Below are 55,965 nucleotides of genomic sequence, written 5' to 3'. Positions count from 1 at the left end.
GACGGCCGCGAGTACGTGCTCACCGACACCGTCGGGTTCGTCCGGCACCTGCCGACCCAGCTGGTCGAGGCGTTCCGCTCGACGCTGGAGGAGGTGGCCGGGGCCGACCTGCTGGTCCACGTGGTCGACGGCTCCGACGCGCTCCCCCTCGACCAGGTCTCGGCCGTGCGCCGGGTGCTGGTCGAGGTGGCCGAGGAGCGGGGGACCGAGCTGCCCCGCGAGCTCGTCGTGGTGAACAAGGTCGACGCGGCCGACCCGGTGGTGCTGGCCCAGCTGGCCGGGGTGCTGCCGGACGCGCTGTTCGTCTCCGCCCACTCCGGCGAGGGCGTCGACCGGTTGCGCGACACCCTGGCCGAGCTGCTGCCCCACCCCGCCCACGAGGTGCGGGTGCTGCTGCCCTACACCCGGGGCGACCTGGTGGCCCGGGTGCACCAGGAGGGTGAGGTGCTCGCCGAGGTCCACACCGCGGACGGCACCGAGCTGCACGCCAAGGTCCGCGGCGGGCTGGGCCACGTGCTGGCCGGCTTCGCCGTCGACCCGGTCCGCTGAGGCCGCTCCTCCCGCGGCTCGGCGGCGGCCTCGCCACCGTCGTGCTGCTGCTCGCCGGCGCGGGAGCCGCGTCGGCCGCGCCGGGGCCCGTACCGGCCCCGCAGGTGCGGTGCACCCCGGACGACCCCCGGCTCACCGAGCTCTCCGGGATGGTCGCCCGGGACGGGGACGTCCTGGCGGTCGGGGACGGCGGCGCGGCGCCGCAGGTGGTGCACCTCGACGCCGGGTGCGCCGCGACGGGGACGACCACGGCCGACGTCGACCCCTACGACGTGGAGGACCTCGCCGCCGGCCCGGACGGGACGCTGTGGCTCGCCGACACCGGCGACAACCGCCGCGCCCGCGACACGGTGGCCCTGCTCGTGCTGGACAGTGCGGCGGTGGGCGAGACCGGGGTCGTGCTGCACCGGCTCACCTACCCCGACGGGCCGCACGACGCGGAGGCCCTGCTCGTCGGCCGGGACGGGGTGCCGCTGGTGGTCACCAAGGAGATCGGTGGCGCCGCCGGGGTCTACGCCGCCACCGGTCCGCTCGCCACCCCCGGCCCGACCCCGCTGGCGCGCGTGGGCACCGTGACGCTCGGGCCCACGAGCACGCCGGGTGGGCCGCTCGGGTCGTTCGGCTCGGTGCTGGTCACCGGGGGCGCGGTCTCGCCGGACGGCACCGCGCTGGCGCTGCGCACCTACACCGACGCCTGGGTCTACGACGCGCCCGACGGCGACCTGCTGGCCGCGCTGGCCCGGACCCCGCTGCAGGTCCCCCTGCCGACGAGCCGCAGGGGGAGGCGGTCGCGCTGACCGCGGACGGCACCCTGCTCTCGGCGGGGGAGCAGGCCGGGGGGTCGGCCGAGCCCCCGGTGCGGGAGGTGCCCGGCGTGGTGGCCGCGCTGCGGGGCGGAGCTGCGGGTCCCGTGCCGTCCCCGCCGGCCTCGCCGTCCCCGGGCCCGGCCGCGGTGGTGCCGTCCCGCCCGGGCACAGCGGCGGCCTCGCCCGAGGGCGCCGCCGGCGGGGCGTCGAGCCGGGTCGTGGTCGGGGTGGCGGCCGCCGTGGTCCTCGCCGCGGCGGGGCTGGCGCTGGCGGTCCGCCGCTCCCGGCGGTAGCCCGCAGCGCCTTCCCGCCGCGGGCCTACAGCCGCCGCATCACGGTGACGACCTTGCCGAGGACGGTGGCCTCGTCGCCGTCGATCGGCTCGAACGCGGGGTTGTGCGGGAGCAGCCAGACGTGGCCGTCGCGGCGTCGGAACGTCTTCACGGTGGCCTCGCCGTCGATCATGGCCGCGACGACGTCGCCGTTGTCGGCCACCGGCTGCTGGCGCACCACGACCCAGTCGCCGTCGCAGATGGCGGCGTCGACCATCGACTCCCCGACCACGCGGAGCAGGAACAGCGAGCCGTCGCCGACCAGCTCGCGGGGCAGCGGGAAGACCTCCTCGACGGCCTGCTCGGCCAGGATCGGCCCGCCGGCGGCGATGCGGCCGAGGACGGGGACGAAGGTCGGGGTCGGCAGCTCGGGACCGGCCTGGGCGACTGCGGCGAGCTGGTCGGCGTCGCGGTCCTCGCGGGCGGCGGGGGCCTCGCCGGGCATGCGGACGTCGACGGCGCGGGGCCGGTTCGGGTCGCGCCGCAGGTAGCCCTTGCGCTCGAGCGCCTTGAGCTGGTGGGCGACCGAGGACGTGGAGGTGAGGCCGACGGCGTCGCCGATCTCGCGCACGCTCGGCGGGTAGCCGCGGTCCTCCACGGCCTCCCGGATCACCTCGAGCACGCGGCGCTGGCGGGGGGTGAGCCCGTCGGCGGCGGGGACGGCCTCGTCGGTGGTGCCCGTCGCCGGGCCCGCGGCCCGCCCGCCGGTCGAGCCCCGTCGCCCGCTCGTCTCGCCACTGCTCATCGTGGTCGTCCTCCCTCTCGTCTGCCGCCTCGCCCCGCCCGCGCCGGGCGTGCCTGCGGTGACGCCGACGGTATCGCCGCGGAGGTCACGGTTCAAACATGTGTTCGACCGACACGCCGGTTGCCGTCGAGATTGTCGGGGCGTCCTGGTAGACATCGCTCAGTTGTTCGATCGAACGGGTGTTCGAGGTCGGCGGGAGCCGGTCCGCGGCCCGTACCGGAGCAGGAGGTCCGCCATGAGCACCACCACCACCAGGCCCGTCGTCACCGGTCCCGCCCCCGCCGGGGCCCTCCCCGGCTCCGCCGCGCGCTCGGGCGGCGTCCCCCGCACCCCGGTGCGGCCGGCCCGGTCCCGGGACACCACGCGCCCGGGTGGCCGGCTCACCGCGTACGGCCCGGTCACCACCACCGCGCGCCCCGCCCGCCCGGCGGCCGCGCCGACGGCGGCCCAGGTGCGCACCCGGGTCGGCACCGCCCTGTCCGTCCTCGCCCTGCTGGCCGCCCTGGTCGTCGTCGGGGTCTCCCAGCTGCTCGCCCCGGGCACCCCGGGGGTGCCCACGTCGACGGCCGTGGTCCAGGTGCAGCCCGGTGACACCCTGAGCGCCATCGCGGGCCGCGCGGCGCCCGACGCCCCGCGCCAGGCGGTCGTCGACCGGATCGTCGAGCTCAACGGGCTCGGCTCCCCGGCGGTCCGCGCCGGGCAGACGATCACGGTGCCCGCGGCCGCCGCGGTGGTGCGCTGACGCGACACGCCGGGTGACGCCGCCGACACGCCTGAGGGCGTGCTCGTTCACGCGGGAGGGGCGTTCCTGCTTGCCCCACAGCTGGTGCCGGGATTACTCTCCACCACAACATCTAGTACTTACACGGATGTAGTTAGTCCACAGGTTGGGGTGGGTTGTCCACCGCCGGCCCCCAGGCTGTGCACCGGTCCGTCCACAGGGCCGGGGGTCGGGGAGCGGGCACGGCACCCGTCCCACCACGGTCCTCGACGCCACCGGCCGGGGGAGGGAGCAGCACCGTGCACTGCCCGTTCTGCCGCCACTCCGACTCCCGGGTGGTCGACTCCCGCGAGGCCGACGAGGGCCAGGCGATCCGCCGCCGGCGGTCCTGCCCGTCGTGCGGCAAGCGGTTCACCACCGTCGAGACCGCGGTGCTCTCGGTGGCCAAGCGCAGCGGGGTGACCGAGCCGTTCAGCCGGGAGAAGGTGGTCCGGGGCGTGCGGCGCGCGTGCCAGGGCCGTCCCGTCGACGACGACCAGCTCGACCAGCTCGCCCAGCAGGTCGAGGAGCAGGTGCGGGCCGCCGGGTCGGCCGAGGTCGGCAGCCAGGACGTCGGCCTGGCCATCCTCGGGCCGCTCCGCGAGCTCGACGAGGTCGCCTACCTCCGGTTCGCCTCGGTCTACCGCGCCTTCACCTCCGCGGAGGACTTCGAGAAGGAGATCCGGTCGCTGCGCGCGGCCGACCCCGCCCCACCGACCGCCTGAGCAGCACCGCCCGCACGCCCCAGCCAGCAGCACCACCAGCACCGAGCACCCAGCACCCAGCACCGAGAGAGGTCCTGCCCATGACCGAGACCGTCGGCCAGTCCACCAGCTCCGCGAGCCCGTCCTCGGACGGGCGCAAGCTCGGCCTGCGGATGGACCGCGTCTACACCACCGAGGGCGTCCACCCCTACGACGAGGTGACCTGGGCCCGCCGCGACGTGGTGATGACCAACTGGCGCGACGGCACCGTCAACTTCGAGCAGCGCGGTGTGGAGTTCCCCGAGAGCTGGTCGCTCAACGCCGTCAACATCGTCACCAGCAAGTACTTCCGCGGCGCCGCCGGCTCGGAGTCCCGGGAGCAGAGCCTGCGCCAGCTCATCGACCGGGTGGTCAGCACGTACACGGCCGCCGGCCTCGAGCACGGCTACTTCGCCTCCGAGACCGACGCGGAGATCTTCGACCACGAGCTCACCTGGATGCTGCTGCACCAGGTGTTCAGCTTCAACAGCCCCGTGTGGTTCAACGTGGGCACGAAGTCGCCGCAGCAGGTCAGCGCGTGCTTCATCCTCGCCGTCGACGACACGATGGACTCGATCCTGAACTGGTACCGCGAGGAGGGCCTGATCTTCAAGGGCGGCTCCGGTGCCGGGCTGAACCTCTCCCGCATCCGCTCGTCCAAGGAGCTGCTGTCCTCGGGCGGCACCGCCTCGGGCCCCGTCTCCTTCATGCGCGGCGCCGACGCGTCCGCCGGCACCATCAAGTCCGGTGGCGCCACCCGCCGCGCGGCCAAGATGGTCGTCCTCGACGTCGACCACCCCGACATCGTGGAGTTCGTGGAGACGAAGGCCAAGGAGGAGAACAAGATCCGCGTGCTCCGCGACGCGGGCTACGACATGGACCTCGGCGGGTCGGACATCACCAGCGTCCAGTACCAGAACGCCAACAACTCGGTCCGCGTCTCCGACGACTTCATGCGCGCCGTCGAGCAGGGCGGCGAGTTCGGCCTGCGCGGTCGCCAGGACAACGAGGTCATCGAGACCGTCGACGCGAAGTCGCTGTTCCACACCATCGCCCAGGCGGCGTGGGAGTGCGCGGACCCGGGCATCCAGTACGACGGCACCATCAACGACTGGCACACCTGCCCCGAGTCGGGCCGCATCTCCGCGTCCAACCCGTGCAGCGAGTACATGCACCTGGACAACTCCAGCTGCAACCTCGCCTCGCTGAACCTGATGTCGTTCCTGACCGCCGACGGCGGGTTCGACTCGGCCACCTTCGGCAAGGCCGTCGAGCTCATCATCACCGCGATGGACATCTCGATCTGCTTCGCGGACTTCCCGACCGAGCCCATCGGCGACACCACGCGGAAGTTCCGCCAGCTGGGCATCGGCTACGCCAACCTCGGCGCGCTGCTCATGGCCACCGGGCACGCCTACGACTCCGACGGCGGCCGGGCGCTGGCCGCGTCCATCACCTCGCTCATGACGGGCACCGCCTACAAGCGCTCCGCCGAGCTGGCCGGGGTCGTCGGGCCCTACGAGGGCTACGCCCGCAACGCCGACGCCCACAGCCGGGTCATGCGCAAGCACGCCGCGGCCAACGACCTCGTCCGCACCCTGCACGCCACCGACGGCTCCGTGCACAAGGCGGCCACCGCCGCCTGGCAGGAGGGCCTGAAGATCGGTGAGCGCAACGGCTGGCGCAACGCCCAGGCCTCCGTGCTCGCCCCCACCGGCACCATCGGCTTCATGATGGACTGCGACACCACCGGCATCGAGCCGGACTTCTCGCTGGTCAAGTTCAAGAAGCTCGTCGGTGGCGGGTCGATGCAGATCGTCAACCAGACGGTGCCGCGCGCGCTGACCTCGCTGGGCTACCAGGAGGAGCAGGTCGAGGCGATCGTCGAGCACATCGCGGCCAAGGGCCACGTCATCGACGCCCCCGGCCTCAAGCCGGAGCACTACGAGGTGTTCGACTGCGCCATGGGCGAGCGCGCCATCGCCCCCATGGGCCACGTCCGGATGATGGCCGCGGCCCAGCCGTTCCTGTCCGGGGCCATCTCCAAGACGGTGAACATGCCGGAGACGGCGACCGTGGCCGAGGTCGAGGACATCTACTTCCAGAGCTGGAAGCTCGGCATCAAGGCGCTGGCCATCTACCGCGACAACTGCAAGGTCGGCCAGCCCCTCTCGGCCGGCAGCTCGGGCTCCAAGTCCTCGGACAAGACCGCGGCCGTCGAGGTCGTCGCCGCGGGCCCGACGCGCAAGCGCCTGCCCAAGAAGCGCTCCGGGCAGACCGTCTCCTTCGCCGTCGGCGGTGCCGAGGGCTACGTGACGGCGGGGGAGTACCCCGACGCCGGGCTCGGCGAGATCTTCGTCAAGATGAGCAAGCAGGGCTCCACCCTCTCGGGGGTCATGGACGCCTTCTCCATGGCGATCTCCATCGCGCTGCAGTACGGCGTGCCGCTGGAGACCTACGTGTCGAAGTTCGTCAACATGCGCTTCGAGCCGTCGGGGATGACCGACGACCCGGACGTCCGCATCGCGAGCTCGGTGGTGGACTACCTGTTCCGCCGCCTGGCCCTGGACCACCTGCCCCGGGAGAAGCGCGCCGAGCTGGGCATCTTCTCCGCGGAGGAGCGCGCGGCGCAGGTCGCGGCGACGGACTACTCCGCCCCGGGCACCGCGCCCGCGGTCGCCGACGTCGAGGTCGACGTGGAGGCCCTGCGGTCCGGGGTCGACACCGGCACCGGTCCGGAGGCCGACGTCGCCGGGGTGCGGGTGCCCTCGTCGATCGGCAGCTCCACCGAGCTGCTGGCCGCCGTGCAGGGTCGCGCCATCGACGCCCCGCTGTGCATGACCTGCGGCACGGCCATGCGCCCGGCGGGCAGCTGCTACGTCTGCGAGGGCTGCGGCTCCACCTCGGGCTGCAGCTAGCACCCGGCGTCACGCGACCCCGGTCCTCCTCGAGGGCCGGGGTCGCGTGCTGCGCGGAGCCCCGCCGGGCGGCGCCCGGTCCGGCAGCAGGAGTGGTCTTGGTGACGACGGGCGCTGCCCGACCGGGGTGCGGCGGCGGACGGTCCCGCGGGACACCGCCGCGGCGAGGACAGTGGACGGGGGGCGCACCGTGCGCGCCCGGGGACGACGGAGGTGTGGTGGGCGCGTACGACGAGCTGGCGGCCGACGGGCGCGCCGGCGAGGAGACCCGGGCGCTGCTGCAGCGCGTGGTGTGGGACGTCGCCGGCCGCCGCGGGTTCGTGCCGCCCGCCCCGCACCTCGCGTGGACGTGGTGGCTGGCCGGTTACGTCGCCCGCCAGGAGCTCGAGGCGTTCCGCACCGGCTTCCTCATGGGCGCCTGGACCCGGGCCGAGGACGACGCGACGCTGACCCGGGTGCTGACCGACGAGCTCGAGCGCCAGCTCGAGGAGCGCGCCACCGGCTGGACCTACCCCGAGCTGCGGGAGCGGCTGACCGAGTCGGTGATGACCGCGGACCTGACTCTCGGCCACGACGAGGGTGACGAGCTGTTCCCCGTCCTGTGGTGGGTGCCCGGGGCGGCGAGCACCACGTGGCGCGCGGACCCCGACGCCCTGGACCGCGTCGCCGCCGTGCTCGAGGGCGTCCCGGTGGAGCGCCGCACCTCGGGCGACCGCGCCGTCCTCGCCACCCAGGACGTGCTGTTCCGCCTCGGGGTCGCCGTCCTCACCGCGGTCGGGGAACGGGTCCGGCTCGACGACCTCGCCCACCTCGTGCACCAGCGGGTGTCGGCCCGTCCGCCGCGGGAGGCGAAGCCGGTGCTGACCGACCGGTTCGCCGACGGTGCGAGCGGGCCGCAGGAGGACGGGCCCGAGCTCGGCGTGCTCGTCCTCGACACGGCCGAGCAGCTGTGGCGCGGCCTCACCCCGCTGGAGCGGACGCTGGTGCCGCACCTCGGGCAGCCGTCGTGGGAGCTCGCGGCCGCGACCGGGGAGGACGAGGACGAGGTCGAGGCCGTCGCGCTGGGGCTGGTGGAGCGGCTGCGCGAGGCGGGCCGCGACGACGAGCACGCCGCGGACGTCCTGGTCGCCCTGCGCGTGCTCTGCACCCAGCGCCCCTGAGCAGCACCACCCCGCAGCGCAACTGGAGTGCCAGTGGTCGTCACCCGGGCGAGATGACGACCACTGGCACTGCAACGACAACCAGCGGGCTCGATGCTCCCGGCGGGGCCTCGGGAGTGCATCGAGCCCGCGGGATGTACCCGAGGGGGCCCGGGCCGCGGTCAGTGCGCGGCGAAGTACGCCTCGGCGCGCTGCTGGGTGCGGGCGCGGTCCTCGTCGGTCATGTCCGCGTAGCGCTTCGCCTGGCCGAGGAGCTCGCGCAGCTCGGGCACGGTCGCGCCGACGACGTAGGCGGGCGTGTCGCGCTGGAAGCGCCACCCCTCGGCCAGCGGCCCGGCGTCGACCACGTCGAACCCGATCTCGGCCACCAGCTCCTGCACCACGACCTTGGCGTTGTCGTCGTCGCCGGCCATGGGCAGCGCCCGGCGGTCCGGGGACTCCGGCGGGCGGCCCTGCGCCCCGAGGTGGCCGAAGTAGATCGCGTTGAACATCTTGACCACGTGCGACTCCGGCAGGTGCGCCTGCAGCAGCTCCGAGGTGGTCGTGGACTCGTCGTCCAGCTCGGGGATCTGCCCGTCGCGCTCCGGGTAGTAGTTGTTCGTGTCGATGACGACCTTGCCGCGCAGCGGCTCGACGGGCACGTCCCGGTAGTTCTTCAACGGGATCGTCACCACGACCACCTCGCCGGCCTCGGCCGCCTCCTCGGCGGTCGCGGCCCGGGCCCGGTCCCCGAGGTCGAGCACCAGCTCGCTGAGCGTCTCCGGACCGCGCGAGTTGCTCATCACCACGTCGTGGCCCTCGGCGAGGAACACCCGCGCGAGGGTCGAGCCGATGTTGCCGCTTCCGAGGAACCCGATCGTCGTCATGACCAGCGGAACCGCGGGGGCGGCGGGGCTGTTCCCGGACCGGGACCGATCGGGCAGCGCGGGTGGTCGCCACGACGACGGACGCGGCCCGATCGCGGGCGAGCCCCCGGGGTCAGGCCGTCACGGCGTGCAGCACCAGGTCGGCCAGCTCGTCGTACGCGGCGGCGTCGTCCAGCCCGGTGGCGGCGGCGACCTGCCGCTGCTGGATGCGCACCATCGTCGCGGCGACCACGTCGGCCACGAACGCTGCGTGCACCGCCCGGAACTCGCCCGCCGCCACCCCGTCGTCGACCAGCTGGCGCACCCGGGCCGCGGCCGCGGTGGTGTTGCGCTCGTAGACCTCCCGGGCCGGCGCGAAGGACGCCAGGTCGGCCACGAAGGCGGGCGAGGCCGGGCGCAGCGCGGTGGCGACCGCCCGCAGGTAGGCGGCCACCCGCTCGCGGTGCGTCCCGGCCCCCGGCCCCGAGACCTCGAGCACGGCCGCCTCCACCGCCGCGGTCGAGGCGGCGAAGAACGCCACCACCGCCTCGCGCACCAGCTGCTCGCGGCTGCGGGCCACCGCGTACAGCGTGGACTTCGAGCACCGCAGCCGGGCCGCGACGTCGTCGAGGGTGAGGTCGGCGAACCCCTCGGCCAGCACCAGGGCCACCAGCTCATCGAGCAGCTGGGTCTGCCGGGCCGTCCGCCGAGCCACCGCGACCGTCATGCGTGGGACCGTGCCATGCGTGAGACAGTACGGAGGTACCGCCGCCCGTACACCTCGCTCGTCCCGCACCGCCCGGAGGTCCCGTGCCCGTCGACCGCATGCTCCCCAGCCAGGAGGCGCACGACCTCCTCGAGCTCACCCGCGACCTGGCGGACAAGGAGCTCGCCACCCGGGTGGCCTCCCACGAGCGCGACGAGACGTTCCCCGAGGGTCTGTTCGGCCTCCTCGGCGAGGCGGGGCTGCTCGGGCTGCCCTACGCGGAGGAGCAGGGCGGGGGCGGTCAGCCCTACGAGGTGTACCTGCAGGTCCTCGAGGAGCTCGGCGCCCGGTGGGCCGCGGTCGCCGTGGCCACCAGCGTGCACGGGCTGAGCTGCTTCCCGCTGGCCACCTACGGCACCCCCGCGCAGCAGCAGCGGTGGCTGCCGGAGATGCTCGGCGGCACCCTGCTCGGCGCCTACTCGCTCTCCGAGCCGCAGGCCGGGTCCGACGCCGCCGCGCTGCAGTGCAAGGCCGTCGCCGTCGACGGCGGGTACCGGGTCTCGGGGACGAAGGCGTGGATCACCAACGGCGGCACCGCCGACTTCTACACGACGTTCCTGCGCACGGGGGAGGGGAGCAAGGGCGTCACCTGCTTCCTCGTCCCGCGCGACCTCGACGGCCTGAGCTTCGACCGGCCGGAGGAGAAGATGGGGCTGCGCGCGATCCCCACGGCCAGCGCGCAGTACGACGACGCCGTGCTCGAGGCGGGCCGCCGCATCGGCGACGAGGGCCAGGGATTGCCCATCGCGTTCGCCGCGCTGGACTCCGGCCGGCTCGGGATCGCCGCCGTGGCCGTGGGTCTCGCACAGGGGGCGCTGGAGCACGCCGTCGCCTACGCCAGGGAGCGGACCACGTTCGGCCGCCGGATCATCGACCACCAGGGCCTGGGGTTCCTGCTCGCCGACATGGCCGCCGCCGTCGACTCCGCCCGCGCCACCTACCTCGACGCCGCCCGTCGCCGCGACGCCGGGCTGCCCTACTCCCGGCAGGCCAGCGTGGCCAAGCTCGTCGCCACCGACGCTGCCATGAAGGTCACCACCGACGGGGTGCAGGTGCTCGGCGGCTACGGCTACACCCGGGACTTCCCGCTGGAGCGCTTCATGCGGGAGGCCAAGATCATGCAGATCTTCGAGGGCACCAACCAGATCCAGCGGCTCGTCATCGCCCGCCAGCTCGCGGGCGCCTAGGGTCGTCGCGGTCGACGGGGGAGGGGCCACGATGGCGGTGCAGTCGGTCGAGCTGCTGCTCGACGACGGGTCCGACGCGGCCGTCCGCGCGCAGTGGACGGCGCTCGCCGACGCCGGCCTGCCCAGCCAGGCCCGCCACACCGGGGAGTCCAACCGGCCGCACGTCACCCTGGCCGTCGCCGAGGCGCTGACGGCCGAGCAGGACGAGGCGCTGGTACCGGTCGCCGACGACGTCCCGCTCCCGCTCACCCTGGGCGGCCTGCTGGTCCTCGGGGGCCGCCGCGGTGTGCTCGCCCGGCTGGTCGTGCCGAGCGCCGCCCTGCTCGCGCTGCAGGCCCGCGTGGCCGCCACGGTGGGTGACGCCGTCGCCCACACCGGCCCGGGGGCGTGGACGCCGCACGTCACGCTGGCCCACCGCCTCACCGACGACGAGCTCGACCGCGCGCTGCGGGTGCTGCGCCCCGTCCAGGAGGTCACCGGCCGGGCCGTGGCGGTGCGCCGCTGGGACGGCGAGGCCAAGCGGGAGTGGCGCCTGGGCTGACGAGGCGCCTGGTGGCCTAGTTCTGCCGCGCCGCCCCGGGGCCGACCGGGGAGCTGTCGAACGGGGGCGGGTCGGCCCGGTCGAACAGCGCCGGCGGGATCGTGCAGCTCGCACCCGGCTCCGGGGTGGTCGACGGGTTCTGCCGCAGCGCGGTGACGAACTGGTCGATCCGGGGGTCGGTGGCCGAGTCCAGCTGCAGCTGGCGGCCCCACGACTGCACCGACACCGTGCTCGGCTGGCCCGGGTACGGGGAGGCGAGCAGGTACGGCCGGCCGGTGACCCGCTCGGTGAGGGCCCGCACCGTCGCGGCGTCGGCCGTCGCCGGGTCCCACGTCAGCCACACCGCACCGTGCTCCAGGGAGTGCACCGCGTTCTCGGTGCGCAGCCCGTCGGGGTAGACCACCCCGGTGCAGTCGGCCCACACCTGGTCGTGCGCACCGCCGTCGGGCGGGCTCTGCCGGTAGTCGACGCGCTGCGTGGCGGTGACGTGGGTGGAGACGTGCTTGGTCACCACGACCCCGGGGATGCGGGTCGACGGGTCCGGGTCGTCGGGGCCGGGCACGAAGGCGCTCGTGTCCACCGGGGTGGCCTCGGGCGGGGCCGGTGCGGCGCAGGCCGTGGCCACCACGGCCGCGACGCCGAGCAGGACGACCCGGGCGGGCGTCCGGCTCACCGGGGCGGGGCCGCCGGCCCGTCGTTCGTGGCCGCGGCGCGGGCGTGCAACCGCTCGCGCACCTCGTCGGCGCTGTAGGAGCGGCGGGCGCGCTCGCTGCGCGCCACCGCGGCCCCGGAGGCGGCGACGCCCGCGACACCGGCCAGACCGAGCACCTTCCACCACCGCACGTGCCTAGGGTAGCGACCATGCCGCGCCCCGGGGTCGACCTCGCCGCCGCGGTCGAGCTGACCCGCACCGGCGACGTGTGGTTGTTCCGCGGCCGCTCCGGGCCCGACCGTGCCATCCAGACGCTGACGAACTCCCCGGTCAACCACGTCGGGATGTCCGTGGTGCTGGACGACCTGCCCCCGCTGATGTGGCACGCCGAGCTCGGTGCCTCGCTGCCCGACGCGTGGACCGGCAACCACCAGCGCGGGGTGCAGCTGCACGACCTGCACGACGCCGTCACCACCTGGGCGCAGCGCTACGGCCAGCAGGCCTGGCTGCGCCAGCTCGACCCCCCGGTGGGCCGCGAGGCCGAGGACGCGGTGATGCGGACCATCGCCCGGCTTGACGGCACCGCGTTCCCCTCGTCGGCCAAGCTCGCCGGGCGTTGGTTCGCCGGGCGGGTCCCCGGGGTGCTCCCGGGGCGCCGGCGCGCCGGGAACGGGGTCGAGAGCGCGTACTGCGCCGAGGTCCTCGCCATCACCTACGAGGCGATGGGGCTGCTCGAGACCGGCCGCAAGGTGAACTGGTACGACCCGGGCCGCTTCTGGTCCGGCGACGGCCTCGAGCTGCTCGGCGCCACCCTCGGCCCCGAGATCACCGTCGACACCGGACCGCCCCGCCGGCCCGGACCCGCCCCCGACGCGCGACCGCTGGTCCGCGCCGCGGAGGCGCTCACCCGCGGCCTGCCGCCCCGCCTGCTGCCGCGCGCCCTGCGGCCCGCCCACCCGACGCAGCCCCAGGAGGGCCGATGACCGCGACCGCCGATGCCCCGCAGCCGTTCTGGACCCCCGGCCCCGACGCCGCGGACAGCCCGCTGGCCCGCTTCGCCCGCGTCGCCTCCGAGCGGACCGGCCGCGACCTCACCGCCTACGCCGACCTGCACGCGTGGTCGGTGACAGACCTCGACGGGTTCTGGGCCCTCGTGTGGGAGCAGCTGGGCATGCCCGGAGAGCCGGGCGTCGTCCTCGCCGAGGACCGCATGCCGGGCGCGCGGTGGTTCCCCGAGGTCGAGCTCAGCTACGCCGAGCGGGCGCTGGCCGGGGACGGTGATGCAGTCGTCGTCACCGAGGTCGGCGAGACCGGGGAGCCGGTGCGCACCACCCGGGCGCAGCTGCGCGCGGAGGTGGCCGCGGTGGCCGCCGCGCTGCGGGGGCTGGGCGTGGGCCGGGGCGACCGCGTCGTCGGCTACCTGCCCACCACCCGCGTCCCGCTGGTCGCCTTCCTGGCCACCGCCTCGCTCGGGGCGGTGTGGTCGGCGTGCGGGCAGGACTACGGGCCCGCGGCCGCGTCCGACCGCTTCGCCCAGCTCGGGCCGGTCGTGCTGGTCGCGGCCGACGGCTACGACTTCGGCGGCCGCCGCCACGACCGGCGCGAGGCCGTCGCCGACCTCGCCGGGCGGCTGCCCGGGCTGCGCGCCGTCGTCCACGTCGACCACCTGGGTCTCGGCGAGCCCGCCGCGCTGCCCGACGGGGTCACCGCGCTGCGGTGGTCCGACGGGCTGGGCACCCCGGGTGAGCCGGCCCACGAGCAGGTCCCGTTCGACCACCCGCTGTGGGTGCTCTATTCCTCGGGGACCACCGGCAAGCCCAAGGGCATCGTGCACGGCCACGGCGGCATCGTGCTCACCCACCTCAAGGACCTGGCCCTGCAGCTCGGCCTCGGCCCCGGGCAGACGCTGTTCTGGTACACCACGCCGAACTGGATGATGTGGAACCTGACCGTGGGCGGGCTGCTGACCGGCGCCGGCATCGTGTTCTACGACGGCAACCCCGTGCACCCCAGCCCGGACCGGTTGTGGCAGGTGGTGTCCGACGCCGGGGTGACCGTGTTCGGCACAAGCCCCGGGTTCCTGCTCGCCTCGGAGAAGGCCGGCCTGCACCCCGGGGCCGAGCACGACCTCGCCGCCCTGCACACCATCGGGGTGACGGGCTCGACCCTGCACACCCAGGCGTGGGGGTGGGTGCGCGACGAGGTCGACCCGCGGGTTCAGCTGGTGTCGACCTCGGGCGGCACCGACGTGGCCGCCGCCTTCGTCGGGGGAGCGCCCACGGTGCCGGTGTGGGAAGGCGAGATCTCGTGTGCCTCCCTCGGTGTCGCGCTCGACGCCTACTCCCCGGCGGGCGAGCCGGTGCGCGACGAGGTCGGCGAGCTCGTGGTCACCCGGCCCATGCCGTCGATGCCCGTCCACTTCTGGGACGACCCGGACGGGGCCAAGCAGCACGCCGCCTACTTCGACACCTTCCCCGGGGTGTGGCGCCACGGTGACTGGATCACCCTGACCGGCCGCGGCACGGTCGTCGTGCACGGCCGGTCGGACTCGACGCTGAACCGGCAGGGGGTGCGGCTGGGCAGCGCGGACATCTACGAGGTGGTGGAGGCGTTCGACGAGGTGCGCGAGGCGCTCGTCATCGGCGCGGAGATGCCCGACGGCTCGTACTGGATGCCGCTGTTCCTGGTCCTGGCCGACGGCGCCGTGCTCGACGACGACCTGCGCGACCGGCTCCGGGTCGCGCTGCGCCGCGACGCCTCCCCGCGCCACGTGCCCGACGAGATCACCGAGGTGCCGGCGCTGCCGCACACCCGCACCGGCAAGAAGGTGGAGGTGCCGGTGAAGCGGGTGCTGCAGGGGGCGGACCCGGAGACGGCCCTGAGCCTGGGCGCGCTGGACGACCCGACGCTGGTCGAGCAGTTCGTCCGCCTCGGCGCCGAGCACCGCGCGCGCTAGCGACGGCCCGGGTCAGCGCAGCGCGGCCAGCGCGGTGCGGATGCGCTTGGGGGAGACGGGCACCGCGGTCCGCAGCGTCTGGGCGAAGAGGCTGACCCGCAGCTCCTGCAGCTGCCACCAGATCGCGTCGACCTCGGCGGACGCGCGCCGGTCCACGGGCAGCGCGTCCACCGCGTGGTCGAACTCCTCGGCCAGCTCGGCCAGCACCGCCCGGCCCTGGGTGTCGCGGGCCGCGCTGGCGGGCAGCGCCTCCACCCGGCGCAGCGCGGCCTGCAGGTAGCGCGCCACGTCCGGCAGCCGGGCCACGCCGACGTCGGTGACGAACCCGGCGGGGACCAGCTCGGCCAGCTGCGCCGTCACGTCCGCGGCCACCGCCTCGCCCACCGGGCCCGACACCCCGGTCAGGGCCAGGCGCACCCGGGAGGCCTCCGCCAGCACCGGCCGGGCCGCGTCCAGCGCCGCCCGGGCGCGGGCCGGCAGCACGGCGCGCACCCCGGTGAGCAGCTCCCGGAACTCGTCCCGGGTCCACACCGGACCCCCGGCCTCGGCGAGCAGCGCGTCGACGGCGGCCCCGGTGCAGTCGGTGACCAGGGCGGGCAGCCCGCCGTGCGGGTTCTGGCTCAGCGCCAGCTTGGCCGCGTTGCCCAGCCCGGCCAGGACCTTCGAGCCGGGCACCCCCGCTCCGAGGAGCAGCAGCCGCCGGGTGCCCGCCGCCATCGCCGCCGCCTGCTCGGCCGGGCTGGCCAGCACCCGCACGTCGACCGCCGCCCCGGTGTCGACCAGCGCGGGGTAGCCGACCACCCGTCGGCCCCCGGCCTCGTGGGACACGGTGCGCGGCACCTCGGCCAGGTCGTCCGGCCACGCGGTGAGCCCGGTGCGCTCCACCCCGCCCACCGCGCCCGCCACGGCCTCGCGGACGTCGCTGCGCAGCTGCTCCTGCAGGGCGGTGAGGTCCTCGCCCTCCCCGACGACCCGGCCGTGGGCGTCGAGCACGCGGACGTGCATGCGCAGGTGGGCGGGCACGGCGGTGAGGTCGAAGTCCGACGGGTCGATGCCGGAGCCGCCGAGCTCCTTGAGGGCGGTGGCCAGGGCGACGGGCACCGGGGCGGAGCGCGGCGTGACCCGGGCCAGCGCGGCCCGGGCGAAGTCGGGCGCCGGGACCACGGTGCGACGCAGGCCCTTCGGCAGCGACCGGACCAGCGCGGTGAACAGCTCCTCGCGCAGGCCGGGGACCAGCCAGTCGAAGCCGGTGTCGCGCACCTGGTTCAGCAGGTCCACCGGCACGTCCACGCTGATCCCGTCGTGCGGGCTGGCGGGGTCGAAGGCGTAGTGCAGGTCCAGGCGCAGCTCGCCCTGCGCCCAGGCGGTGGGGAAGTCGCCCTCGGCGACGGCCGCGGCGGCGGGGTTGGTGACGACCTCGGGGGTGAACGTCAGCAGGTCGGGGTCGCTGCGGGAGGCCTTCTTCCACCAGGAGTCGAAGTGCCGCGCGCTGACCACCTCGGCGGGCACCCGGGCGTCGTAGAAGGCGTGCAGGGTGTCGTCGTCGACCAGGATGTCGCGCCGCCGCGCCCGGGTCTCCAGCTCGCCCACGTCGTCGAGCAGCGCGCGGTTGGCGTGGAAGAAGCGGTGGCGGGTGCGCCAGTCGCCCTGCACCAGGGCGTGGCGCAGGAACAGGTCCCGCGAGGTGACGGGGTCGACGCGGTGCAGTGGGACCAACCGGTCGGTGACGAGCGGCACCCCGAACAGGGTCACCTTCTCCGTCGCCATCGCCGCACCCCGCTTGATCGACCAGTGCGGCTCGGAGTGGCTGCGCCGCACCAGGTGCGGGGCGGCCTCCTCGGCCCAGAGCGGGTCGATGCGCGCCACGGTGCGGCCCCACAGCCGGGAGGTCTCCACCAGCTCGCCGACCATGGCGAAGCGGGGCTGCTTGCGGGCCAGCGACGAGCCGGGGAACACCGCGAAGTGGGCGCCGCGGGCCCCGAGGTACTCCCGGGTCTCGCCCTCGCGGAGCCCGACGTGGCTGAGCAGCCCGGCGAGCAGGGCCTTGTGCACGGTGTCCGGGGCGGCGGTGGCCGCGGCGCCGTCGGGACCGCCCCCGGAGCGGGTGTCCCACCCGAGGCCGGCGCAGATCTGGCGGAGCTGGCCGTGCAGGTCCTGCCACTCCCGGATGCGCAGCCAGTGCAGGAAGTCGGCCTTGCACTGCCGTCGGAACTGGTTCGAGCTCAGCTCGTCGCGCTGGGCGCGCAGGTGCCGCCACAGGTTGAGGTACGCGAGGAAGTCGGAGGTGGGGTCGGTGAAGCGGGCGTGCCGGGCGTCGGCCGCGGCCCGGTGCTCCTCGGGCCGCTCCCGGACGTCCTGGATGGACATCGCCGAGACGATGACGAGCACCTCGCGCAGGCACCCGGTGGCGTTGGCGGCCAGCAGCATCCGGGCCATCCGGGGGTCCACCGGCAGCGCGGCGAGCTCCCGGCCGATCGCGGTCAGCGCCACCGCGCCGGGCTCGGACCCGCCCTCGCCACCGGTCTCCAGCGCCCCGAGCTCGGTCAGCAGGGCCACGCCGTCGCGGACCGCGCGCGGGTCGGGCGGGTCGACGAACGGGAAGTCGGCCACCGCGCCGAGGCGCAGCGACGCCATCTGCAGGATCACCGAGGCCAGGTTGGTGCGCAGGATCTCCGGGTCGGTGAACTCCGGCCGGGCGTCGAAGTCGTCCTCGGCGTAGAGCCGGATGCAGATGCCGTCGGCCACGCGCCCGCACCGGCCGGCCCGCTGCCGGGCGGAGGCCTGGCTGACGGGCTCGATGGGCAGCCGCTGCACCTTGGTGCGCAGGCTGTACCGGGAGATCCGCGCCGTGCCCGGGTCGACCACGTAGCGGATCCCCGGCACGGTCAGCGACGTCTCGGCGACGTTCGTGGCCAGCACCACCCGGCGGCGGACCCCGGCGGGCGGGCGCTCGAACACGCGGTGCTGCTCGGCGGCGGAGAGCCGGGCGTAGAGCGGCAGCACCTCGGTGGCGGGGAAGCCCCGCTCCCGCAGCGCGTCCGCGGTGTCGCGGATCTCGCGCTCCCCGGAGAGGAACACCAGGACGTCTCCGTCGCCCGCCGCGAACAGCTCGGCCACGGCGTCGCCCACCGCCTCGACGGGGTCGCGGTCGACGAGCTCGTCGCCGCGCAGCTCGGTCAGCGGCCGGTAGCGGACCTCGACGGGGAACGTGCGGCCCGACACCTCGACCACCGGCACCGGCGCCCCCGGGCGGGAGAAGTGGGCGGCGAAGCGCTGCGGGTCGATCGTGGCCGAGGTGATGACGACCTTGAGGTCGGGCCGGCGCGGCAGCAGGGTCGCGAGGTAGCCGAGCAGGAAGTCGATGTTCAGGCTGCGCTCGTGGGCCTCGTCGATGATGAGGGTGTCGTAGCGCCACAGCATGGGGTCGCGCTGGATCTCGGCGAGCAGGATGCCGTCGGTCATCAGCTTGACCAGGGTGTCGTCGGAGACCTGGTCGGTGAACCGCACGGCGTAGCCGACGGCCCCGCCGAGGTCGACCTCGAGCTCCTCGGCGATGCGCTCGGCCACGGTGCGGGCGGCGATGCGCCGCGGCTGGGTGTGCCCGATGGTGCCGCGGACCCCGCGGCCGAGCTCGAGGCAGATCTTGGGCAGCTGCGTGGTCTTGCCCGAGCCCGTCTCGCCCGCGACGACGACGACCTGGTGCTCGGCGATGGCGGCGGCGATGTCCTCGCGCCGGGCGACGACGGGCAGCTGCTCGGGGTAGCGCAGCTCGGGCACGACACCGCGGCGGTGCGCCACCCGGGCCTGCGCGGTGGCGACGTCGGCGGCCAGCCGGTCCAGGTCGGGGGCCGAGCCGGCGCGGCTGCCCCGGCCCCGACCCCTGCGGCGACCGCCCTCGAGGCGGCGGCGCAGCCGGTGCGCATCGAGCAGGGAGACCTCGTCGAGCCGGGCCAGCAGGTCCGCGCGGGTCGTCGGGCGGGGCTCGGAGCTGGTCGTCATGTCGGGTCAAGCGTACTGAGGGCGGGGGGTCAGCCCAGCAGGGCGGGCACCCGGACCAGGGCGAGGTAGGCCAGCACGACGACCCCGAGGCCGCGCCGCAGCGGGTTGACCCCGCGCACCAGCTCGTCGACGCCCCACCACGCCAGCGCGAGCGCCGCCACCACCCGCAGCGCGGTGCCGGGCGCCGTCCACAGCCCGGTGTCGACGACCAGCCAGCGCAGCACCGTGGCCGCGACCACGACGAGGATGGCGGCGTTGGGCCGCTGGCCGATGACGACGTGCCCGGTGGTGCGGTCGCGCACCAGCCAGCCCACCGCCCGCCGCAGCCGGTCGCGCCCCCCGCTCACAGCCGGTGCACCGCGGTGACCTCGAGCACGACCTCGTCCGCCTCGTCGGAGGCGTCGAGGTCGACCGTGGCGTCGACGACCCAGTCGTGGTCCCCGGCCGGGTCGTCGAGCACCTGGCGCACCTCCCACCGCCGGCCGTGCTCGGTCACCCGGAACAACCCCGGCCCCCGCGCGTCCGGCCCGGCGCCGACCTCGTCGTGCTCGTCGAGGTAGCCCGTCAGGGCGTCCTCCCAGCCGACGTCGGGGTCGAGCTCGTCCAGCGCGGCCCACGCGCGGCGGGCGGCCAGCGTCACCCGGCGGAACAGCGCGTTGCGCACCAGCACCCGGAACGCGCGCGGGTTGGCGGTGACGGCGCGGGCGGGGGCGTCGAGCGCGGCCTGCGCGCCCGCGGCCGGACCGTCGGGGTGGGTGAGCTGCTCCCACTCGTCGAGCAGGCTGGAGTCGACCCCGCGCACCGTCTCGCCCAGCCACTCCGTGAGGTCGACGAGCTCGTCGGTGCGGAAGGCCTCGGGCACGGTGCGGCGCAGCGCCCGGTAGGCGTCGGTGAGGTAGCGCAGCACCAGGCCCTCGGAGCGGGCCAGCTGGTAGGTCGAGACCAGCTCGGCGAACGTCATCGACCGCTCGACCATGTCCCGGACCACGGACTTGGGGGAGAGCGGGTGCTCGGCCAGCCACGGGTGCCCGGCCTGGTAGGTCTCGAACATCGGCAGCAGCAGCTCGGCCAGCGGCATCGGCCACGTGACCTCCTCGAGCAGCTCCATGCGCTCGTCGTACTCGAGGCCCTCGGCCTTCATCGCCGCCACCGCCTCGCCCCGGGCGGCGTGGCGCTGGGCCAGCAGCACCTGGCGGGGGTCGTCCAGGGTGGACTCGACGACGGAGACCACGTCGAGGGCGAAGGTGGGGGCCTCGACGTCGAGCAGGTCGAGCGCGGCGAGGGCGAAGGTCGACAGCGGCTGGTCGAGCGCGAAGTCCCGCGGCAGGTCGACCGTCAGGGCGACGGTGCGGCCCTGCGCGTCGGGGTGGGGGAGCACCTCGACGATGCCGGTGTCGCGCAGGCCCCGGTACAGCGCGATGGCGCGGCGCACGTGGCGGCGCTGCGCGGCGGGGGGCTCGTGGTTGTCGGTGAGCAGGTGGCGCATGTTCTCGAACGCGTCGCCGGGGCGGCTGATCACGGCCAGCAGCATGGAGTTCGTCACCCGGAAGCGGGACACCAGCGCCTCGGGCTCGGCGGTGACGAGGTTGTCGAAGGTCTGCTGCGACCACGACACGAAGCCCTCGGGCGCCTTGGTGCGCTGCACCTTCTTCAGCTTCTTGGGGTCGTCCCCGGCCTTGGCCACCCGGCGGGCGTGCTCCACGTCGTGCTCCGGGGCCTGGACCACCACGGTGCCGAGGGTGTCGTGCCCGGCCCGGCCGGCGCGGCCCGCGATCTGGTGGAACTCACGGGCCTTGAGGCGGCGCTGCCGGGTGCCGTCGTACTTGGTCAGCCCGGTGAGCACCACGGTGCGGATGGGCACGTTGATGCCCACGCCGAGGGTGTCGGTGCCGCACACGACCTTGAGCAGCCCGGCCTGGGTGAGGCGCTCCACGAGGCGGCGGTACTTCGGCAGCATCCCGGCGTGGTGCACCCCGATGCCCTGGCGCACCAGCCGGGACAGGGTCCGGCCGAACCCGGTGGCGAACCGGAACTCCCCGATGAGCTCAGCGATCGCGGCCTTCTCCGCCTTGCTCGTCATGGGCACGCTGGTCAGCGCCTGGGCCCGCTCCAGGGCCGCGGCCTGGGTGAAGTGCACGACGTAGACCGGGGCCCCGCCGGTGGTGAGCAGCTCCTCCACCGTCTCCTGCAGCGGGGTGAGCACGTAGGAGAAGAACAGCGGGACCGGGCGCACCGTCCCGGTGACCTGGGCGCACGGCCGGCCGGTGCGCCGCTCGAGGTCACGGGCGAAGACGTCGGTGTCGCCCAGGGTGGCGGACATCAGGACGTGCTGGGCCTGGGGCAGCTCGATGAGCGGCACCTGCCAGGCCCAGCCGCGGTCCGGCTCGGAGTAGTAGTGGAACTCGTCCATCACCACCTGGCCGAGGTCGGCGCCCGCCCCCTCGCGCAGGGCGAGGTTGGCCACGATCTCCGCGGTGGCGCACACGACGGGCGCGTCCGCGTTGACCGAGGCGTCGCCGGTGACCATCCCGACGTTCTCGGTGCCGAACACCGCGCACAGGTCGAAGAACTTCTCGCTGACCAGCGCCTTGATGGGCGCGGTGTACCAGCTGCGCTCGCCCCGGGCCAGGGCGGCGGCGTGCGCGGCCACCGCGACCAGCGACTTCCCCGAGCCGGTGGGGGTGGAGAGGATGACGTGCGAGCCGGCGAGGACCTCGAGGATCGCCTCCTCCTGCGCCGGGTACAGCGTCAGGCCGCGCTCGCCCACCCAGGCGGTGAGCACGTCCCACACCGCGTCGGGGTCCGGCCGGCCGTCGGGGGCGGCGGCGCGCAGCCGGTCGGTCAGGGTCGGGGCGCTGGTGGTCGTCGCGCCGGCGCCGGCCGGGGTCGCGGTGGGGGGTGCGGTCATGGTGGGACCGATGGTGCCCGCTGCGACCGCCGCGGGACCAGCCGGGCGCGCGTCGCGGGGCGCCGGTAGGTTGCGCCCATGGTGGTCCCGCTGCGCCCCGCGCCCGTCCGCACGCCGTCCCCGCGCCCGGTCGGGCACCCGTGAGCGGCCCCGAGGTCAGCCCGCTGGACGCCGGTCCCCGCAAGGTGGCGCGGCAGACCACCGTCGCCGCCCCGGTCGGGGAGGTGTTCGCGCTGGTCGCCGACCCCCACCGCCACCACGAGATCGACGGCTCCGGCACGGTCCGCGACACGGTCTCCGGCCCGGAGCGGCTCTCCTCGGGAGCCACCTTCTCGGTCGGCATGAAGCAGTACGGGGTGCCGTACAAGATCACCAGCCGGGTCACCGCCTTCGAGGACGACCGGCTGGTAGAGTGGCAGCACCCGATGGGCCACAAGTGGCGCTGGGAGTTCGCCGGCACCGACGCGGGCCACACGCAGGTCACCGAGACGTTCGACTACTCCACGGCGAAGGCGCCGAAGATGCTCGAGCTGCTCGGCCAGCCGGCGAAGAACGCCGGCGGCATCGAGGAGACGCTGCGCGGGCTGGCCCGTCGCTTCGGCGGCTGACCGCACCAGTCGCTCAGGTGGCGCCCCGCTCGTCGGTGGCCATCAGCTCCCGCACGCGCGCCCGCAGCGCCGGGGGACCGGTCAGCGCGTCCTCCGGGCCCCCCGTGGCCAGCAGCGCCCGCCACGCCGCCTGGTCGTAGGGGCCGGGCCGGGTCTCGGCGAGGAAGCGGCGCACCACGTCGACGAAGCGCTCCGGGTCGTCGCGGAACGGGAAGTGCCCGGCGCCCTCGAAGACCTCCAGCCGGGAGCCGGGCATGGCCGCGTGGGCGAGGCGGGCGTGGGCGGCCGGGATGAGCAGGTCCTTCTCGCCCCACACCAGCTGGACGGGCATCCCCTGGGTCAGGTAGCTGCGGTCCAGCATCGTGACCACCTGGCCCCGCCAGTCGACCACCCCGCGCAGGGTGCGCAGGAACGCGGCCCGCGCCGTGGGGTCCGGCAGGCCGTCGAGCACCCGCATGAGGTTCGGGGTGTCGTGGGCGGCGTCCACGCCGACCCGGTCGAGCAGCGACCCCGCCAGGCGCAGCCCGCCGCGGACCCCGGGCAGGCGCAGCAGGGCCAGCGCCTCGGCGGCGACGGGCAGCGAGGCCAGCCGCAGCAGGGCGTGGACCTCGCTGGTGACACCCCCGGTGGAGACGAGCACCAGGCGCTCGACCATGGCCGGGAACTGGTAGGCGAACTGCATGGCCACGCCGCCGCCGAGGGAGTGGCCGACGACGGTGGCGGAGTCGACCCCGAGGACGCCGAGCAGGTCGCGCAGGCCGTTGGCGTAGCCGGGCACGGAGTAGTCGGCGCGGGGCTTGTCGGAGCGGCCGTGCCCCAGCAGGTCCGGCGCGACGACGGTGTGGGTGCGGGCCAGCTCGGCCATGACCGGCCGCCACGCGCGCGAGTTGTCCCCGATGCCGTGCACCAGCACCAGCGGGGGCCCGGACCCCGCGACGCGGAACGCGCGCCGGTAGCCGTGGATGGAGCGGTACTCCAGCCGGGTGGTGTCCTCGGGCACCGACCGCAGCGTGCCCGTGCGCCGCGCCACTGGTCGTCCCACGACCGTCAACCTAGGCGGCGCCGGTGCTGCGACGTGTCCCCGGTGTTGCGTCCCGGTGACGGTCCGTCCCGGCGCCGCGCTCAGCCCAGGGCGACGAGCTCGGTGACGTCCTCGACGGGCAGGTCGCCGTCCACGGTGGCCCGCACCTCCTGGGTGACGAGGTTGACCACGCCGCGGTAGGTGGAGAGGAACGCGGTGTCGGCGGCGTCGCGCCCGGTGGAGATGCGCAGCAGGCTGGCGCGCGGCGCGAGCAGGGTGGCGTCGACGACCTGCCAGTGCCCGTCCACGTGGGCCTCGGCCACCGCGTGGAAGTCCATGGGGTCCAGGCCCGGGGCGTAGACGGCGACCAGGCGGGCGGGCACGTCCCGGGCGCGCAGCAGCGCGACGACCAGGTGGGCGTAGTCCCGGCACACGCCCTGGCGGGCCAGCATGGTGTCGACGGCGCCGTCGGTGGGTCCGCTGCTGCCGGGGACGTAGATGAGCCGGCCGCCGACCCACGACGACACGCCCGCGAGCAGGTCGGCGGGGGTGCCCAGGTGTCCGAACTCGGCGTAGGCCATCGCCCCGAGCCGGTCGGACTCGGCGTAGCGGCTGGGGCGCAGGTAGGTCTCGGGGTCCAGCGGCTCGGTCCCGATGGGCTCCGCCGTGCCCGTCACCCGGCCGGTGTAGGTGATCGTCAGCCGGCCCGGCTCCGCGTCGAGCAGGTGGACCCGGCCGCGATGGACGTCGGGGACCTCGCGCGCCTCCTGCGGGGCACCGTCGAGCTCGACGACGAGGGTCTCGTCGATCGTCAGACCGGGCTGGCGCGCCGGCGCCACCTGGAGCACCAGGTGGGCGGGCTCGATGACGTCGAGCTCGATCCGGGAGTACACGGCGCGCTGCATGGCGGTCATCCTCCGGGTCACCGCCGCCGCGGGACGAATCGACCGGTCCGCGGCGGCGGCGCTGCGACCAACGTCACAGCACCCCGCCACGGGACCTCTACAGCTGCGGCGCCGGTCCGTCGGGGCCGTCCGGCTCGTCGCCGGACTGCTGGGCCAGGAACCGCTCGAGCTCCGCGCCGAGCTCGTCGCCGCTGGGCAGGCCGCCCTCGGCCGCGAGCAGCGAGGCGCGCTCCTGGCTGCCCACGTAGGCGTCGTACTGCCGCTCGAGCGCGCCGACCACGCCGGCGACCTCCTCGGACCCGCTGACCTGGGCGTCCACCTGCTCGCGGACCCGCGCCGCGGCCGGGTCGAGCGCCGCGGTGGGCAGGTCCAGCCCGGCCGCCTCGCCGAGGTGCTCCAGCAGCGACTGCGCCGCGGCCGGGTAGTCGGTCTGCGACAGGTAGTGCGGCACGTGCACCGCGAAGCCCATGGCCTCGTGGCCGCGCTCGCCGAGCCGCAGCTCGAGCAGCGAGGCGGCGCTGGCCGGCACCTGGATGGTGCCCGCCCACGGCTGGTGGTCGCGGACCAGCGAGGTGGGGGAGCCGTGGGCGGTGACCCCGACCGGCCGTGTGTGGGGCACGGCCATGGGGATCGCGTTGAGCCCGATGGTGCGCCGCACCCCGAAGTGCTCGGCGAGGGTCTGCACGGCGGTGACGAAGCGCTCCCAGTGCAGGTCGGGCTCCATCCCCGCCAGCAGCAGGAACGGGGTGCCCGCGGAGTCGCGCACGGCCCACAGCTTGAGGCTGGGCTCGTCGTAGGAGGCGAAGTGGTCGGCCTCGAAGGTCATGGTGGGCCGGCGCGAGCGGTAGTCGAGCAGCGCGTCGAGGTCGAAGGACCCCACCAGCTCGTGCTCCAGGCTGTCCCGCAGGTGCGCCGTCGCCAGGCGGATGGCGTGCCCGGCGTCGGCGAAGCCCTCCATGCCGTGGACCAGCACTGGGCCGCGGCCGTCCTCCCCGGTGACCTCCGGGCCGGGGAACGCGGGCTCGAACATCGAGGGGAGCCCCAGGTCGGGGGTCCGCTCACCGGCCGCCGCGTCCCGGGCGGGGTCGGGGGTCTCGTGCTGGCTGGGCTCGTCCACTGCGGCCACCTCTCCTCGTCGTCTCCTGCCCTCAACGTCGCGGGCCCCGGGTTCGTTACCCGGCGGGGCGCCCGGGGGCGAGGGCGCGGACGGCGTCGTCGACGATGTCGGCGACCGGGCGGGTGACGTCGGCGGTGAGCCCGCCCTCGTCGTCGCCCAGCGGCTCGAGGTCGGCGTACTGCGAGTCGAGCAGGGCGGTGGGCATGAAGTGGCCGCGGCGGCCCCCCATGCGCTCCGCCACGACCTCCTCCGGCCCCGCGAGGTGCAGGAACACCACCTCCGGCCCGGCGCCGCGCAGCGTGTCGCGGTAGCGGCGCTTGAGCGCCGAGCAGGTGATGACGGCGGCGCGGCCCGCGTCGACCTGCTCGGCGAGCCAGTCCGCGATCGCGGCCAGCCAGGGGGCGCGGTCGTCGTCGTCGAGGGGGTGCCCGGCCCGCATCTTCTCGATGTTGGCCTCCGGGTGGAACTCGTCCGCCTCCGCGGCGACCACGCCGAGGCGCTCCGCCAGGGCCTCGGCCACCGTGGTCTTGCCGGACCCGGAGACGCCCATGACCACGACGGCCGGGGCACCCCCGGTGCTGCTGCGCTGCTCTGCGGCCACAGGTGCTCCTCGCTCGGGTCCTCGACGGGGCGGCCAGTCCACCACAGCGGGGCGGGGCACGGGCCGGGGACGGGCCTAGGGTGGCGGCTCGTGAGCACGGTGCCGGACGCGCGGGGGGCCGCGGCCGCCCCGGTGCCGCGGCGCGCCTGGCTGGTGTGGGGCGTCGGGGTGGCCGCCTACGTCACGGCGGTCCTGCAGCGCACCTCGTTCGGGGTGTCGGGGCTGGAGGCGTCCGCCCGCTTCGGCGCGAGCCCCGGGACGCTCTCGGGGTTCGTGGTGCTGCAGCTCGTGGTCTACGCCGGCCTTCAGGTGCCCGTGGGCCTGCTGCTCGACCGGTTCGGCTCGCGGCGGCTCGTGGTGCTCGGCGGTCTCGTCATGGCCACCGGTCAGCTGACCCTGGCCGTGACCACCGTGCTGCCGCTGGCGGTCGCGGCCCGGGTGCTCGTCGGCGCGGGGGACGCGCTCACCTTCATCGCGGTGCTGCGCCTGGTCGCCGCCTGGTTCCCGCCGCGGCGGGCCCCGCTGGTGACCCAGCTGACCGGCATCCTGGGCCAGCTCGGGCAGGTGCTGTCCGCCGTGCCGCTGGTCGCCCTGCTCGTGGGGCCCGGGTGGACGGTGGCCTACGGCTCGGCGGCGGCGCTGGGGGTGCTCGTGGTCGTCCTGGTCGCCGCCGTGGTGCGCGACGCCCCGCCCGGACCGGTGCCCGAGGTCACCCCCGTGACGCCGCGGCAGGTGCCGGGCCTCGTGCGCGCCGCGTGGGGCCACGCCGGCACCCGGCTGGGGTTCTTCACCCACATGGGCACCCAGTTCTCCGGGATGGTGTTCGCGCTGCTGTGGGGGGTGCCCTACCTCGTCTCCGGCCAGGGGCTCTCCCCGCCCGCGGCCAGTGCCGTGCTCACGCTGCTGGTGCTCGGCGGCGTCGTCGCCGGCCCGGTGCTCGGCGAGCTCACCTCCCGGCACCCGCTGCGGCGCTCCTGGCTGGTGCTCACCATCATCGGCGCGACCGCGACGGCGTGGACGGTGGTGCTGGCGCTGCCCGGCCGGGCGCCGCTGTGGCTGCTGGTGGTGCTCGTGCTGGTGCTGGCGGTCAACGGGCCCGGCTCCGTCATCGGCTTCGACTACGCCCGCACCTTCGCCCCCGGCCGCTCGCTGGGCACCGCGCAGGGCATGGTCAACGTGGGCGGCTTCCTGGCCTCGCTGGTGGTGATCCAGCTCGTCGGGCTCGTCCTCGGCGCGTCCGGCGGGTACACCCCGGGGGCGTTCCGGCTGGCCTGGCTGGTGCAGTACCCGGTGTGGGTCCTGGCGACCGTGGGGGTGCTGCTGACCCGCCGGCAGGTGCGTCGCGTCCTGGCCGCGGACGGGGTGGTGGTCCCCCCGCTGCGGGAGGTGTGGCGTCGCGGGCGCTAGGGCCGGGACGGCTCAGCCGTCGGCGGCGTCCGCGCCCGCCGCGTCGCGCCCGGCCGCCTCGTCGGACTCCTGGCCCGGTTTGCCGTCGCGCAGCGAGGACAACGCCCGCATCTTGTTGTTGGCGTCGAGCGCGGCGACCTTGTAGGCCTCGGAGAGGGTCGGGTAGTTGAAGACCGTGTCGAGCAGGTAGTCGATGGTGCCGCCGCAGCCCATGACGGCCTGGCCGATGTGGACCAGGTCTGTGGCGGACGTGCCGAAGACGTGCACCCCGAGCAGGGAGCGGTCCTCGGTGGAGACCAGCAGCTTGAGCATCCCGTAGGAGTCGCCGGCGATCTGGCCGCGGGCGAGCTCCCGGTAGCGCGACACCCCGACCTCGTAGGGCACGGAGTCCTCGGTCAGCTCGATCTCGGTGCGGCCCACGTAGGAGAGCTCGGGGATGGAGTAGATGCCGATGGGCTGCAGGGCGAGCAGCTCGTGCTTGGGCTCGCCGAAGGCGTGGTAGGCGGCCAGGCGGCCCTGGTCCATCGACGTCGCCGCCAGCGCCGGGAAGCCGATCACGTCGCCCACCGCGTAGATGTGCTCGACCTCGGTGCGGTAGTGCTCGTCGACGGTGATCCGGCCCCGGTCGTCGGCCTCGAGCCCGGCGTTGCCCAGCTCCAGCGACGACGTCGAGCCCTGCCGCCCCGCGGAGTACATGACCATGTCGGCGGGGACGGCCTTGCCCGACTTGAGGTTGGTGATGGTGCCGCGGTCGGTGACCTTGACGTCGACGACCTCCTCGCCGAAGCGGAAGGTCACCCCGTTGTCGCGCAGGTGGAACCGCAGCGACTCGACGGTCTCGGCGTCGCAGAACCCCAGCATCCCGTCGCGCTTCTCCACCACCGTCACCCGCGTGCCGAGGGCGGCGAACATGGAGGCGTACTCGATGCCGGTGACGCCGGCGCCCACGACGGTGAGCGAGGCCGGGATGGCCTCGAGGTCGAGGATGCCGTCGGAGTCGAGGATGCGGGGCTCGTCGAAGTCGATGCTGGCCGGGTGGGCGGGGTGGGTGCCGACGGCGATGACGATCTTGTCGGCGGTGACGGTCTGGTGCTCGCCGCGCTGCGCGCCCGTCACGGCCACGGTGTGCTCGTCGACGAAGCTGCCGGTGCCGGTGAGGACGTCGACGTGGTTGCGCAGCAGCTGGGCGCGGATGGTCTGGATCTCGCGGCCGATGACGTGCTGGGTGCGGGCAAGCAGGTCCTGCGCGGTGATGTCGGCCTTCACCCGGTACCCGGCGCCGTACTGCTCGCGCTGGTTGATCCCGGTCAGGTAGACCACCGCCTCGCGCAGCGTCTTCGACGGGATGGTGCCGGTGTTGGTGCACACCCCGCCGAGCATGTCGATCTTCTCCACCACGGCCACCCGCTTGCCCAGCTTGGTGGCGGCGACCGCGGCCTTCTGCCCCCCGGGGCCGGACCCGATGACGACCAGGTCGTACTGCGACGTCGTGTCAGTCATCGCTCGATGATCAGGGCTGGCCCCCGGCCGCGTCCACCGGTTCGTGTCACGAGGGGGTGAACTCGGCCCCCGCCGCGGCCCGGCCAGGCGTGGCGCGGGCGCCGCGGGGCGTGGGAGGCTCGGCGCGCCGGAGCCGGGGGCGCCACCCGCGGCGCGACGTGAGGAGAGCGCAGTGCCGCAGCAGGTCCGTGGAGTCATCGCCCGCAGCAAGGGCGCGCCCGTCGAGACCGTCGACGTGGTCGTGCCCGACCCCGGGCCCGGCGAGGTGGTCGTCGACGTCGCCACCTGCGGGGTGTGCCACACCGACCTCACCTACCGCGACGGCGGCATCAACGACGAGTTCCCGTTCCTGCTCGGCCACGAGGCCGCGGGCACGGTGGAGTCCGTCGGGGAGGGCGTCACCCACGTCGAGGTGGGCGACTTCGTCGTCCTGAACTGGCGCGCGGTGTGCGGCGACTGCCGGGCCTGCCGCCGCGGCGAGCCCTGGTACTGCTTCGACACCCACAACGCGGCGCAGAAGATGACGCTGACCGACGGCACCGAGCTCACCCCGGCGCTCGGGATCGGGGCGTTCGCGGACAAGACGCTGGTCCACGAGGGCCAGTGCACCAAGGTCGACCCGTCCGCCGACCCGGCCGTCGTGGGCCTGCTGGGCTGCGGCGTCATGGCCGGCATCGGGGCCGCGATGAACACCGGCGGGGTGCGGCGCGGCCAGTCCGTCGCCGTCATCGGCTGCGGCGGGGTCGGCGACGCCGCGGTCGCCGGGGCCCGCATCGCCGGCGCCACCACGATCATCGCCGTGGACCGCGACCCGCAGAAGCTGGAGTGGGCGAAGGAGTTCGGCGCCACCCACACCGTCAACAGCGCCGAGGTCGACCTGGTCGAGGCCGTGCAGGAGCTCACCGGGGGCTTCGGGGCCGACGTCGTCGTCGACGCCGTCGGCCGGCCCGAGACGTGGAAGGCCGCGTTCTACGCCCGCGACCTCGCCGGCACCGTGGTCCTGGTCGGGGTGCCCACCCCGGACATGACCGTCGAGATGCCGATGATCGACTTCTTCGGCCGCGGCGGGTCGGTGAAGTCGTCCTGGTACGGCGACTGCCTGCCCGAGCGGGACTTCCCGCTGCTGGTCGACCTGTGGCAGCAGGGCCGGCTCCCGCTGGAGAAGTTCGTGACCGAGCGGATCGCGCTCGACGCGGTGGAGGACGCCTTCCACACCATGCACACCGGCGGCGTGCTGCGCTCCGTGGTGGTGCTCTGATGGCCGGGCTGCGCGTCGACCGCGTCGTCACCTCGGGGACGTTCTCCCTCGACGGGGGCACGTGGGAGGTCGACAACAACGTCTGGCTGCTCGGCGACGACGACGAGGTCGTGGTCGTCGACGCCGCGCACACCGCCGACCCGATCGTGGAGGCCGTGGGTGGGCGCCGCGTGGTCGCGGTCATCTGCACCCACGGCCACGACGACCACGTCACCGTCGCCCCCGAGCTGGGTCGCCGGCTCGACGCCCCGGTGCTGCTGAACCCGGCCGACGACGTGCTCTGGGAGATGACCCACCCCGGGGTGGCCCACCAGGAGCTGACCGACGGGCAGCGGGTCACCGTGGCGGGCACCGAGATCCAGGCCCTCGCGACCCCGGGGCACTCCCCGGGCAGCACCTGCCTGTACCTGCCCGAGGCCGGCGAGCTGCTGACCGGGGACACCCTGTTCGCCGGCGGGCCGGGCGCGACGGGCCGGTCCTACTCCGACTTCCCGACCATCATCGGCTCGATCCGCGACCGGCTGTTCGCGCTGCCCGCGGAGACCCGGGTGCGGACGGGGCACGGCGACGGCACCACCATCGGCGACGAGGCTCCGCACCTGGAGGAGTGGATCGCGAGGGGGAGCTGATGGCCCGCCGCCGCGTCCCGGCGCGCCTGCTGGTGGCGGGCGTGCTCGGCGTGCTGGCCGCGGGCTGCGGTGGCGGCGGTGCCCCGGCCCCCGCGCCCAGCAGCGCCGCGGCCCCGACGAGCACGGCCGCGGCGGCCACCACGACCACCGCCGTCACCCCCACCCCGGGGCCCGACGGCACGTTCGCCGACCTGGTGCTGACCGCGGGGGACTTCCCGGTGCCGCTGGTGGCCCAGCCGGTGACGGCCGACGAGCTGCGCTCCTCGCTGTCCGCCGGGGGTGCCGCGGTCGTCGACCCGCCCGGGTGCGCCGGGGCCTCACCCACCTCGCCGGGAGCGCTGGCCGACCTGGGCTACGCCTCCGCCACCGCGGCCTCGACCGGCCTGGTGGTGCGCGAGGTGGTGAGCACCGGGACCCGGAGCCTCGCCGAGCTGGACGACGTGGTGCGCCGGTGCGCCTCGTCCACCGCCACCCTGGGGCAGGCGCAGACGACCACGGTGATCACCGCGGTCGACGCGCCCCCGGTCGCGGCGGACGGCGTGCGGGCGTTCCGGCTCGACCTCACCGCCCGTGCGGCGGGGGCGCAGCAGTCCCGGACCGTCCGTGCCCTCGTGGCGCAGCTCGGCCCGGTGCAGGTGGTCGTCACCGGGGACACCGGCGCGACGGGGGCCGAGGTCGACACGGGCCTGGTCGACGAGGTGTTCCGCCGGGCGGTCGCGAAGGTGCGCGGGAGCGCCTGAGACCCGACCGCCCCCTACCACGGGCGCCCGACACGGCCCCGGCCCCCGGCCGCTGCGAGGGCCCGGTGACCCGCGCGGGGCGCGGTCGTCCACACCGGCCGGACGGGGCCCCCACCCGCGGACCACGGCCGCGATGGTGGGCACATGACGACGACACCGCGACGACCCCGCGACCCCCGCCACCTCAGCAACTTCTGCGACCCCCGCGAGACCCCGCCCCGGGCGGTCCGCGACGAGCCCGTCGGCGACCCGGGCCCCCCGGTGCGGCTGGGCGGGGTCGCGGACCTGGTGGCGGCGGTGCCCTCGCTGCTCGGGTTCGTCCCCACCCGCTCGCTGGTGCTGGTGAGCCTGTGCGGGCCCCCCGGGCGCCGGATCGGCCTCAGCGCACGCCTGGACCTGCCCGGTCCCGGGGAGTCGGCCGCCGATCTCGCGCCGGTGGCCGCGCAGCTGGCGGTCGCGGTCGGGCCCGACTGCGCTGCGGCCGTGCTCGCCGTCGTCGACGACCGCGGGCCCGCGGCACACCACGACGCGGTGGTCGACGAGGTGGTCGAGGCGCTCGCCGCCCGCGGGGTGCCGGTGACCGACGTCGTCGAGGTCGACCGCCTCGACACGGGCGGGCGGTGGTGGCACCGCGGTCCCCGCGGGTCGCGCCGCGGGGGAGGGGTGCTGCCCGACCCGCGCAGCAGCCCGGTGGCGGCGGCGCACGTGCTGGCCGGCCGCGTGCTGCACACCGACCGCGAGGGGCTGACGGCGGTCGTGCGGCCCGCGCCCGGCGCGGAGGACCCGGCGCACCGCGCGGCGGTGGCCGCTGCGGTCGGGCGGGCCCGGCGGGACCGGGCCGGGGGCGCGACGAGCCCCCGCGGGATGGTCGAGGTCGTCCTCGCCGCGGTGGCGCGGTGCGAGGACGGGACCCTGCCCGAGGCCAACGAGCTGGCCGGTCTGGCCGCCGCGCTCGACGACACCCGGGTGCGCGACGCGTGCGCGGGCCTGGCCGTCACCGAGCACGCCGGCGCCGCCGAGCAGCTGTGGGCGCACGCGGCCCGCGGCCTGCCCCGGCCCTGGCGCGCCGAGCCGGCCACGCTGCTGGCGCTGAGCTGCTACGTGCGGGGCGAGGGTCCGTCCGCGGGCATCGCGCTGGACGCGGCGCTGGAGTCCGACCCGACCCACCGGCTGGCCACGATGCTGCGCTGCGGGCTCGACGCGGCGATGCCACCGAGCGCGGCTCGGGACGTCGCCGAGGGGGGACGCGTCGTCGCGGCCGCGCTGGGGGTGCCCGTCTGACCGCGGCGCGGGGTCGGGTGCGCGGTCAGGCCGGGGCGCGGACCTGGCTGGTGGCCCAGGCGTCGGCGACGATGCCGTCGAGGTCGGTGCGCTCCGGGCGCCAGCCCAGCTCGGCCTGCGCCCGGGCGCTGGACGCGACGAGCACCGCCGGGTCGCCCGCCCGGCGCGGCGCGGTCACCGCGGGCACGGGGTGGCCGGTGACGCGGCGGCACGCCTCGATCACCTCGAGCACCGAGAACCCGGACCCGCTGCCGAGGTTGAGCACCGCGTGCCGGCCGGGGGTGGCGGCCTGCAGGGCCAGCAGGTGGGCCTGCGCCAGGTCGCGCACGTGGATGTAGTCGCGCACGCAGGTGCCGTCCGGGGTGGGCCAGTCGTCGCCGAACACCGTGACGTGCTCCCGGGTGCCCGCCGCCACCTGCAGCACCAGCGGGATGAGGTGGGTCTCGACGGTGTGCCGCTCGCCGAGCCCGGCGTGGGCCCCGGCCACGTTGAAGTAGCGCAGGCTCGTCGCGGCGAGCCCGTGGGCTGCGGCGTAGGAGGAGATCGCGTGGTCGATGGCCAGCTTGCTCGCCCCGTAGGGGTTGGTGGGCCGGGTGGGCTCGTCCTCGGTGATGGGCACCGTGGTCGGCTCGCCGTAGGTCGCGGCGGTGGAGGAGAACACCAGCCGCGGCACCCCCGCCCGTCGGATGGCCTCCAGCAGGGCCAGGGACGTGACGACGTTGCCCGACCAGTACTTCTCCGGGGACACCACCGACTCGCCGACCAGCGAGCGGGCTGCGAAGTGCAGGACCCCGTCGAACGGCCCCGCCCCGTCCTCGGCGGCCTCCTGCAGCAGGGGGCCCGCGGCGGTGGCGACGTCGCCCACGACGAGGTGCGCCCCGGCGGGCACGGCGTCGCGGTGGCCGGTGGAGAGGTCGTCCAGGACGGTCACGTCGTGGCCCTGCTCGAGCAGCACCGCCGAGCAGACGCTGCCGACGTACCCCGCCCCGCCCGTGACGAGCAGCCTCACGCGCCGATCCGCTCGACCTGCACGGCGTGGGCCATGTCGTCGGGGAGGTCCTCGCTGCCGTGCCCGGAGGTGGTGACCCGCACCGTGGCGCCGCTGCGCTGCACGGTCACCCGGGCGTCGGGCACCACCCCGGCCGAGCGCAACCGGCCCATGAGGTCGACGTCGGTCTGCACGTGCTCGGAGATGCGGCGCACCACCACCGCGGTGGGGTCGGCGGAGCGGAACTCCGAGAGCCGCTCCAGGACCGTGACCGAGCCGGGACCGCCGGTGGCCCCGAGCTCGTCGAGGCCCGGGATCGGGTTGCCGTACGGCGACGTCGTGGGGTGCCCGAGCACCTCGACCAGGCGGCGCTCCACGGCCTCGCTCATGACGTGCTCCCAGCGGCACGCCTCGGCGTGGACGTCCTCCCAGCGCAGGCCGATGACGTCGACGAGCAGGCACTCGGCCAGCCGGTGCTTGCGCATCACGGCCACGGCCAGCGAGCGGCCGCGGTCGGTCAGCTCGAGGTGGCGGTCGCCGGCGACCAGCAGCAGGCCGTCGCGCTCCATCCGCGCCACGGTCTGGCTCACGGTCGGCCCGCTCTGCTCGAGGCGCTCGGCGATGCGGGCCCGCAGCGGGACCACGCCCTCCTCCTCGAGCTCGAACACGGTGCGCAGGTACATCTCGGTGGTGTCGACCAGGTCGTTCACGCTCACACCCCTTCGTCCCGATCATCCTAGCCGCGCCCGGACCCCCGCCCCGGCGTCACCACGACCGCGGGACCACCCGCACGTACGGTGCGGTCATGGCCGAGACCCGCGACCTCCCCCGCGACGCTGCGGGGACGCCCGCCGTCGTGTGGACCGAGGACTACCTGCACTACCGCCTCGGGCCCGAGCACCCGATGGACCCGCTGCGCCTGGACCTCACCATGGCCCTGGCCACCGAGCTGGGGGTGCTCGAGGGCGTCGAGCTGCTCACCCCGGAGGCCGCCGACGACGAGCTGCTGCTGCGGATCCACACCCCCGGCTACCTGGCCGCGGTCAAGGGCGCACCCGGTCAGCTGCAGGCGGTGGGCCACGGCCTGGGCACCGAGGACAACCCGGTGTTCGAGCGGATGCACGAGGCCAGCGCCCTCATGGCCGGCGGCTCGGTGGCCGCGGCCCGCGAGATCGCCGAGGGCCGCACGAGGCGCGCCGTCACCATCGGCGGCGGCCTGCACCACGCCATGGCGGACTCCGCGGCCGGGTTCTGCGTCTACAACGACGCGGCGATCGCCATCTCCTGGCTGCTCGACCACGGGGTCGACCGCGTCGCCTACGTCGACGTCGACGTCCACCACGGCGACGGGGTGCAGGCCGCGTTCTACGACGACCCCCGCGTGCTCACCGTGTCGCTGCACCAGCACCCGGCCACGCTGTGGCCGGGCACCGGCTGGGCCCGGGAGTGCGGGGCCGCGGGCGCGGAGGGCACCGCGGTGAACCTGCCGCTCATGCCCGGCACCGCCGACGCCGCCTGGCTGCGGGCGTTCCACGCCGTGGTGCCCAGCGTGGTGCGGGCCCACCGGCCGCAGGTGGTGGTCAGCCAGTGCGGGGTCGACACCCACCGGCTCGACCCGCTGGCGGACCTCCGGCTCACCGTCGACGGCCACCGCGCCGCCTTCCAGGCGGTGCGCGCGCTCGCCGACGAGGTCGCCGACGGCCGCTGGCTGGCCCTCGGCGGCGGGGGCTACGGCCTGGTCGGCGTGGTGCCCCGCTCGTGGACCCACCTCATCGCCGCCGTCCTCGACCGCGACGTCGACCCGGCCACGGCCGTGCCCCCGCAGTGGTCGCAGCGCGCCGCCAGCCTGGTCGGCGCGGCGGGCGTGCCCACCACCATGGGCGACGGGGCGGACCCGACCTGGGTGCCGTGGGACGGCTCCGGCGGCGTCGGCTGGGGCGAGGAGATCGGCGGCCTCGGCTCCGAGCGCGCCCACCGCGACCGGCTGGCCTCCGTCGACGCCTCGATCCTGGCCACCCGCCGGGCCGTGCTGCCGCTGCACGGCCTCGACCCCGACGACCCCAGGGACTGACCCCCGTGAGCCCCGACGACACCCCGAGCCCCGGCAGCGCCCCGAGCCCCGGCAGCGCCGCGCCCGTCCGCGACCCCTTCGACTACCCGCGCCACTGGGAGGCCGACGTGCTGGCCTCCGACGGCGGCACGGTGCACCTGCGGCCGATCACGCCGGACGACGCCGAGGCCCTCGTCGCGTTCCACGGCAAGCTCTCCGAGCGCACCCGCTACCTGCGCTACTTCGGGCCGTACCCGACCATGCCCGCCCGCGACGTCACCCGGTTCAGCACCGTCGACCACCACGACCGGGTCGCGGTGCTGGCCCTGCTCGGCGACGAGATCATCGCCGTCGGCCGCTACGACCGGCTCGTCGAGGTCGGGGACGGCACCTCGGCGGAGGTGGCGTTCGTCGTCGCCGACCACCACCAGGGCCGCGGCCTGGGCTCGGTGCTGCTGGAGCACCTCGCCGCGGCCGCGGTGGAGACCGGGGTGGCGCGGTTCGTGGCCGAGGTGCTCGCCGAGAACCCCGGCATGGTGCGGGTGTTCCGCGACGCCGGCTACCAGGTCAGCCGCAGCTACGAGGGCGGCGTGGTGCACCTGGAGTTCGACGTCGACCCCACCGACCCCGACTTCGCCGACGCGCTGACCGAGGTGCGCGCCTCCCGCGAGCTCGCCTCGGAGGCGCGCAGCGTCGGCAACGTGCTGGCCCCGCGCTCGGTCGCGGTCATCGGCGCCTCCCGCGACCCGTCCAAGGTCGGGCACGCCGTGCTGCGCAACCTGCTCGCCGGCGGCTTCACCGGCCCGGTGTTCCCCGTCAACGCCGAGCACCGCTCGGTGGCCGGCGTCCGGGCCTACGAGTCGGTGCGCGCCATCCCCGACCCGGTGGACCTCGCCATCGTCGCCGTGCCCGCCTCCGGCATGGACTCGGTGCTCGACGACTGCCTGGCCAAGGGGGTCAAGGCGCTCGTCGTGGTGACCAGCGGCTTCGGCGAGTCCGGGGAGGGCGGCCGCGACGCCGAGCGGCGGCTGGCCCGCGACGCCCGGGCCCACGGCATGCGGGTCGTCGGCCCCAGCGCGCTCGGGGTGGCCAACACCGACCCCGCCGTCGGCCTCAACGCCACCCTGGCCCCGACGCTGCCCCCGCCGGGCCGGGTCGGCTTCTTCTGCCAGTCCGGGGCGCTGGGCACCGCGATCCTGGCCGCGGCCGCCGACCGGGGGCTGGGCCTGTCGAGCTTCGTCTCCGCCGGCAACCGCGTCGACGTCTCCGGCAACGACCTGATGCAGTACTGGGACGCCGACCCGGCGACCGACGTGGTGCTGCTGTACCTGGAGAGCTTCGGCAACCCCCGCAAGTTCTCGCGCATCGCGCGCCGCCTGGGCCGCAGCAAGCCCGTGGTGTGCGTCAAGAGCGGGCGCTCCGCGGTCCCGCCGGGGCTGGCGGCGACGGGGGTGGAGGTGGACGACGCCTCGGTCGACGCCCTGTTCGAGCAGGCCGGGGTGATCCGGGTGGAGACCATCGCCCAGCTCTTCGACGTCGCCCTGCTGCTCGCCTACCAGCCGCTCCCCGCCGGCCCGCGGCTGGCCGTGGTGGGCAACTCCACCGCGCTGGGTGGCCTGGCCGCTGAGGCGGCCCGAGCCAACCGGCTCGAGGTCGTCGGCGACCCGGTGGACGTCGGGGCCGGCGCGGCGCCCGAGGAGTTCGCGGCGGCGGTCTCGCAGGCGCTCGGCCGCGACGACGTCGACGCCGTCGTGGCCGTGTTCGTGCCCCCGGTGGCCACCCGCGGCACCGCCTACGCCGAGGCGCTGCGCGAGGTCACCGCCGGGTCGGGCAAGCCGGTGCTGACGACGTTCCTCGCCGTGGAGGGCATCCCCGCCTCGCTGGCCGTGCCGGGGCCCGACGGCGCCCCCAGCCGCGGCTCGGTGCCCTCCTACCCGGGGCCCGAGCGGGCCGTGCTGGCCCTCGGCCGGGCGGTGCGCTACGCGGCGTGGCGGGCGCACCCGCCCCAGGAGCTGACCCGTCCCGACGACCTCGACACCGAGCGGGCGCGCGCGCTGGTGGCCGGGTGGATGGCCGGCGCGCCGCAGGGCCGCGAGCTCGACGACGTGGAGACGGCCGCGCTGCTGGCCACCCACGGCGTGCCCGTCGTCGACTTCCGCATCGTCGGCGGCGCCGACGAGGCCGTGGCGGCCGCCGCCGAGCTGGGGCACCCGGTGGTGGTCAAGGCGACCGGTGAGGGCTGGCGGGACCGCACCGACCTCGTCGGGGTGCGGCTCGACCTCGGCAGCGACGAGTCGGTGCGCGAGGCCTACGCCTACGTCGTCGAGGTCTCCGGGCACCCGGAGGTCTACGTGCAGCGCATGGCACCCAAGGGGGTCTCGGTGACCCTGGGGGTGCAGGACGACCCGTCGTTCGGCTCGCTGATCAGCTTCGGGTTCTCCGGCGTCCTCTCCGAGCTGCTGGGGGACAAGGCCTACCGGGTGCTGCCGCTGGCCGGCTCCGACCCCGCCGACCTGGTCGCCGCACCGCGGGCGGCACCGCTGCTGCGCGGCTACCGCGGGGCCGAGGTGGTCGACACCGACGCGCTCGAGGAGCTGGTGCGCCGCGTGGCCTGGCTGGCCGACGACGTGCCCGAGCTGCGGGAGCTGACCTGCGGGCCCGTGCTGGCCGCCCGCGACGGCGCCGCCGTGACCGGGGCGCGGGTGGCCATCGGGCCGCAGCCGACCCGGGACGAGCGCGGTCCGCGCCGGCTGCGCTGAGCCGGGGCCCGCTCAGCCCGGGAAGGCCGCGCGCCCGGCGGCGGCCACCTGGTGGTCCTGCTCCACGGTGCCCGCGCTGACGCCGACGCCGCCGACGAGCGCACCGGCGGCGTCGCGCAGCACCACCCCGCCGCCGAACACCACGAGGCGGCCCTGGGAGGTCGACTCGATGCCGAACAGCGGGGCGCCGGGCACCACCAGCTCCGCGAGGTCGCGGGTGTCGGCCTGGAAGTAGACGGCGGTGAGCGCCTTCTGCCGGGCGATCTCGTTGCCGACGAGCTTGGTCGCGTCCATGGCCGCGAACGCCACGAGGTTGCCGCCGTCGTCGCACACGGCGATGTTCATCGGCTGCCCTACCTCGGCCGCGGCCGCCCGGCACGCGGCCACGACGGTGTCGGCCTGCTCGAGGGTGATCTGCCTGGCCACGGTGCCTCCCTGGGGTGCCCCGGCGGCGACGGTGCCCCCGGGGCCGTGACGGTAGGCCCGGCACGCGGCCCGTGGGGGACGGTCGCGACGCGGGCCCGCCGGGGGAGGGCGGCGCGGGCCGCTCGCCCCGGCGCGGCGATACTGGCCGCGTGGTGGCCGGGGGAGTGCTCGTCGCCGTGGCCGTCCTCACCGGCGCGGTGCTGCAGTCGGCCACCGGCTTCGGCTTCGCGCTCGTCGCGGGCCCCGCGCTGCTGGCCGCCGTCGCGCCCGCCCAGGCGCTGACCACCCTGGTGCTGCTGGGCCTCGGGCTGAGCCTGCTGCTGCTGGGCACCGAGCGCCGCACCCCGCAGGTCGCGCGGGGCACGGTGGCCGTGCTGCTGCTGGCGGCCGTGCCCGGCGAGGTGCTCGGCTCGGTGCTGCTGCGGGTCACCCCCACCGCGACGCTGCAGGTGGTGGTGGGCGTGCTCGTGCTGCTCGCGGTGGCGCTGCAGGTGCGGGCCCCGGGGGCCGGGCCCGGCCCCGCCCGCGGCCCCGGCCACCTCGGCAGCGCGGCCGTGGGGACGGTGACCGGCGCGGTGAGCACCGCCACCGGCGTCAGCGGTCCGCCGCTGGTGCTGTGGCTGCAGCGCCGCGGGCTGGGCCCGGCCGCGCTGCGGGACTCCCTCGCCGCCACCTTCGTCGGGCTCTCCGTCACCACGCTCGTCGTCTACACCGCCGCCGGCCAGCTGCAGCTGCCCCCGGGCGGCGCCCCCGCCGTGCTCGGCCTGCTGCTGCTGGTCGCCGCGGGCCAGCGGCTGGGCCGGGTGCTGTTCACCCGGCTCTCCCCGGGCGGGTTCCGCGTGGTGGCCCTGCTCGTCGTCACCGCCGCGGCGCTGGCCAGCATCCGGTCCGGCCTCGTCGCGGCCTGACGCGCACCGGCAGGGCCCCGGGGCCGACGCGACCGAGGCCGGACCCTGGTGGGGGTCCGGCCTCGGTGGGGGTGGCTGCGCGGGGCGGGGGGAAGCCCGGCGCCACCCGGTCATGGTGGTCTCGACGCGAGCCGGTCAGCCCGCGTGCTCGCGGTGCTGGATCAGCTCGCGTACTCGCGGAGCCGGTCGGCCCGCTCGCCCTGGCGCAGCTTGCCCATCACCTCGCGCTCGATCTGGCGCACCCGCTCGCGGGACAGGCCGAACAGCTTGCCGATCTGGTCCAGGGTGCGGGGCTGGCCGTCGTCGAGGCCGTAGCGCAGCCGGATGACCTGCTGCTCGCGCTCGTCCAGGGTGGCCAGGACGCTGCGGACGTCGCTGTGCAGCAGCCCGGAGATCACCGCGGACTCGGCGTCGGTGGCGTCGGAGTCCTCGATGAAGTCCCCCAGCGGGGCCTCCTCGTCGTTGCCCACGGGCATGTCCAGGCTCACCGGGTCCCGGCTGTGGTCCAGCAGGTCGGCGATCTTCGCCTCGGCGATGCCCGACTCCAGCGACAGCTCCTCGTCGGTGGCCTCGCGGCCCAGCTGCTGGTGCAGCTCGCGCTTGATCCGGGCCAGCTTGTTCACCTGCTCGACGAGGTGGACGGGCAGCCGGATGGTGCGCGACTGGTCGGCCATGCCGCGGGTGATGGCCTGGCGGATCCACCACGTGGCGTAGGTGGAGAACTTGAAGCCCTTGGCGTAGTCGAACTTCTCCATGGCCCGGATGAGGCCGAGGTTGCCCTCCTGGATCAGGTCCAGCAGCGGCATGCCCCGGCCGGTGTAGCGCTTGGCCAGCGACACCACCAGCCGCAGGTTGGCCTCGAGCAGGTGCTGGCGGGCCAGGAAGCCCTGCCGGACGACGACGGCGAGGTCACGCTTGCGGGCCGGGGAGAGGCGACCGCCCGCCAGCGTGGTGCCGCGGTCCAGGACGTGCTGGGCGTAGAGGCCGGCCTCGACCCGCTTGGCCAGCTCGACCTCGTCGGCCGCCGTGAGCAGCGCGGTCTTGCCGATGCCGTTCAGGTACACGCGGACCAGGTCGGCGGCCGGGCTCTGGGCGTCCAGGTCGGCTGCGCTGGGGCGCGGGGTCGTCCGCTCGTCCAGGGTGGGGGTGCTCATCGTCAGTGCCTCCCGATCGGTGGTGTCTCACCGCGTACAACGTCGGGAGGGGGGCCGGGAGTTCCCGCTGTTCCCGGTCGGAAGCCGCGCTGACCTGCGGCGATGGGCTCACCAGGCTGAGAAGTTCCTGAGAGGTGCGCCGCCGGGGCACTCAGCCGGGGGCGGCGGTGTCGACGATCACCGTCACCGGCCCGTCCCCCGTGCTCGTCACGGCCATGTCGGCCCCGAAGCGTCCCGTCGCCACCACCAACCCCCGGCACCGCAGGTCGGCCACGACCGCCTCGACCAGCGGTCGCGCCTGCTCCGGCGGGGCGGCGGCGGACCAGGACGGGCGCCGCCCGCGGCGCGTCGCGCCCAGCAGCGTGAACTGGCTCACCACCAGCACCCCGGCCCCGGCCTCGGTCACCGAGACGTCGCCGCGCAGCAGCCGCAGCTCGGCGACCTTGCGGGCCACGTGGGCCACCTCGGCGCCGGTGTCCCCGCGGGCCACGCCGAGCAGCACCAGCAGCCCGGGGCCCGTGAGCTCGCCGACGACCTCGCCGGCCACCGCCACCGAGGCGGAGGTGACCCGGCTCAGCACCGCCCGCATCAGGCGGGCCGGACGACGCCGTGGCGCAGCAGCCCGGTCAGCAGCGTGCGCGCGGCCGCGGCCAGCTCCTGCGCCGGCTCGTCGTGGGCCAGCCCCAGCAGCCCCACCAGCTCACCCGCGGCCAGGCCGGACCCGGTGCCCAGCCCGCCGAGCAGCGCGGCGCCCAGCGCGTCGACCTCGTGGGACCAGCGGGGCCCGTCGGCGCGGTGCACCCGGACCACCTGCTCCTCCCACCCGCCGGGCCCCGCCGTGGCCACCCGCTCCAGGGCGGCCCCGGGGGCGAGCACCAGCGGGTCGTCGAGCACGTCGTGCTCCCGCACCCAGGCCAGCCGGGCCAGGTAGTCCCACGCCTCGTCGCCCAACGGGTCGTCGAACGCCTGGCGCAGGTCCTCGCAGAGCACGTCGGAGGCCTCGTCGGTGCGCCGCAGCGTGACGAACCCGAAGCCGACCCCCGCCACGCCCGCCCGCTCGAGGTGGGCCAGCCAGGCGTCGGCCCGGGCCGCACCGGCAGGGGTGCGCACGTCCACCCCGGCGTCGCGCAGCCAGGTGCCGACGTAGAGGGCCGGGTCGGCGACGTCGCGCTGGGCGACCCAGGCGTCGACCCCGTGCCCGGGCAGCCAGGAGCCCACCCGCTGCTCCCACGGCTGCTCCGCGGTGTGCACCCAGGCGGCCAGCAGCGAGGCGGTGCCCCCGGGGGCGAGGTGGTCCAGCGCGCCGCGCACGACCAGGGCGCTGGCCCCGTCGAGGTCCAGGCCGGAGTCGCGGTAGGTGTGCTCCACCCGCGGCGGGCCGACGACGAAGGGCGGGTTGGCCACGACCCGGTCGAACTGCCGGCCCGCGACCTCGTCGAACCACGACCCGCCGAGCAGCTCGACGTCGACCTCGTTGAGGGCGAAGCCGGCCGCGGCCAGCGCGCGGGCGCGGGGGCTGACGTCGGTGGCGGTGACCGAGCGGGCGTGGGCGGCGGCGTGCACGGCCTGCACCCCGCAGCCGGTGCCCAGGTCCAGCACCGTGCCCGCGGGGGTCGTGGGGGTGGCCCGCAGCAGCGAGAGCGACGCCTGCCCCACGCCGAGCACGTGCTCCCGGTCCACGGTCGACGCGCCCTCGCCCCGGTCGCGGGTGCGGCGCAGGTCCCCGTCGAGGTCGGAGAACAGCCACCGGGTGCCGCCCCCGGTGTCGAGCGGGCGCACGTCGAGCTCGGGCACCACCTCCTCGCCCCGGCGGCCGAGCAGCCCGGCGGCGACGGCCCGGTCCACCCCGAGCCCGGCCAGCGCGGCGTCCGCCTCGACCGCGGGCGTCGGCTCGCCGAGCAGCAGCAGCCGCACCAGCACCCCCAGCTCGCCCCCGTCGGCGCACGCCCGCAGCGCCGGCACCGCCTCGCCGCGGCCCAGCGCGGCGTGCGCGTCGGCGCCCAGCAGCGCCAGCACGCCGTCCGCGTCGTACCCGGTCCGCTCGAACACCGCCCGCAGCGGCGCCGCGACCGTCCCCACCTGCGGCAGTGCCGCCGCTGCCGCCCCCGGTGTTGTTCCCGTCCCCTCGGTGCTCATCGGCACATCGTCGCAGCGCCCGCGGGCCTGCGATCACGCGCGGGTGGTGGGACAGTAGGGCCATGTCAGTCGACGGATCGCCCCGCACGGGAGCCCAGTCCACGGCGTCAGACACCTCGGTGCCCCGCCCGGCGTCGGCGGCCTCGGCCGCCCGCCCCGTGCTCATCACCGGCGCGCAGCGCTCCTACGACGAGGAGCACCGCGCCCGGGTCAAGAAGTACTCCATCCTCATGGCCTTCCGGATCCCGGCGCTGGTCCTCGCGGCCATCGTCTACTCCGAGACCGGCACCTGGTGGATCCCGCTGCTCATCGTGCTGGCCTCGGTGCCGCTGCCCTGGATGGCCGTGCTCATCGCGAACGACAAGGAGCCGCTGCCGGACGCCAAGTTCCGCACGTACCGCTACGGCGCCGTGAGCACGCAGCCCGCGCTCACCGCTCCGGCGCAGCGGATGATCGTCGACGTCGACGACGAGCCGCTGGCGGCCCACGACGTCGAGGACGCCCGCCGGGAGCACCGCCCGGAGGTCTGAGCCGCAGCACGTCCCGCGCCCGTCGCACCGCAGCCCGCAGGGGCTGACCGGTCGGCGGGCGCTGGTGCATCATGGGCCGGTGACGCAGACGACCGTGATGCCGGACCAGGACACCCGCGAGAGGACCTCCGACGACGCCCCGGAGGTCTTCCACTACGTCAAGAAGAACAAGATCGCGGAGAGCGCGGTCATGGGCACCCACGTGGTCGCCCTGTGCGGCGAGGTGTTCCCCGTGACGAAGTCGGCCAAGCCCGGCTCCCCGGTGTGCCCCGACTGCAAGAAGATCTACGACGGGCTCAAGCCCGGCGGCGACGACTGACCCCTCGGACGACCGGCCCCGGCGGCGACCCTCAGGCCGCGCGGCGCTCGACGGTCCCGGGCGGCGGTGCCGGCGCCTCGGGACGGGGTGCTGCCGTCCGGGGTGGGGCGGGGCGGCGGCGCTGCTGCAGCTGGGCGTGGAGCTGGGCGGTGGAGACCTCGACCGTGCGGTGCCGCAGCGAGCGGTGCCCCGCCACCGGCCAGCGCTCCTCGACCGCGGCCGTCGCCTCGGCGCCCAGCACGATCGCGAAGCCGAGGAAGAACCCGAACAGCAGGAACGCGATCGGGGTCGCGAGCGCCCCGTAGGTGTAGCCGGTGCGCACCACCCACGCGAGGTAGACGCGGAGCACCTTGGTGGCGACGAGGAAGAACGCCCCCGCCACCAGGGCCCCCGGTGCGAGGCGCCGCCACGGCAGCGGGCGCGGCAGAGCCAGGCGGTAGAGCACCGTCAGCGAGACCAGCAGCCCCAGGCCCACCACCGGGTAGTAGAACGCCTGCGTCAGCCCGCTGACCTTGGCCTGCCACGCCGCCGGGAACAGCCGCGGCAGCACGGCCGGGCCGACCGCGATCGCGGGCAGCGCCAGCACGGCCACCCCCAGCCCGGCGGCGTAGACGCACAGCGCGAAGAGCCGCTGCCACACCGGGTGGCGCAGGTCGGTCTGGCCGTGGGCGCGGCAGATCGAGTCGACGAACGACGACACCGCCGACGAGCCGGCCCACAGCGAGAGCAGGAACCCCACCGAGACCACCTCGGGCCGGCCGCGCAGCAGCACGTCCGCCACCGTGGGCGCGATGATCTGCTCGGTCACCGCGGGGGAGAACACCGTGCCTGCCGCGGTGAGCAGCTTGCCCTGCACCAGCTCGGGGGTGCCCGCGCCGAACCAGTCGCCGACGTAGCCGATGCAGCCGAGCAGGCCCAGCAGCAGCGGCGGCAGCGACAGCGTCTGCCAGAACGCGCCCTGCGCGGACATCCCGAAGATGGAGTCGTCCCACGCCTTGGTGACGGTGCGCCACGTCACAGCCCGGACCGCGCGCAGCGCCGCGACCGGGGACCGCACCGCCCGGTGCACGTCCACGGCGGGGTCTCGGGGCACGGACGCGCTGCTCATGGCGGGCACAGCATGATCGGTGCGCCCGTCGGGGTGGGGGAGGTCAACCCTCGTGTCGTGGTCGAGGGTTCGCCCTGGCCCGGTCGCGGTGCCCGCCGGGCGGCCGGGGGTGTCCGCCGCCGGCGCTACCCTTGCCGTCGCGCCCCGGGCGCACGGGGTGCAGCGAGCCAGCAGGGCGGGGGGTAGGTCGGCGGTGGTGGCGGCGGACGCGGTGTCGGTCCCGGAGCCGGACGAGCGGCCGCTGCGGGCCTGGCAGCGCCGCGCGCTGACCCGCTACCTGACCACCCGGCCCAAGGACTTCCTCGCCGTCGCCACCCCCGGCGCGGGCAAGACCACGTTCGGCCTGCGGGTGGCCGCCGAGCTGCTCGCCGACCGCACCATCGAGCGCATCACCGTGGTCACCCCCACCGAGCACCTCAAGCACCAGTGGGCGCAGGCGGCCGCCGCGGCGGGCATCGCGCTGGACTCCCGGTTCTCCAACACCACCGGCTCCACCTCGCGGGACTACCAGGGCGTCGTCGTCACCTACGCCCAGGTCGCGGCCCACCCGACGCGGCACCGGGTGCGCACCGAGGGCCGCAACACCCTCGTCGTGCTCGACGAGATCCACCACGGCGGCGACGCCAAGAGCTGGGGCGAGGCCATCCGCGAGGCGTTCGAGCCCGCCACCCGCCGCCTGGCCCTGACCGGCACCCCGTTCCGCAGCGACGACTCCGCCATCCCGTTCGTGCGCTACGCGCCCGACGCCGAGGGGCTGAACCGCTCGGAGGCCGACCACAGCTACGGCTACAGCGACGCCCTCGCCGACGGCGTCGTCCGGCCCGTCGTCTTCCTCGCCTACAGCGGCGAGGCCCGCTGGCGGGACAACGCGGGCGAGGAGTTCACCGCCCGCCTCGGGGAGCCGCTGAGCCCCGAGGCGACCGCGCGGGCGTGGCGCACCGCGCTCGACCCCTCGGGGGAGTGGGTGCCCGCCGTCCTCCACGCCGCCGACACCCGGCTGACCCAGCTGCGCGCGGGCGGGGTCCCCGACGCGGGCGGGCTGGTCATCGCCACCGACCAGACGACCGCGCGGGCCTACGCCGCGCTGCTCAAGACGTTGACGGGGCAGGCGCCCGCGCTGGTGCTCTCCGACGACCCGGGCTCGTCGCGGCGGATCGCCGAGTTCGGGGCGAGCACCGACCGGTGGATGGTGGCCGTGCGGATGGTCAGCGAGGGCGTCGACGTGCCGCGCCTGGCCGTGGGGGTCTACGCCACCTCCGCCTCGACCCCGCTGTTCTTCGCCCAGGCGGTCGGCCGCTTCGTCCGCTCCCGGCGCCCGGGGGAGACGGCCAGCGTGTTCCTGCCCTCGGTCCCGGTGCTGCTCGACCTGGCCAGCCAGCTCGAGCGCCAGCGCGACCACGTGCTGGGCAAGCCGCACCGCGAGGCCGACGGCCTGGACGACGCGCTGCTCGCCGCCGCGAACCGCACCGAGGACGAGCCGGGGGAGGACGAGCGCTCCTTCCAGTCGCTGGGCGCCGAGGCCGAGCTCGACCACGTCATCTTCGACGGCTCCACCTACGGCACCGCCGTGTTCGCCGGCAGCGACGAGGAGCAGGACTACCTGGGGCTGCCCGGCCTGCTCGACGCCACCCAGATGAAGGACCTGCTGCGCCGCCGCCAGCAGGCGCAGCTGGCCGAGCGCAGCGCCAGCGCCGCCGACCCCGCGGCGGGGGACACCTCGACCGACCCGGCCCGTGACCACCGCAGCGCCTCGGCCGTGGCCGGGGAGCTGGCTGCGCTGCGCCGCGAGCTCAACGGCCTGGTCGCGATGCGCCACCACCGCACCGGTGCCCCGCACGGCACCATCCACGCCGAGCTGCGCCGCACCTGCGGCGGGCCGCCCACCGCCCTGGCCACCCTGGAGCAGCTCACCGAGCGGATCGCGACGCTGCGCCGGTGGTGACCGGGCCGGGTCGTCGTCGCGCCGGACCTCGGACGCACGACGGGCGGGTGACCACCGTGGTGGCCACCCGCCCGTCGGCGGTCAGGTCGTGCTACGCGGGCTGCTCGCCGCCCACCAGGGTGGCGTCCACCTCGCGGAGCTTCGCCTCGAACTCGGCGGCGTGGTGCCCGCAGAAGAGGAGCTCGCCGCCCGAGGGGAGGAGCGCACGGACGCGGGCGCTCGCGCCGCACCGGTCGCACCGGTCGGTGGCGGTGAGCTCTGGGCTGGTCAGGGTCCCGGTCATGACTTCTCCGTCCTGGCGTCCCGGAGGACACCTGTGTGGTGACAAGCCCTCAACACCCTCACTGGGTGCGATGCCTTGCACTCTGTCAGACGTCCGGCGAGCCCGCCGTGTTCCTCCGCGGCCCAGGACGTGTCGCAACCCACCGGTTACACCACCGACCCGCCGGGTCACGGCCGGGGCACGACGTGGCTGACCAGCGCGGACCCGGGGACGGGCGGGGGTGGGTGGCGCGGGTGCCCGCGCCGCTGGTGTTCGTCCTCGGCGGAATCTCGCTCTACGCCGGGGCGGCGGTCGGCGTGCTGCTGTTCGACCGGCTGCCCCCGGCCGGGGTGGCGTGGCTGCGCACCGTGGGCGCGGCGGTGGTGCTGCTCGCCTGGCGCCGGCCGGGGCGGGAGGCGTGGCGGGGCCGGCGGCTGCTGCTCGCCGGGGTCTTCGGCACCGTCACCGCGGGGATGAACGTGGTGTTCTACGAGGCGATCGCCCGCATCCCGCTGGGCACCGCGGTGGCCGTGGAGTTCCTCGGCCCCGTCGCGGTGGCGGCCGTCGGCTCGCGGCGCCCGCGCGACGGGGTGGCCCTGGGCCTGGCCGTCGCCGGGGTCGCGCTGATGGCGGACGTGCAGCTCACCGCCAGCCCGGCCGGCCTGGCGTTCATCCTGGCCGCGGCGGCGCTGTGGGCCGGCTACATCGTGCTGGGCAAGCGGGTGAGCGACGGCGGCAGCGGGCTGGACTCGCTGGCCGTGGGCATGGCCGTGGCCGCGGTGCTGCTGAGCCCGCTGGGCCTGGGCACGGGGCCGGCGTGGACGTCGCCGTCGCTGCTGGTGCTGGGCCTCGGGGTCGGTGTGCTCTCCTCCGTGGTGCCCTACGCGCTGGACCAGGTGGTGCTGCGCCGGGTCGGCCGCGCCCGCTTCGCCCTGCTGCTGGCGCTGCTCCCGGCCACGGCGACCGCCGTCGGGGTGCTGGTGCTGCGGCAGGTGCCCAGCCCGCAGGAGGCGGCCGGCATCCTCGCGGTGGTCGCCGCCGTCGCGGTGTCGGGCCGCTCGGCGCGCGCGGCCGCCGAGCCTGCACCAGGCTGACCGGGGTGACCTCCCCGACCGGCCCCGACCCCGTCAGCCCCGACGCCGTGCACCAGGTGATGCCGGAGCACCCCGTCCCGGACACCCCCGCGGCCGGGCCCCGTGCCGGGCACCTGCTGCACCTGCTGCCGGCCGACGACTGGGCCGCCGCACCGGACGGGGGCGAGCTGCGGCCTGCCTCGCTGGCGCAGCAGGGCTTCGTGCACCTCTCCACCGCCGAGCAGGTGGCGCTGCCCGCCACCCGGCTGTTCCGGGGCCGCGACGACCTGCTGCTGCTCGTCGTCGACCCCGACCTCCTCGGCGCCGAGGTGCGCTGGGAGCCGGGCCTGCCCTCCGACCCCGAGGAGATGCGGTTCCCGCACCTCTACGGCCCGCTGCCGTTCGACGCCGTCGTCGCCACCGTCGAGTACCGGCCGGACGCCGACGGCACGTTCTCGGCCCCGCAGGACCTGCCCGTCTGAGCAGCCCGCCGACGACGACGGCCCCCACCCGGTGCGGGTGGGGGCCGTCGCGTGCGTCGGGGGACTAGTCCAGGTAGTCGCGCAGCACCTGGCTGCGCGAGGGGTGGCGCAGCTTGGACATCGTCTTGGACTCGATCTGCCGGATCCGCTCCCGGGTGACCCCGTAGACCTGGCCGATCTCGTCGAGGGTGCGGGGCTGGCCGTCGGTGAGGCCGAAGCGCAGCCGCACCACGCCCGCCTCGCGCTCGGACAACGTCGCGAGCACCGACTGCAGCTGGTCCTGCAGCAGGGTGAACGACACCGCGTCCACGGCCACCACGGCCTCGGAGTCCTCGATGAAGTCACCGAGCTGGCTGTCGCCCTCGTCGCCGATGGTCTGGTCGAGGCTGATGGGCTCCCGGGCGTACTGCTGGATCTCCAGCACCTTCTCCGGGGTGATGTCCATCTCCTTGGCCAGCTCCTCCGGGGTGGGCTCGCGGCCCAGGTCCTGGAGCAGCTCGCGCTGGATGCGGCCGAGCTTGTTGATGACCTCGACCATGTGCACCGGGATGCGGATGGTGCGGGCCTGGTCGGCCATGGCGCGGGTGATGGCCTGCCGGATCCACCAGGTGGCGTACGTGGAGAACTTGTAGCCCTTGGTGTAGTCGAACTTCTCGACCGCGCGGATCAGGCCGAGGTTGCCCTCCTGGATGAGGTCCAGGAAGGCCATGCCGCGACCGGTGTAGCGCTTGGCCAGCGAGACCACGAGGCGCAGGTTGGCCTCGAGCAGGTGGTTCTTGGCCCGGTTGCCGTCCCGGGTGATCCAGGACAGGTCGCGCCGCATCGGGGTGGTGAGCTTCTCGCCCTTCTCGGCGATCTGCTTCATCCGCTCCACGGCGTAGAGCCCGGCCTCGATGCGCTTGGCCAGCTCCACCTCCTCCTCGGCGTTGAGGAGGGCGACCTTGCCGATCTGCTTGAGGTAGGCGCGGACGGAGTCGGCGGACGCGGTCAGCTCGGCGTCCTTGCGGGCCTGCCGCAGCGCCTCGGACTCCTCCTCGTCCCAGACGAAGTCGCCGGAGGCCTTGTCCTTCTCGCTGGGCTCCGCGACCTCCTCGTCCTTGTCGACGGTGACGGTCGCGCCGACGGCGACGACCTCGACGACGTCGCTCTCGGCCTCGAGGGCGTCGGAGTCGGGGCCTGCGTCGACCACCTCGGTGGCGTCGGCGGCGAGCGCCAGGTCACCGGCGGGGGTCGCGGCCAGGTCGACCACGTCGTCCCCGGCCGGCGCGGCCGCGGTCTTCTTCGCGGCCTTGGCCGGGGCCCTCTTCGCCGCCTTGGCGGGAGCCTTGGCCGGGGCCTTGGCGGCCTTCTTGGCCGGCGCGCGCTTGGTCGGGGCCTTCGTCGCGGCGGTGGTCGGGGGACCCCCGTCGGCGTCGGCGCTGCTGCTGGACCGCCCCGGCGTCGACGCCGGGGGCGCCTCGCTGGTCTGGCGGGTATCGGTGGCTGCCACGTACGCCCTTTCGCGCTGTCTTCGTGCGGCGTCACGCCCGACGGTCGGTCTGGGCGGAGAGGTCGTTCGGGTTGGCCCGGCTCTCGGCCTCGTCAGCACCGGACGCTCTCATTGTAACGACCCGCCGAGGTCCTGCGGTCGTCGTCGCGTCCGCGCAGCGCAGGCGTCGGGTGCGGGGTGCAGGTCAGGGCGCCACGCCGGTCGCGACGGCGAGCGCCGCGCCGACGATCCCGGCCGAGTTGCGCAGCTCGGCGGGCACCACCTCGGTGCGGTTCTCCAGCAGCGGGACCCACTTCTCCGACTTGCGGCTGACCCCGCCCCCGGCGATGAACAGGTCGGGCCAGAACAGGTCCTCCATGGCGCGCAGGTAGCGGGTGACCGCGGGCGCCCACTCCTTCCACGACAGGCCCCGGTTCTCCTTCACCGACGCCGCCGCGGAGTGCTCGGCGTCGTCCCCGTCGAGCTCGAGGTGGCCGAACTCGGTGTTGGGCACGAGCACCCCGTCGTGCATCACGGCCGAGCCGATGCCGGTGCCGAAGGTGAGCAGGATGAGCACCCCGTCCCGGTTGGCGCCCGCGCCGTAGCGGTGCTCGGCCAGGCCGGCCGCGTCCGCGTCGTTGAGCACGGTGACCTCGCGGCCCCCGAGCTCCGTGGCGAACAGCGCCCGGGCGTCGGTGCCGATCCAGGCCGGGTCGATGTTGGCCGCCGAGCGGGCCACGCCGGACTTGACCACGGCGGGCAGGGTCACCCCGACGGGACCCTCCCAGCCGAAGCGGGTGACGACCTCGGCGACGGTGGCGGCGATCGCGGCCGGGGTGGCCGGCTGCGGGGTGTCGATGCGCACCCGGTCCCCGACGAGCTCGCCGGAGCCCAGGTCGACCACCCCGCCCTTGATGCCGGAGCCCCCGACGTCGACACCGAAACCCTGTCCCGACACCGGTCCGGTGTGCGCCATGACGGTCCTCCTGCAGCGAGCTCGGGGGCCGCGTCGTCGCGACCGGTGTGCGCCAGACCCTAGTGGGGCACCGGGGCGTCCCGGGGGGAGCCGGGCCCACCCCGCCGCCGGGGCTCGGTGGGCTGTGCTCGGATGGTCCGGTGACCCGGACCCCCGCCACCCCCGACCACGCGACCCCCGACCCCGAGACCACCGACGAGCTGCGGGCCGTGGCGGTGGAGGTCGCCACCGCGGCCGCCGGGCTCGTCGCCCGCCGCCGCCGGGAGCTGTTCGGCCCCGGCGGCGGGGTGCCGGGGGGCTCCCTGGTGGCGACGAAGTCCAGCGCCACCGACCCGGTCACCGTGGTCGACACCGAGTGCGAGGCCTTCCTGCGCGAGCGGTTGGGGGCGGCGCGCCCGGACGTGCGGGTGCTGGGCGAGGAGGGGGGCGGCGACGCGGGCGACGTCGCGGGCCTGCGCTGGGTGGTCGACCCCATCGACGGCACCGTCAACTTCCTCTACGGCCTGCCCGGGTACGCCGTCTCGATCGGCGCCCAGCTCGACGGCCGCACGGTGGCCGGGGCCGTCGTCGACGTCCCCACCGGCGAGGTCTACGCGGCGGGCCTCGGCCGGGGCGCCACCCTCGACGGGGCACCGCTGCGCTGCTCCGCGGCCGACGACCTGGCCCTCGCGCTGGTCGGCACCGGGTTCGGCTACGACGCGGCCCGCCGCGCCCGGCAGGGCCGCCTGGTGGCCGGGGTGCTGCCGCGGGTCCGCGACGTGCGCCGGGGCGGCTCCGCCGCGCTGGACCTGTGCTCGGTGGCCGCCGGCCGGCTCGACGCCTACTACGAGCACGGCACGAACCCGTGGGACTGGGCCGCGGGGTCGCTCGTCGCGGCCGAGGCGGGGGCGGTGGTGCGGCTGCCCGACCCCGACGCGCTGGGCCGCACCGGCCAGCTCGTGCTCGCCGGCGCCCCGGGCGTGGTCGACGACCTCGGTGCGCTGCTGCTCGAGCTCGGCGCCGAGGACGTGGGCCGCAGCCGCTGGTGACGGGCTGCCCCGGGGGGCGGTCAGCAGGTGCCGGAGCGGGCCTGGGTGAGCTGGTCGGTGGTGGCGGTGCCGCCGGGCTGGCCGAGCGCGGTCAGCGCCGCGACCGCGGCCGCGTTGGGCTTGAGGTCGGCGAAGGCCGTGCCCAGGGCGAGGTCGACCCCGCCGTCGGGACGGGTGTCCTGCACCAGCTCCGCGCACGGCACGGCCAGGCCCAGGGTGCGGGCGGCGGCCGCCCCGGTGGGGCCGAAGCGGATCTGGCCGACGCAGGCCATGTTTTGGCTCGTGTAGACGGTGTCGTTGGCCGCGGGGTCGACCGGCGCCGGGGTGAACCCGTAGTCGGTGAGGTCGGCGGAGACCGTCGCGGCCTGGCCGCGCTGGCCGTTGGCGTTGAGCACCCGGACGAACACCTGCGACGGCGGCAGCGGGGCGACCGCGTCGAGCTGGGCCGGGTCGATGACCTGCCCGGGGGGCGTCGGCACCGGCGTGGGGGAGACGGCCGCACCGGGCGCGGCCGACGCGGGGGAGGGTGCCGGGCACGCCGTCGGCACCACCTCGCGGGCCCCGGACTCGAGGACCTTCGTCCACACCACCGCCACCGCGGCCACCAGGACCACCAGCACCAGCAGTGCCGGCCACCGCCGACGTCGGCGGTACGGCTTCACCGAGGGTCCCTCGGACCTGCCTCGCGGAGCAGAGATCGTGCCCACCGCCTCGTCGTCCCGTGCGCCCGCGGCCGTGCCCGTGGCGTCGGGGCCACTGTAGGAGAGCGACGGCCCAGGACCCCGCCGACGCCACCGCACACCCGCCCCCGGGACCGGGTGTGTCCGACGCCACACCGCCCGCCCGACAACCGCGCCGTCCGAGCCTCCCCCCGGTGCCGTGCCTGGGCTACCCTCTGCGCGCCACCCACCCTCACCCCGCACCGCAGCGCCGCACCCCGGGTTGTCCGCTGGTGGCGAACACACCCCCACGGGGGACCTCCCCGGGCACAACTCGGGGACACCACACGTTGTGCAGCCGCACCGGTCACGCGCCCGGGCCCCACCGGCCCGGCCCGCGCGACCGCGGGACCGCACCGGCCCCCCGACCCCCGGGTCGGCGGTCCCGGGAGGTACCGGCAGGACCCCGCCCACCGCGGGGCTCACGACCCAGGACGACAGGGGAGCACCCATGGCCACCGACTACGACGCCCCACGACGCACGGAGACCGACGACGTCTCCGAGGACTCCCTCGAGGAGCTCAAGGCACGACGCAGCGAGGCGCAGTCCTCCGCGGTGGACGTGGACGAGACCGACACCGCCGAGTCCTTCGAGCTGCCCGGGGCCGACCTCTCCGGCGAGGAGCTCTCGGTGCGGGTCGTGCCCAAGCAGGCCGACGAGTTCACCTGCTCGTCGTGCTTCCTGGTCCACCACCGCAGCCGGTACTCCGGCGAGCGGCGTGGGATGCCCATCTGCCGCGACTGCGCCGCCTGACCGCACCACCCGCTCCCGCTCCACGCCCGGCCCGCCCGGACCTCCCCCTCGGGGGCGGTCGACGGCGGGCCGTCGTCGTGCCGGGGTGTTGCCGGTGCCGGCCCGCTCAGCCGCCCGCGGACCCCGTGGGCGCACCGATCGCCGCGGCCAGCCGCTCGGGGTGGCGGGTGGACACCAGCCAGTACGGCGTGGGGTCGGCCGGGTCGTCGAGCACGACGAGCAGCATCGACCCGGCCCAGGAGCGGTGCTCCACGAACGCCATCGGGTCGAGCTGGCGGCCCAGGGCGGCGCGCGTCGCCGTGCGCGGCACCACCACGGTGCGCTCGACGACCGAGAGCGGCAGGTGCGCCTCGCCGACGCGCAGCTCGCCGTCGGTGACCGCGACCCGCAGCCAGCCCAGCCGCAGCAGCACCGCCCCGGCCAGCGGCAGCAGCACCACGTAGGGCAGCCAGGACAGCAGGCCCGGGGCGCCCATGTGCACCTCCGCGGCCAGCAGCCCGGCGACGAGGGCGCCGAACGGCCACCACCACCACGGCACCCACATCCGCTCGGAGTACCCGGTGCCCGGCTGCGCGGGTCGACGCGCCCCCGAGGAGGTGGTGGACGCGTCCGCAGGGTCGACCATGCGCTCGAGGGTAGTCTCGCCGCCCGTGCCCCACCCCGACCGCAGCGACGCCGACCCGGCCGTCCTGCAGGTCCGGGCACGCCGTCTCGACCGGGGGCTGCCCCTGCCGCGCCGGGCCCACCCGGGGGACGCGGGGCTCGACCTGCACGCGGCCCGCGAGGTCGTCCTCGCCCCCGGGGCCCGCGCCAGCGTGCCGACCGGGCTGGCCGTGGCGCTGCCCGCGGGGACCGTCGGGCTCGTGCACCCGCGCTCGGGGCTGGCGGCGCGCGCGGGGGTCACGGTGCTCAACGCGCCGGGCACCGTGGACGCGGGCTACCGGGGCGAGGTGGTGGTGACGCTCGTCAACCACGACCCGGCCGAGACCGTCACGCTGCGCCGGGGTGACCGCATCGCCCAGCTGCTGGTGCAGCGGGTCGAGACCGTCGAGCTCGTCGAGGTCGACGACGCGGACTGGCCGGGGGCCAGCGAGCGCGGCACCGCCGGGCACGGGTCGAGCGGCACCGCCGCGCACGGGGCAGGCACGGGGCCGGTGGCCCGCAGCAGCAGTGGAGGGTGGCAGTAGATGGTGTTCGGACGAGGCAGGCGCGGCCGCGACGGCGACGCGGGGGACGGCCCGGCGACCACGGACGGAGCCTGGGCCGAGGACGACGCTGCCGCCGCGGAAGCGGACGACCTCGGGCCGTGGGACGTCAGCGAGGTCGACGACGACGCCGACCCGGCCACGGTCCTCGACCTGGGCTCGGTGCGGGTGCCGATGCCCGAGGGCGGGCAGGTGCAGGTGGAGATGGACCCCGCCGGCGCGGTGCGCTCGGTCCACGTCGGCATGCCGACCGGTCGGATCACGGTGGCCGCGTTCGCCGCCCCGCGCAGCCCCGGGCAGTGGCGCGAGGTGGCCGGGGAGCTCGCCGCCCAGCTGCGCACCGACGGCGCCCAGGTCTCCATCGTCGACGGCCCGTGGGGCCGCGAGGTGCTCGGCGTCACCGCGACGACGAGCCTGCGCTTCCTGGGGGTGGACGGCCCGCGGTGGATGGTGCGCTGCGTGGTCGCCTGCGCCCCCGACGCCGACCCCGGGCTCAGCGCCACCGCCCGGGAGGTGCTGGCCGACACGGTCGTGGTGCGCGGCACCGACCCGCTGCCGGTGCGCACCCCGCTGCCGGTGGTGCTGCCCGAGCCGCTGGTGGCCCAGCTGCAGGCCGCGCAGGCGCAGGCGGCGCAGCAGGCGCCGGCGCAGCAGGCCGCGGCCGAGCGGTCCGCGGCCCCCCGCGACGCCTCCGCCGAGCCGCCGGTGGCCCGCCAGCCGGCCGACGGGTCGGCCCTGCAGCAG

At 75.8% G+C, this 55,965-nt stretch carries 54 protein-coding genes (1 of these 54 only partly in view); 29 read left to right on the top strand and 25 right to left on the bottom strand.

Translation table 11 applies throughout. The features are described 5' to 3' along the window. The 3 genes from hflX to ACYVOF_RS19175 form a co-directional block, all read left to right on the top strand. Positions 1-549: the 3' end of a GTPase HflX gene (gene hflX / locus ACYVOF_RS19185; RefSeq protein ID WP_460869359.1), read on the top strand. It extends 987 nt beyond the left edge of the window; 549 of the gene's 1,536 nt are visible here — the last part of the coding sequence; the start codon falls outside the window, past its left edge; it ends in the stop codon at positions 547-549. A 41-nt stretch (positions 550-590) separates the two neighbouring features. Continuing rightward, the gene (locus tag ACYVOF_RS19180; protein ID WP_460869357.1) at positions 591-1,346 is read left to right on the top strand and encodes a hypothetical protein; all 756 of its coding nucleotides are present in this window, start codon (positions 591-593) and stop codon (positions 1,344-1,346) included. Positions 1,347-1,459: 113 nt separating this feature from the next. Continuing rightward, positions 1,460-1,648, top strand: coding sequence for a hypothetical protein (locus ACYVOF_RS19175; RefSeq protein WP_460869355.1), 189 nt, complete (start codon positions 1,460-1,462; stop codon positions 1,646-1,648). 25 nt (positions 1,649-1,673) lie between these two features. Here ACYVOF_RS19175 and lexA read toward each other — a convergent pair whose 3' ends face one another. Beyond that, positions 1,674-2,432: a transcriptional repressor LexA gene (gene lexA / locus ACYVOF_RS19170; RefSeq protein WP_460869352.1), complete on the bottom strand. Its 759-nt coding sequence runs from the start codon at positions 2,430-2,432 to the stop codon at positions 1,674-1,676. A 235-nt stretch (positions 2,433-2,667) separates the two neighbouring features. Between lexA and ACYVOF_RS19165 the strand changes: the two genes are divergently transcribed. The 4 genes from ACYVOF_RS19165 (at position 2,668) to ACYVOF_RS19150 (ending at position 8,013) form a co-directional block, all read left to right on the top strand. Beyond that, positions 2,668-3,174, top strand: a complete 507-nt coding sequence (locus ACYVOF_RS19165) for a LysM peptidoglycan-binding domain-containing protein (RefSeq protein ID WP_460869350.1) — start codon at positions 2,668-2,670, stop codon at positions 3,172-3,174. 278 nt (positions 3,175-3,452) lie between these two features. Next, a complete protein-coding gene (gene nrdR, locus ACYVOF_RS19160) occupies positions 3,453-3,917 on the top strand; it encodes a transcriptional regulator NrdR (protein ID WP_460869348.1) in 465 nt (154 codons plus the stop codon). A gap of 80 nt (positions 3,918-3,997) precedes the next feature. Further along, positions 3,998-6,853, top strand: a complete 2,856-nt coding sequence (locus ACYVOF_RS19155) for a vitamin B12-dependent ribonucleotide reductase (RefSeq protein ID WP_460869346.1) — start codon at positions 3,998-4,000, stop codon at positions 6,851-6,853. Positions 6,854-7,071: 218 nt separating this feature from the next. Beyond that, complete coding sequence (locus ACYVOF_RS19150) at positions 7,072-8,013, top strand: hypothetical protein (RefSeq protein WP_460869343.1); 942 nt, start codon at positions 7,072-7,074, stop codon at positions 8,011-8,013. A gap of 161 nt (positions 8,014-8,174) precedes the next feature. On the opposite strand, the gene ACYVOF_RS19145 is transcribed toward ACYVOF_RS19150, so the two are convergent. Together ACYVOF_RS19145 and ACYVOF_RS19140 are read right to left on the bottom strand one after the other, a co-directional pair. Continuing rightward, positions 8,175-8,879, bottom strand: coding sequence for an NAD(P)-binding domain-containing protein (locus ACYVOF_RS19145; RefSeq protein ID WP_460869341.1), 705 nt, complete (start codon positions 8,877-8,879; stop codon positions 8,175-8,177). Positions 8,880-8,991: 112 nt separating this feature from the next. Next, positions 8,992-9,585 (bottom strand): TetR/AcrR family transcriptional regulator, encoded by a 594-nt coding sequence (locus ACYVOF_RS19140; protein WP_460869339.1) that lies wholly within the window; start codon positions 9,583-9,585, stop codon positions 8,992-8,994. Between the two features lie 83 nt (positions 9,586-9,668). Between ACYVOF_RS19140 and ACYVOF_RS19135 the strand changes: the two genes are divergently transcribed. After that, positions 9,669-10,811 (top strand): acyl-CoA dehydrogenase family protein, encoded by a 1,143-nt coding sequence (locus ACYVOF_RS19135; protein ID WP_460869337.1) that lies wholly within the window; start codon positions 9,669-9,671, stop codon positions 10,809-10,811. A 31-nt stretch (positions 10,812-10,842) separates the two neighbouring features. Further along, a complete protein-coding gene (locus ACYVOF_RS19130; RefSeq protein ID WP_460869334.1) occupies positions 10,843-11,352 on the top strand; it encodes a 2'-5' RNA ligase family protein in 510 nt (169 codons plus the stop codon). 16 nt (positions 11,353-11,368) lie between these two features. Here the strand turns inward: ACYVOF_RS19130 and ACYVOF_RS19125 are convergent, their stop codons facing one another. Then, the gene (locus ACYVOF_RS19125) at positions 11,369-12,025 is read right to left on the bottom strand and encodes a DUF3105 domain-containing protein (RefSeq protein ID WP_460869332.1); all 657 of its coding nucleotides are present in this window, start codon (positions 12,023-12,025) and stop codon (positions 11,369-11,371) included. Next, positions 12,022-12,195 (bottom strand): hypothetical protein, encoded by a 174-nt coding sequence (locus ACYVOF_RS19120; protein WP_460869330.1) that lies wholly within the window; start codon positions 12,193-12,195, stop codon positions 12,022-12,024. Before ACYVOF_RS19120 ends, ACYVOF_RS19125 begins: the two co-directional genes overlap by 4 nt. 18 nt (positions 12,196-12,213) lie before the next feature. Between ACYVOF_RS19120 and ACYVOF_RS19115 the strand changes: the two genes are divergently transcribed. After that, positions 12,214-12,987 carry a hypothetical protein gene (locus tag ACYVOF_RS19115; protein WP_460869328.1) on the top strand — a complete coding sequence of 258 codons (774 nt, stop codon included), beginning with the start codon at positions 12,214-12,216 and terminating at the stop codon, positions 12,985-12,987. Next, positions 12,984-14,960 carry an acetoacetate--CoA ligase gene (locus ACYVOF_RS19110; protein ID WP_460869326.1) on the top strand — a complete coding sequence of 659 codons (1,977 nt, stop codon included), beginning with the start codon at positions 12,984-12,986 and terminating at the stop codon, positions 14,958-14,960. Before ACYVOF_RS19115 ends, ACYVOF_RS19110 begins: the two co-directional genes overlap by 4 nt. Before the next feature lie 12 nt (positions 14,961-14,972). Here the strand turns inward: ACYVOF_RS19110 and hrpA are convergent, their stop codons facing one another. The 3 genes from hrpA to ACYVOF_RS19095 are packed head-to-tail and all read right to left on the bottom strand — an operon-like array spanning position 14,973 to position 21,867. Continuing rightward, the gene (gene hrpA, locus ACYVOF_RS19105) at positions 14,973-18,959 is read right to left on the bottom strand and encodes an ATP-dependent RNA helicase HrpA (RefSeq protein ID WP_460869324.1); all 3,987 of its coding nucleotides are present in this window, start codon (positions 18,957-18,959) and stop codon (positions 14,973-14,975) included. Positions 18,960-18,988: 29 nt separating this feature from the next. Next, positions 18,989-19,306: a hypothetical protein gene (locus ACYVOF_RS19100; RefSeq protein WP_460869322.1), complete on the bottom strand. Its 318-nt coding sequence runs from the start codon at positions 19,304-19,306 to the stop codon at positions 18,989-18,991. After that, the gene (locus ACYVOF_RS19095; protein ID WP_460869320.1) at positions 19,303-21,867 is read right to left on the bottom strand and encodes a DEAD/DEAH box helicase; all 2,565 of its coding nucleotides are present in this window, start codon (positions 21,865-21,867) and stop codon (positions 19,303-19,305) included. Before ACYVOF_RS19095 ends, ACYVOF_RS19100 begins: the two co-directional genes overlap by 4 nt. Before the next feature lie 140 nt (positions 21,868-22,007). On the opposite strand from ACYVOF_RS19095, the gene ACYVOF_RS19090 reads away from it, so the two are divergent. Further along, positions 22,008-22,475 (top strand): SRPBCC family protein, encoded by a 468-nt coding sequence (locus ACYVOF_RS19090; protein WP_460869318.1) that lies wholly within the window; start codon positions 22,008-22,010, stop codon positions 22,473-22,475. 13 nt (positions 22,476-22,488) lie between these two features. Here ACYVOF_RS19090 and ACYVOF_RS19085 read toward each other — a convergent pair whose 3' ends face one another. From ACYVOF_RS19085 to ACYVOF_RS19070, 4 genes are all read right to left on the bottom strand, one after another. Beyond that, a complete protein-coding gene (locus ACYVOF_RS19085; protein WP_460869438.1) occupies positions 22,489-23,505 on the bottom strand; it encodes an alpha/beta fold hydrolase in 1,017 nt (338 codons plus the stop codon). Positions 23,506-23,597: 92 nt separating this feature from the next. Continuing rightward, the gene (locus tag ACYVOF_RS19080) at positions 23,598-24,401 is read right to left on the bottom strand and encodes a transglutaminase-like domain-containing protein (protein ID WP_460869316.1); all 804 of its coding nucleotides are present in this window, start codon (positions 24,399-24,401) and stop codon (positions 23,598-23,600) included. 97 nt (positions 24,402-24,498) lie between these two features. After that, positions 24,499-25,431: a PAC2 family protein gene (locus tag ACYVOF_RS19075; RefSeq protein ID WP_460869436.1), complete on the bottom strand. Its 933-nt coding sequence runs from the start codon at positions 25,429-25,431 to the stop codon at positions 24,499-24,501. A 142-nt stretch (positions 25,432-25,573) separates the two neighbouring features. Beyond that, complete coding sequence (locus ACYVOF_RS19070; protein ID WP_460869314.1) at positions 25,574-26,119, bottom strand: gluconokinase; 546 nt, start codon at positions 26,117-26,119, stop codon at positions 25,574-25,576. A 90-nt stretch (positions 26,120-26,209) separates the two neighbouring features. Between ACYVOF_RS19070 and ACYVOF_RS19065 the strand changes: the two genes are divergently transcribed. Then, positions 26,210-27,526 carry an MFS transporter gene (locus ACYVOF_RS19065; RefSeq protein WP_460869312.1) on the top strand — a complete coding sequence of 439 codons (1,317 nt, stop codon included), beginning with the start codon at positions 26,210-26,212 and terminating at the stop codon, positions 27,524-27,526. 12 nt (positions 27,527-27,538) lie between these two features. On the opposite strand, the gene sthA is transcribed toward ACYVOF_RS19065, so the two are convergent. Next, on the bottom strand, positions 27,539-29,026 hold the full coding sequence (gene sthA, locus ACYVOF_RS19060; protein WP_460869310.1) for a Si-specific NAD(P)(+) transhydrogenase: 1,488 nt from the start codon (positions 29,024-29,026) through the stop codon (positions 27,539-27,541). A gap of 172 nt (positions 29,027-29,198) precedes the next feature. Here sthA and ACYVOF_RS19055 point away from each other — a divergent pair, with 172 nt between their 5' ends. The 4 genes from ACYVOF_RS19055 to ACYVOF_RS19040 all read left to right on the top strand — a co-directional run bounded on the left by ACYVOF_RS19055 (position 29,199) and on the right by ACYVOF_RS19040 (position 32,934). Beyond that, positions 29,199-30,284 (top strand): S-(hydroxymethyl)mycothiol dehydrogenase, encoded by a 1,086-nt coding sequence (locus tag ACYVOF_RS19055; protein ID WP_460869308.1) that lies wholly within the window; start codon positions 29,199-29,201, stop codon positions 30,282-30,284. After that, positions 30,284-30,913 carry an MBL fold metallo-hydrolase gene (locus ACYVOF_RS19050; protein ID WP_460869306.1) on the top strand — a complete coding sequence of 210 codons (630 nt, stop codon included), beginning with the start codon at positions 30,284-30,286 and terminating at the stop codon, positions 30,911-30,913. The genes ACYVOF_RS19055 and ACYVOF_RS19050 overlap by 1 nt, the downstream gene beginning before the upstream one ends. Next, positions 30,913-31,653 carry a hypothetical protein gene (locus tag ACYVOF_RS19045; protein ID WP_460869304.1) on the top strand — a complete coding sequence of 247 codons (741 nt, stop codon included), beginning with the start codon at positions 30,913-30,915 and terminating at the stop codon, positions 31,651-31,653. The genes ACYVOF_RS19050 and ACYVOF_RS19045 overlap by 1 nt, the downstream gene beginning before the upstream one ends. Before the next feature lie 144 nt (positions 31,654-31,797). Further along, a complete protein-coding gene (locus ACYVOF_RS19040; protein WP_460869302.1) occupies positions 31,798-32,934 on the top strand; it encodes a DUF4192 domain-containing protein in 1,137 nt (378 codons plus the stop codon). Positions 32,935-32,959: 25 nt separating this feature from the next. Here the strand turns inward: ACYVOF_RS19040 and galE are convergent, their stop codons facing one another. Together galE and ACYVOF_RS19030 are read right to left on the bottom strand one after the other, a co-directional pair. Further along, positions 32,960-33,943 (bottom strand): UDP-glucose 4-epimerase GalE, encoded by a 984-nt coding sequence (gene galE, locus ACYVOF_RS19035; protein ID WP_460869300.1) that lies wholly within the window; start codon positions 33,941-33,943, stop codon positions 32,960-32,962. Then, positions 33,940-34,632, bottom strand: a complete 693-nt coding sequence (locus ACYVOF_RS19030) for a metal-dependent transcriptional regulator (RefSeq protein ID WP_460869434.1) — start codon at positions 34,630-34,632, stop codon at positions 33,940-33,942. Before ACYVOF_RS19030 ends, galE begins: the two co-directional genes overlap by 4 nt. A gap of 95 nt (positions 34,633-34,727) precedes the next feature. On the opposite strand from ACYVOF_RS19030, the gene ACYVOF_RS19025 reads away from it, so the two are divergent. Together ACYVOF_RS19025 and ACYVOF_RS19020 are read left to right on the top strand one after the other, a co-directional pair. Beyond that, the gene (locus ACYVOF_RS19025) at positions 34,728-35,993 is read left to right on the top strand and encodes an acetoin utilization protein AcuC (RefSeq protein WP_460869298.1); all 1,266 of its coding nucleotides are present in this window, start codon (positions 34,728-34,730) and stop codon (positions 35,991-35,993) included. Then, positions 35,990-38,731 (top strand): bifunctional acetate--CoA ligase family protein/GNAT family N-acetyltransferase, encoded by a 2,742-nt coding sequence (locus ACYVOF_RS19020; protein WP_460869432.1) that lies wholly within the window; start codon positions 35,990-35,992, stop codon positions 38,729-38,731. Before ACYVOF_RS19025 ends, ACYVOF_RS19020 begins: the two co-directional genes overlap by 4 nt. A 12-nt stretch (positions 38,732-38,743) precedes the next feature. Here the strand turns inward: ACYVOF_RS19020 and ACYVOF_RS19015 are convergent, their stop codons facing one another. After that, on the bottom strand, positions 38,744-39,157 hold the full coding sequence (locus ACYVOF_RS19015; protein WP_460869296.1) for a GlcG/HbpS family heme-binding protein: 414 nt from the start codon (positions 39,155-39,157) through the stop codon (positions 38,744-38,746). A 149-nt stretch (positions 39,158-39,306) separates the two neighbouring features. On the opposite strand from ACYVOF_RS19015, the gene ACYVOF_RS19010 reads away from it, so the two are divergent. Continuing rightward, positions 39,307-40,065 carry a TSUP family transporter gene (locus ACYVOF_RS19010; RefSeq protein ID WP_460869294.1) on the top strand — a complete coding sequence of 253 codons (759 nt, stop codon included), beginning with the start codon at positions 39,307-39,309 and terminating at the stop codon, positions 40,063-40,065. Positions 40,066-40,226: 161 nt separating this feature from the next. Here ACYVOF_RS19010 and ACYVOF_RS19005 read toward each other — a convergent pair whose 3' ends face one another. The 3 genes from ACYVOF_RS19005 to ACYVOF_RS18995 all read right to left on the bottom strand — a co-directional run bounded on the left by ACYVOF_RS19005 (position 40,227) and on the right by ACYVOF_RS18995 (position 43,355). Next, the gene (locus ACYVOF_RS19005) at positions 40,227-41,219 is read right to left on the bottom strand and encodes a sigma-70 family RNA polymerase sigma factor (protein WP_460869292.1); all 993 of its coding nucleotides are present in this window, start codon (positions 41,217-41,219) and stop codon (positions 40,227-40,229) included. 151 nt (positions 41,220-41,370) lie between these two features. Beyond that, positions 41,371-41,808, bottom strand: a complete 438-nt coding sequence (gene dtd / locus ACYVOF_RS19000; protein WP_460869290.1) for a D-aminoacyl-tRNA deacylase — start codon at positions 41,806-41,808, stop codon at positions 41,371-41,373. Then, positions 41,808-43,355, bottom strand: coding sequence for a DUF7782 domain-containing protein (locus ACYVOF_RS18995; protein ID WP_460869288.1), 1,548 nt, complete (start codon positions 43,353-43,355; stop codon positions 41,808-41,810). The genes dtd and ACYVOF_RS18995 overlap by 1 nt, the downstream gene beginning before the upstream one ends. A 62-nt stretch (positions 43,356-43,417) precedes the next feature. On the opposite strand from ACYVOF_RS18995, the gene ACYVOF_RS18990 reads away from it, so the two are divergent. Continuing rightward, a complete protein-coding gene (locus tag ACYVOF_RS18990; protein WP_460869286.1) occupies positions 43,418-43,885 on the top strand; it encodes a DUF3099 domain-containing protein in 468 nt (155 codons plus the stop codon). 97 nt (positions 43,886-43,982) lie between these two features. Then, positions 43,983-44,204, top strand: a complete 222-nt coding sequence (locus tag ACYVOF_RS18985) for a DUF3039 domain-containing protein (RefSeq protein ID WP_460869430.1) — start codon at positions 43,983-43,985, stop codon at positions 44,202-44,204. A gap of 31 nt (positions 44,205-44,235) precedes the next feature. On the opposite strand, the gene ACYVOF_RS18980 is transcribed toward ACYVOF_RS18985, so the two are convergent. Next, positions 44,236-45,312, bottom strand: a complete 1,077-nt coding sequence (locus ACYVOF_RS18980; RefSeq protein WP_460869284.1) for a YihY/virulence factor BrkB family protein — start codon at positions 45,310-45,312, stop codon at positions 44,236-44,238. 196 nt (positions 45,313-45,508) lie between these two features. Between ACYVOF_RS18980 and ACYVOF_RS18975 the strand changes: the two genes are divergently transcribed. Next, positions 45,509-47,254 (top strand): DEAD/DEAH box helicase, encoded by a 1,746-nt coding sequence (locus tag ACYVOF_RS18975; protein ID WP_460869282.1) that lies wholly within the window; start codon positions 45,509-45,511, stop codon positions 47,252-47,254. A gap of 91 nt (positions 47,255-47,345) precedes the next feature. Here ACYVOF_RS18975 and ACYVOF_RS18970 read toward each other — a convergent pair whose 3' ends face one another. Then, positions 47,346-47,537, bottom strand: coding sequence for a DUF7455 domain-containing protein (locus tag ACYVOF_RS18970; RefSeq protein WP_460869280.1), 192 nt, complete (start codon positions 47,535-47,537; stop codon positions 47,346-47,348). Between the two features lie 185 nt (positions 47,538-47,722). Here ACYVOF_RS18970 and ACYVOF_RS18965 point away from each other — a divergent pair, with 185 nt between their 5' ends. Then, a complete protein-coding gene (locus ACYVOF_RS18965; protein WP_460869278.1) occupies positions 47,723-48,610 on the top strand; it encodes an EamA family transporter in 888 nt (295 codons plus the stop codon). Positions 48,611-48,669: 59 nt separating this feature from the next. After that, entirely contained in the window at positions 48,670-49,071 is a 402-nt protein-coding gene (locus ACYVOF_RS18960) for a DUF952 domain-containing protein (RefSeq protein ID WP_460869429.1), read from the top strand. Between the two features lie 64 nt (positions 49,072-49,135). Here the strand turns inward: ACYVOF_RS18960 and ACYVOF_RS18955 are convergent, their stop codons facing one another. Both ACYVOF_RS18955 and ppgK read right to left on the bottom strand, forming a co-directional pair. Then, a complete protein-coding gene (locus tag ACYVOF_RS18955; RefSeq protein WP_460869276.1) occupies positions 49,136-50,659 on the bottom strand; it encodes an RNA polymerase sigma factor in 1,524 nt (507 codons plus the stop codon). 85 nt (positions 50,660-50,744) lie between these two features. Then, entirely contained in the window at positions 50,745-51,515 is a 771-nt protein-coding gene (ppgK, locus tag ACYVOF_RS18950; protein ID WP_460869274.1) for a polyphosphate--glucose phosphotransferase, read from the bottom strand. 140 nt (positions 51,516-51,655) lie between these two features. Between ppgK and ACYVOF_RS18945 the strand changes: the two genes are divergently transcribed. Then, on the top strand, positions 51,656-52,543 hold the full coding sequence (locus ACYVOF_RS18945) for an inositol monophosphatase family protein (protein WP_460869272.1): 888 nt from the start codon (positions 51,656-51,658) through the stop codon (positions 52,541-52,543). 20 nt (positions 52,544-52,563) lie between these two features. Here the strand turns inward: ACYVOF_RS18945 and cei are convergent, their stop codons facing one another. Beyond that, the gene (cei, locus tag ACYVOF_RS18940) at positions 52,564-53,205 is read right to left on the bottom strand and encodes an envelope integrity protein Cei (RefSeq protein WP_460869270.1); all 642 of its coding nucleotides are present in this window, start codon (positions 53,203-53,205) and stop codon (positions 52,564-52,566) included. A 508-nt stretch (positions 53,206-53,713) separates the two neighbouring features. On the opposite strand from cei, the gene ACYVOF_RS18935 reads away from it, so the two are divergent. After that, a complete protein-coding gene (locus ACYVOF_RS18935) occupies positions 53,714-54,016 on the top strand; it encodes a DUF4193 domain-containing protein (RefSeq protein ID WP_460869268.1) in 303 nt (100 codons plus the stop codon). A 106-nt stretch (positions 54,017-54,122) separates the two neighbouring features. Here the strand turns inward: ACYVOF_RS18935 and ACYVOF_RS18930 are convergent, their stop codons facing one another. Further along, the gene (locus ACYVOF_RS18930) at positions 54,123-54,641 is read right to left on the bottom strand and encodes a DUF3093 domain-containing protein (protein ID WP_460869266.1); all 519 of its coding nucleotides are present in this window, start codon (positions 54,639-54,641) and stop codon (positions 54,123-54,125) included. Between the two features lie 25 nt (positions 54,642-54,666). Here ACYVOF_RS18930 and dut point away from each other — a divergent pair, with 25 nt between their 5' ends. After that, on the top strand, positions 54,667-55,203 hold the full coding sequence (gene dut, locus ACYVOF_RS18925) for a dUTP diphosphatase (protein WP_460869265.1): 537 nt from the start codon (positions 54,667-54,669) through the stop codon (positions 55,201-55,203). Further along, the coding region (locus tag ACYVOF_RS18920) for a DUF3710 domain-containing protein (protein ID WP_460869263.1) at positions 55,204-55,965 on the top strand (762 nt) is incomplete at its 3' end. It lies immediately after the preceding gene.

It is taken from the genome of Rhodococcus aerolatus, assembly GCF_054783215.1.
The sequence above is the reverse complement of the archived record's forward strand: the minus strand, read 5'-3'. Positions and strand labels throughout refer to the sequence as shown.

Bases quoted from the DNA above. Each gene is read 5' to 3' on its own strand.
- ACYVOF_RS18930 (WP_460869266.1), bottom strand. From the start codon at position 54,641: ATGGTCGACCCTGCGGACGCGTCCACCACCTCCTCGGGGGCGCGTCGA.
- ACYVOF_RS19040 (WP_460869302.1), top strand. From the start codon at position 31,798: ATGACGACGACACCGCGACGACCCCGCGACCCCCGCCACCTCAGCAAC.
- ACYVOF_RS19115 (WP_460869328.1), top strand. From the start codon at position 12,214: ATGCCGCGCCCCGGGGTCGACCTCGCCGCCGCGGTCGAGCTGACCCGC.
- ACYVOF_RS19025 (WP_460869298.1), top strand. From the start codon at position 34,728: ATGGCCGAGACCCGCGACCTCCCCCGCGACGCTGCGGGGACGCCCGCC.
- ACYVOF_RS19130 (WP_460869334.1), top strand. From the start codon at position 10,843: ATGGCGGTGCAGTCGGTCGAGCTGCTGCTCGACGACGGGTCCGACGCG.
- hrpA (WP_460869324.1), bottom strand. From the start codon at position 18,959: ATGACGACCAGCTCCGAGCCCCGCCCGACGACCCGCGCGGACCTGCTG.
- ppgK (WP_460869274.1), bottom strand. From the start codon at position 51,515: ATGGCGCACACCGGACCGGTGTCGGGACAGGGTTTCGGTGTCGACGTC.
- ACYVOF_RS19140 (WP_460869339.1), bottom strand. From the start codon at position 9,585: ATGACGGTCGCGGTGGCTCGGCGGACGGCCCGGCAGACCCAGCTGCTC.
- ACYVOF_RS19075 (WP_460869436.1), bottom strand. From the start codon at position 25,431: ATGTTCGAGCCCGCGTTCCCCGGCCCGGAGGTCACCGGGGAGGACGGC.
- ACYVOF_RS19145 (WP_460869341.1), bottom strand. From the start codon at position 8,879: ATGACGACGATCGGGTTCCTCGGAAGCGGCAACATCGGCTCGACCCTC.
- ACYVOF_RS18960 (WP_460869429.1), top strand. From the start codon at position 48,670: ATGCCGGAGCACCCCGTCCCGGACACCCCCGCGGCCGGGCCCCGTGCC.
- dtd (WP_460869290.1), bottom strand. From the start codon at position 41,808: ATGCGGGCGGTGCTGAGCCGGGTCACCTCCGCCTCGGTGGCGGTGGCC.
- ACYVOF_RS19165 (WP_460869350.1), top strand. From the start codon at position 2,668: ATGAGCACCACCACCACCAGGCCCGTCGTCACCGGTCCCGCCCCCGCC.
- ACYVOF_RS19005 (WP_460869292.1), bottom strand. From the start codon at position 41,219: ATGAGCACCCCCACCCTGGACGAGCGGACGACCCCGCGCCCCAGCGCA.
- ACYVOF_RS18985 (WP_460869430.1), top strand. From the start codon at position 43,983: ATGCCGGACCAGGACACCCGCGAGAGGACCTCCGACGACGCCCCGGAG.
- ACYVOF_RS18990 (WP_460869286.1), top strand. From the start codon at position 43,418: ATGTCAGTCGACGGATCGCCCCGCACGGGAGCCCAGTCCACGGCGTCA.
- ACYVOF_RS18935 (WP_460869268.1), top strand. From the start codon at position 53,714: ATGGCCACCGACTACGACGCCCCACGACGCACGGAGACCGACGACGTC.
- ACYVOF_RS19050 (WP_460869306.1), top strand. From the start codon at position 30,284: ATGGCCGGGCTGCGCGTCGACCGCGTCGTCACCTCGGGGACGTTCTCC.
- ACYVOF_RS18995 (WP_460869288.1), bottom strand. From the start codon at position 43,355: ATGAGCACCGAGGGGACGGGAACAACACCGGGGGCGGCAGCGGCGGCA.
- ACYVOF_RS19110 (WP_460869326.1), top strand. From the start codon at position 12,984: ATGACCGCGACCGCCGATGCCCCGCAGCCGTTCTGGACCCCCGGCCCC.
- ACYVOF_RS19095 (WP_460869320.1), bottom strand. From the start codon at position 21,867: ATGACCGCACCCCCCACCGCGACCCCGGCCGGCGCCGGCGCGACGACC.
- lexA (WP_460869352.1), bottom strand. From the start codon at position 2,432: ATGAGCAGTGGCGAGACGAGCGGGCGACGGGGCTCGACCGGCGGGCGG.
- ACYVOF_RS19045 (WP_460869304.1), top strand. From the start codon at position 30,913: ATGGCCCGCCGCCGCGTCCCGGCGCGCCTGCTGGTGGCGGGCGTGCTC.
- sthA (WP_460869310.1), bottom strand. From the start codon at position 29,026: ATGACTGACACGACGTCGCAGTACGACCTGGTCGTCATCGGGTCCGGC.
- ACYVOF_RS19155 (WP_460869346.1), top strand. From the start codon at position 3,998: ATGACCGAGACCGTCGGCCAGTCCACCAGCTCCGCGAGCCCGTCCTCG.
- ACYVOF_RS18970 (WP_460869280.1), bottom strand. From the start codon at position 47,537: ATGACCGGGACCCTGACCAGCCCAGAGCTCACCGCCACCGACCGGTGC.
- ACYVOF_RS18980 (WP_460869284.1), bottom strand. From the start codon at position 45,312: ATGAGCAGCGCGTCCGTGCCCCGAGACCCCGCCGTGGACGTGCACCGG.
- ACYVOF_RS19080 (WP_460869316.1), bottom strand. From the start codon at position 24,401: ATGCAGCGCGCCGTGTACTCCCGGATCGAGCTCGACGTCATCGAGCCC.